This is a genomic window from Streptomyces sp. NPDC050211 (assembly GCF_040656035.1).
Classification (GTDB): domain Bacteria; phylum Actinomycetota; class Actinomycetes; order Streptomycetales; family Streptomycetaceae; genus Streptomyces.
The window spans coordinates 1-57,251 of record NZ_JBFALC010000056.1 but is presented as its reverse complement, the minus strand read 5'-3'; the positions used below and the strand labels follow the sequence as shown (position 1 = coordinate 57,251).

Annotated in this window: 49 protein-coding genes (1 of these 49 running past the window's edge); 19 read left to right on the top strand and 30 right to left on the bottom strand. The window is 70.4% G+C overall.

The genetic code is table 11. The annotated features are described in order from the left end of the window. A protein-coding gene (locus AB0I98_RS38030) for a cation:dicarboxylase symporter family transporter (RefSeq protein WP_362949887.1) crosses the window boundary here: on the top strand, positions 1-805 show its 3' portion. The gene continues 614 nt to the left of window position 1, outside the view; the window shows 805 of its 1,419 coding nt (coding positions 615-1,419); its start codon lies beyond the left edge, outside the window; it ends in the stop codon at positions 803-805. 58 nt (positions 806-863) lie between these two features. Here AB0I98_RS38030 and AB0I98_RS38025 read toward each other — a convergent pair whose 3' ends face one another. Beyond that, positions 864-1,307: a MarR family transcriptional regulator gene (locus tag AB0I98_RS38025; protein ID WP_362949886.1), complete on the bottom strand. Its 444-nt coding sequence runs from the start codon at positions 1,305-1,307 to the stop codon at positions 864-866. Between the two features lie 94 nt (positions 1,308-1,401). On the opposite strand from AB0I98_RS38025, the gene AB0I98_RS38020 reads away from it, so the two are divergent. Together AB0I98_RS38020 and mltG are read left to right on the top strand one after the other, a co-directional pair. After that, positions 1,402-3,204 carry an ABC transporter ATP-binding protein gene (locus tag AB0I98_RS38020; protein WP_362949884.1) on the top strand — a complete coding sequence of 601 codons (1,803 nt, stop codon included), beginning with the start codon at positions 1,402-1,404 and terminating at the stop codon, positions 3,202-3,204. Between the two features lie 43 nt (positions 3,205-3,247). After that, entirely contained in the window at positions 3,248-4,087 is an 840-nt protein-coding gene (gene mltG / locus AB0I98_RS38015) for an endolytic transglycosylase MltG (RefSeq protein ID WP_362949883.1), read from the top strand. Positions 4,088-4,099: 12 nt separating this feature from the next. Here the strand turns inward: mltG and AB0I98_RS38010 are convergent, their stop codons facing one another. The 5 genes from AB0I98_RS38010 to AB0I98_RS37990 all read right to left on the bottom strand — a co-directional run bounded on the left by AB0I98_RS38010 (position 4,100) and on the right by AB0I98_RS37990 (position 8,114). After that, entirely contained in the window at positions 4,100-5,167 is a 1,068-nt protein-coding gene (locus AB0I98_RS38010; RefSeq protein WP_362949881.1) for an NAD(P)-binding domain-containing protein, read from the bottom strand. Between the two features lie 53 nt (positions 5,168-5,220). Further along, positions 5,221-6,246 (bottom strand): ABC transporter substrate-binding protein, encoded by a 1,026-nt coding sequence (locus AB0I98_RS38005; protein ID WP_362949880.1) that lies wholly within the window; start codon positions 6,244-6,246, stop codon positions 5,221-5,223. 29 nt (positions 6,247-6,275) lie between these two features. Then, positions 6,276-7,034 (bottom strand): ABC transporter ATP-binding protein, encoded by a 759-nt coding sequence (locus tag AB0I98_RS38000; protein ID WP_362949878.1) that lies wholly within the window; start codon positions 7,032-7,034, stop codon positions 6,276-6,278. Further along, positions 7,007-7,897 carry an ABC transporter permease gene (locus AB0I98_RS37995; protein WP_362949876.1) on the bottom strand — a complete coding sequence of 297 codons (891 nt, stop codon included), beginning with the start codon at positions 7,895-7,897 and terminating at the stop codon, positions 7,007-7,009. Before AB0I98_RS37995 ends, AB0I98_RS38000 begins: the two co-directional genes overlap by 28 nt. A 133-nt stretch (positions 7,898-8,030) precedes the next feature. After that, positions 8,031-8,114: a putative leader peptide gene (locus tag AB0I98_RS37990; RefSeq protein WP_349817350.1), complete on the bottom strand. Its 84-nt coding sequence runs from the start codon at positions 8,112-8,114 to the stop codon at positions 8,031-8,033. Between the two features lie 124 nt (positions 8,115-8,238). Here AB0I98_RS37990 and AB0I98_RS37985 point away from each other — a divergent pair, with 124 nt between their 5' ends. Further along, positions 8,239-8,661 (top strand): secondary thiamine-phosphate synthase enzyme YjbQ, encoded by a 423-nt coding sequence (locus tag AB0I98_RS37985; protein ID WP_362949874.1) that lies wholly within the window; start codon positions 8,239-8,241, stop codon positions 8,659-8,661. A 33-nt stretch (positions 8,662-8,694) separates the two neighbouring features. Here the strand turns inward: AB0I98_RS37985 and AB0I98_RS37980 are convergent, their stop codons facing one another. From AB0I98_RS37980 to AB0I98_RS37970, 3 genes are all read right to left on the bottom strand, one after another. Then, on the bottom strand, positions 8,695-9,603 hold the full coding sequence (locus AB0I98_RS37980; protein WP_362949873.1) for a CoA ester lyase: 909 nt from the start codon (positions 9,601-9,603) through the stop codon (positions 8,695-8,697). Further along, on the bottom strand, positions 9,593-10,810 hold the full coding sequence (locus AB0I98_RS37975; protein ID WP_362949872.1) for a CoA transferase: 1,218 nt from the start codon (positions 10,808-10,810) through the stop codon (positions 9,593-9,595). Before AB0I98_RS37975 ends, AB0I98_RS37980 begins: the two co-directional genes overlap by 11 nt. Positions 10,811-10,942: 132 nt before the next feature. Next, a complete protein-coding gene (locus AB0I98_RS37970; protein WP_362949870.1) occupies positions 10,943-11,863 on the bottom strand; it encodes a LysR substrate-binding domain-containing protein in 921 nt (306 codons plus the stop codon). 167 nt (positions 11,864-12,030) lie between these two features. Here AB0I98_RS37970 and AB0I98_RS37965 point away from each other — a divergent pair, with 167 nt between their 5' ends. The 6 genes from AB0I98_RS37965 (at position 12,031) to AB0I98_RS37940 (ending at position 20,834) form a co-directional block, all read left to right on the top strand. Beyond that, positions 12,031-13,371 carry a citrate:proton symporter gene (locus tag AB0I98_RS37965; RefSeq protein ID WP_362949868.1) on the top strand — a complete coding sequence of 447 codons (1,341 nt, stop codon included), beginning with the start codon at positions 12,031-12,033 and terminating at the stop codon, positions 13,369-13,371. Between the two features lie 22 nt (positions 13,372-13,393). Beyond that, positions 13,394-15,025, top strand: a complete 1,632-nt coding sequence (locus AB0I98_RS37960; protein ID WP_362949866.1) for a CocE/NonD family hydrolase — start codon at positions 13,394-13,396, stop codon at positions 15,023-15,025. A 136-nt stretch (positions 15,026-15,161) separates the two neighbouring features. Beyond that, the gene (locus AB0I98_RS37955; RefSeq protein WP_362949864.1) at positions 15,162-15,989 is read left to right on the top strand and encodes a hypothetical protein; all 828 of its coding nucleotides are present in this window, start codon (positions 15,162-15,164) and stop codon (positions 15,987-15,989) included. 218 nt (positions 15,990-16,207) lie between these two features. Then, on the top strand, positions 16,208-17,230 hold the full coding sequence (locus AB0I98_RS37950) for a DNA-directed RNA polymerase subunit alpha (RefSeq protein WP_210571255.1): 1,023 nt from the start codon (positions 16,208-16,210) through the stop codon (positions 17,228-17,230). A gap of 268 nt (positions 17,231-17,498) precedes the next feature. After that, entirely contained in the window at positions 17,499-19,595 is a 2,097-nt protein-coding gene (locus tag AB0I98_RS37945) for a glycosyltransferase (protein ID WP_362949863.1), read from the top strand. 36 nt (positions 19,596-19,631) lie between these two features. Further along, positions 19,632-20,834, top strand: a complete 1,203-nt coding sequence (locus AB0I98_RS37940) for an LCP family protein (protein ID WP_362949861.1) — start codon at positions 19,632-19,634, stop codon at positions 20,832-20,834. Here AB0I98_RS37940 and AB0I98_RS37935 read toward each other — a convergent pair whose 3' ends face one another. Both AB0I98_RS37935 and AB0I98_RS37930 read right to left on the bottom strand, forming a co-directional pair. Beyond that, complete coding sequence (locus tag AB0I98_RS37935) at positions 20,835-22,022, bottom strand: flavin-dependent monooxygenase (protein ID WP_362949859.1); 1,188 nt, start codon at positions 22,020-22,022, stop codon at positions 20,835-20,837. It lies immediately after the preceding gene. Between the two features lie 64 nt (positions 22,023-22,086). Next, positions 22,087-23,283, bottom strand: a complete 1,197-nt coding sequence (locus AB0I98_RS37930; protein ID WP_362949857.1) for a sugar diacid recognition domain-containing protein — start codon at positions 23,281-23,283, stop codon at positions 22,087-22,089. Positions 23,284-23,518: 235 nt separating this feature from the next. On the opposite strand from AB0I98_RS37930, the gene AB0I98_RS37925 reads away from it, so the two are divergent. Genes AB0I98_RS37925 through AB0I98_RS37910 form a run of 4 tightly spaced genes read left to right on the top strand, consistent with a single transcriptional unit; the run spans position 23,519 to position 27,296 of the window. Then, a complete protein-coding gene (locus tag AB0I98_RS37925) occupies positions 23,519-24,451 on the top strand; it encodes a transporter substrate-binding domain-containing protein (RefSeq protein ID WP_362949856.1) in 933 nt (310 codons plus the stop codon). Between the two features lie 9 nt (positions 24,452-24,460). Then, positions 24,461-25,210: an amino acid ABC transporter permease gene (locus AB0I98_RS37920; protein WP_362949855.1), complete on the top strand. Its 750-nt coding sequence runs from the start codon at positions 24,461-24,463 to the stop codon at positions 25,208-25,210. After that, positions 25,207-26,001 carry an amino acid ABC transporter ATP-binding protein gene (locus AB0I98_RS37915; RefSeq protein WP_362949853.1) on the top strand — a complete coding sequence of 265 codons (795 nt, stop codon included), beginning with the start codon at positions 25,207-25,209 and terminating at the stop codon, positions 25,999-26,001. The genes AB0I98_RS37920 and AB0I98_RS37915 overlap by 4 nt, the downstream gene beginning before the upstream one ends. Then, on the top strand, positions 25,998-27,296 hold the full coding sequence (locus AB0I98_RS37910) for an FAD-dependent oxidoreductase (RefSeq protein WP_362949852.1): 1,299 nt from the start codon (positions 25,998-26,000) through the stop codon (positions 27,294-27,296). The genes AB0I98_RS37915 and AB0I98_RS37910 overlap by 4 nt, the downstream gene beginning before the upstream one ends. A 10-nt stretch (positions 27,297-27,306) precedes the next feature. On the opposite strand, the gene AB0I98_RS37905 is transcribed toward AB0I98_RS37910, so the two are convergent. Genes AB0I98_RS37905 through AB0I98_RS37860 form a run of 10 tightly spaced genes read right to left on the bottom strand, consistent with a single transcriptional unit; the run spans position 27,307 to position 40,573 of the window. Then, a complete protein-coding gene (locus AB0I98_RS37905) occupies positions 27,307-27,714 on the bottom strand; it encodes a DUF1257 domain-containing protein (RefSeq protein ID WP_362949851.1) in 408 nt (135 codons plus the stop codon). Between the two features lie 47 nt (positions 27,715-27,761). Continuing rightward, the gene (locus tag AB0I98_RS37900) at positions 27,762-29,372 is read right to left on the bottom strand and encodes an Hsp70 family protein (protein WP_362949849.1); all 1,611 of its coding nucleotides are present in this window, start codon (positions 29,370-29,372) and stop codon (positions 27,762-27,764) included. Continuing rightward, entirely contained in the window at positions 29,369-31,624 is a 2,256-nt protein-coding gene (locus tag AB0I98_RS37895; RefSeq protein ID WP_362949848.1) for a hypothetical protein, read from the bottom strand. Before AB0I98_RS37895 ends, AB0I98_RS37900 begins: the two co-directional genes overlap by 4 nt. 5 nt (positions 31,625-31,629) lie before the next feature. After that, entirely contained in the window at positions 31,630-31,785 is a 156-nt protein-coding gene (locus tag AB0I98_RS37890) for a hypothetical protein (RefSeq protein WP_362949846.1), read from the bottom strand. A gap of 5 nt (positions 31,786-31,790) precedes the next feature. Beyond that, positions 31,791-34,112 (bottom strand): hypothetical protein, encoded by a 2,322-nt coding sequence (locus AB0I98_RS37885; RefSeq protein ID WP_362949844.1) that lies wholly within the window; start codon positions 34,110-34,112, stop codon positions 31,791-31,793. 5 nt (positions 34,113-34,117) lie between these two features. Further along, positions 34,118-36,379 carry a hypothetical protein gene (locus AB0I98_RS37880; RefSeq protein WP_362949843.1) on the bottom strand — a complete coding sequence of 754 codons (2,262 nt, stop codon included), beginning with the start codon at positions 36,377-36,379 and terminating at the stop codon, positions 34,118-34,120. Further along, a complete protein-coding gene (locus AB0I98_RS37875) occupies positions 36,376-38,229 on the bottom strand; it encodes a hypothetical protein (protein WP_362949841.1) in 1,854 nt (617 codons plus the stop codon). Before AB0I98_RS37875 ends, AB0I98_RS37880 begins: the two co-directional genes overlap by 4 nt. A 5-nt stretch (positions 38,230-38,234) precedes the next feature. After that, positions 38,235-39,782, bottom strand: coding sequence for an AAA family ATPase (locus AB0I98_RS37870; protein WP_362949840.1), 1,548 nt, complete (start codon positions 39,780-39,782; stop codon positions 38,235-38,237). Continuing rightward, positions 39,783-40,382 (bottom strand): 4Fe-4S single cluster domain-containing protein, encoded by a 600-nt coding sequence (locus AB0I98_RS37865; RefSeq protein WP_362949838.1) that lies wholly within the window; start codon positions 40,380-40,382, stop codon positions 39,783-39,785. Continuing rightward, positions 40,370-40,573: a DUF2997 domain-containing protein gene (locus tag AB0I98_RS37860; protein ID WP_362949837.1), complete on the bottom strand. Its 204-nt coding sequence runs from the start codon at positions 40,571-40,573 to the stop codon at positions 40,370-40,372. The genes AB0I98_RS37865 and AB0I98_RS37860 overlap by 13 nt, the downstream gene beginning before the upstream one ends. 254 nt (positions 40,574-40,827) lie before the next feature. On the opposite strand from AB0I98_RS37860, the gene AB0I98_RS37855 reads away from it, so the two are divergent. Continuing rightward, positions 40,828-41,391, top strand: a complete 564-nt coding sequence (locus tag AB0I98_RS37855; protein ID WP_362949835.1) for a DUF1062 domain-containing protein — start codon at positions 40,828-40,830, stop codon at positions 41,389-41,391. 29 nt (positions 41,392-41,420) lie between these two features. Here the strand turns inward: AB0I98_RS37855 and AB0I98_RS37850 are convergent, their stop codons facing one another. Further along, a complete protein-coding gene (locus AB0I98_RS37850; protein ID WP_362949833.1) occupies positions 41,421-42,110 on the bottom strand; it encodes a TetR/AcrR family transcriptional regulator C-terminal domain-containing protein in 690 nt (229 codons plus the stop codon). Positions 42,111-42,203: 93 nt separating this feature from the next. Here AB0I98_RS37850 and AB0I98_RS37845 point away from each other — a divergent pair, with 93 nt between their 5' ends. Then, a complete protein-coding gene (locus tag AB0I98_RS37845; RefSeq protein ID WP_362949831.1) occupies positions 42,204-42,917 on the top strand; it encodes an NAD(P)-binding oxidoreductase in 714 nt (237 codons plus the stop codon). 13 nt (positions 42,918-42,930) lie between these two features. Here AB0I98_RS37845 and gap read toward each other — a convergent pair whose 3' ends face one another. The 3 genes from gap to AB0I98_RS37830 all read right to left on the bottom strand — a co-directional run bounded on the left by gap (position 42,931) and on the right by AB0I98_RS37830 (position 46,356). Next, positions 42,931-43,929 (bottom strand): type I glyceraldehyde-3-phosphate dehydrogenase, encoded by a 999-nt coding sequence (gene gap / locus AB0I98_RS37840; RefSeq protein ID WP_362949829.1) that lies wholly within the window; start codon positions 43,927-43,929, stop codon positions 42,931-42,933. 129 nt (positions 43,930-44,058) lie between these two features. Further along, positions 44,059-45,015: a helix-turn-helix domain-containing protein gene (locus AB0I98_RS37835; RefSeq protein ID WP_362949827.1), complete on the bottom strand. Its 957-nt coding sequence runs from the start codon at positions 45,013-45,015 to the stop codon at positions 44,059-44,061. A gap of 324 nt (positions 45,016-45,339) precedes the next feature. Then, positions 45,340-46,356 carry a saccharopine dehydrogenase gene (locus AB0I98_RS37830; protein ID WP_362949825.1) on the bottom strand — a complete coding sequence of 339 codons (1,017 nt, stop codon included), beginning with the start codon at positions 46,354-46,356 and terminating at the stop codon, positions 45,340-45,342. A 117-nt stretch (positions 46,357-46,473) separates the two neighbouring features. On the opposite strand from AB0I98_RS37830, the gene AB0I98_RS37825 reads away from it, so the two are divergent. Then, on the top strand, positions 46,474-47,064 hold the full coding sequence (locus AB0I98_RS37825; RefSeq protein ID WP_362949823.1) for a TetR/AcrR family transcriptional regulator: 591 nt from the start codon (positions 46,474-46,476) through the stop codon (positions 47,062-47,064). A 34-nt stretch (positions 47,065-47,098) separates the two neighbouring features. Here the strand turns inward: AB0I98_RS37825 and AB0I98_RS37820 are convergent, their stop codons facing one another. Further along, positions 47,099-48,337 carry a cytochrome P450 gene (locus AB0I98_RS37820; protein WP_362949821.1) on the bottom strand — a complete coding sequence of 413 codons (1,239 nt, stop codon included), beginning with the start codon at positions 48,335-48,337 and terminating at the stop codon, positions 47,099-47,101. A 236-nt stretch (positions 48,338-48,573) separates the two neighbouring features. Here AB0I98_RS37820 and AB0I98_RS37815 point away from each other — a divergent pair, with 236 nt between their 5' ends. Then, the gene (locus tag AB0I98_RS37815) at positions 48,574-49,680 is read left to right on the top strand and encodes an FAD-dependent oxidoreductase (RefSeq protein WP_362949819.1); all 1,107 of its coding nucleotides are present in this window, start codon (positions 48,574-48,576) and stop codon (positions 49,678-49,680) included. Between the two features lie 9 nt (positions 49,681-49,689). Here the strand turns inward: AB0I98_RS37815 and AB0I98_RS37810 are convergent, their stop codons facing one another. From AB0I98_RS37810 to AB0I98_RS37800, 3 genes are all read right to left on the bottom strand, one after another. Further along, entirely contained in the window at positions 49,690-51,048 is a 1,359-nt protein-coding gene (locus AB0I98_RS37810) for a family 43 glycosylhydrolase (protein ID WP_362949817.1), read from the bottom strand. Positions 51,049-51,084: 36 nt separating this feature from the next. Further along, positions 51,085-52,536, bottom strand: coding sequence for a glycoside hydrolase family 43 protein (locus AB0I98_RS37805; RefSeq protein WP_362949815.1), 1,452 nt, complete (start codon positions 52,534-52,536; stop codon positions 51,085-51,087). 62 nt (positions 52,537-52,598) lie between these two features. Continuing rightward, positions 52,599-54,455, bottom strand: a complete 1,857-nt coding sequence (locus AB0I98_RS37800) for a sugar-binding domain-containing protein (protein WP_362949813.1) — start codon at positions 54,453-54,455, stop codon at positions 52,599-52,601. 129 nt (positions 54,456-54,584) lie between these two features. Here AB0I98_RS37800 and AB0I98_RS37795 point away from each other — a divergent pair, with 129 nt between their 5' ends. Beyond that, on the top strand, positions 54,585-55,607 hold the full coding sequence (locus AB0I98_RS37795; RefSeq protein ID WP_362949811.1) for a LacI family DNA-binding transcriptional regulator: 1,023 nt from the start codon (positions 54,585-54,587) through the stop codon (positions 55,605-55,607). 23 nt (positions 55,608-55,630) lie between these two features. Here the strand turns inward: AB0I98_RS37795 and AB0I98_RS37790 are convergent. After that, positions 55,631-57,251 (bottom strand): LuxR C-terminal-related transcriptional regulator (locus AB0I98_RS37790; RefSeq protein WP_362949809.1); only part of this gene is annotated, 1,621 nt, incomplete at its 5' end.

Here is a 57,251-nt window from a genome sequence, read left to right as displayed (position 1 = left end):
GCGCCTCGCCCCGATCGCGGTGTTCGGCGCGATGGCCGTCCTGATCGGCCAGTACGGGCTCGGCGTCATCGAGACCTACGCCAAGCTGATCGTCCTGTGCTACGCGGCCGCGGCGTTCTTCATCGCCCTCCTCGCCGTCGCGCTCAAGATGGTCACCGGGCTCAGTCTCTGGAAGTTCCTGCGCTACATCCGTGAGGAGATGCTTCTCGCGCTCGGCACCGCCTCCACCGAGTCCGTCATGCCGCGCGTGATGCAGAAGCTGCGCAAGGCCGGTGCCCGCGACGACGCCGTGGGCCTGGTGCTGCCCACCGGCTACTCCTTCAACCTCGACGGAGCCTCGCTCTATCTGTCCATCGGCACGCTGTTCATCGCGCAGGCCGTGGGCGTGGATCTCAGCCTGAGCCAGCAGATCACCGTGATCCTGGTGCTGATGCTCACCAGCAAGGGCATGGCCGGCATCCCCGGTTCCGCTTTCCTCGCCCTGTCCGCGACCGCTTCCTCGCTGGGCGCCATCCCCGCCGGGGCCGTCGCCCTGCTCCTCGGCGTGGACCGCATCATGGACTCGATGCGCGTCGTCACGAACCTGCTCGGCAACTGCGTCGCCGTGTTCGCCGTGTCCCGGTGGGAGGGCGCGCTGGACGTGGAACGGGCGAAGAAGGTGCTGAGCGGAGAGGTCGAGCCCAGGACCGAGGTCGACGAGGTCGACGAGTCCGCCGCTGCCGACAAGGCTCCGGAATCGGATGCTCCGGCCCCCGTCGCCGTACCCGCCCAGTCGGCCAAGGAGCCCGCACCCGAGGTCAGTTGACGCATCGCGCCTTCACCCGGCCACCGCTCCTCTCCAGGGGCGGTGGCCGCGGCATTTCTCAACCGTGGTGCGCCTCGTCCACCAACGTGTCCAGCAGCGTGCCGAGCACCGCACGCTCCACATGGGTCAAGGGCGCCAGAATCTCGTCGGCCGCCGCTCTCCGCGCCCCATGCAACTCGCCCAGCGCCTTGCGCCCGTCGTCCGTCAACTCGATCCGGATGACCCGCCGATTGCTGGGATCGGGCACCCGCCGCACCTTCCCGCTCGCCTCCAGTCCGTCGACCAGCGAGGTGACGGCCCGCGGCACCACCTCAAGCCGCTCGGCGAGGTCGGCCATGCGGGGTGGCGTCTCGTAGTGCGCGAGGGTGCGCAGCAGCCGGGACTGGGCCGGGGTGACGCCCAGGCCGGAATGCTCGATGTGCCGCTTCTGGATCCGGTGCACACGCCGGGTGAACCGCAGCAGTTGTTCGGCCAGCTGACCGTCGGGATCGGGGGTGGTCATGCGGGAACAATATCAGGACGCCATTCATTGTGAGTATAGGTAACAATGAGCTACTCTCCGTCCGTCACCGTCGACTCACCACCCGCAGGAGCCCATGAAACCCGACCACGAACCCGCGTCGATCCCGCCCGCCGAGGCCGAGGAGAGGCCCCGCCAGGTGCGGCGCATCCTGACCCTCTTCCGTCCGTACCGAGGACGCCTCGCCGTAGTCGGCCTCCTGGTCGGCGCCTCGTCCCTCGTCTCCGTCGCCACCCCCTTCTTCCTGAAGGCGATCCTCGACACCGCGATCCCGCAGGGCCGCACAGGCCTGCTCAGCCTGCTCGCGCTCGGCATGATCCTCAGTGCCGTCCTCACCAGCGTCTTCGGCGTCCTGCAGACCCTGATCTCCACGACGGTCGGCCAGCGCGTCATGCACGACCTGCGCACCGCCGTCTACGGCCGGCTGCAACGCATGTCGCTCGCGTTCTTCACCCGCACCCGCACCGGCGAGGTCCAGTCCCGCATCGCCAACGACATCGGCGGCATGCAGGCCACCGTCACCTCCACCGCCACCTCACTGGTCGCCAACTTCACCAGCGTGGTCGCCACGATCATCGCGATGATCGCCCTCGACTGGCGACTGACCGTCGTCTCGCTGCTCCTGCTGCCGGTGTTCGTGTGGATCAGCCGCCGCGTCGGTGACGAACGCAGAAAGATCACCACCCAGCGCCAGAAGCAGATGGCCGCGATGGCCGCCACGGTCACCGAGTCGCTCTCGGTCAGCGGCATCCTGCTCGGCCGCACGATGGGCCGCTCCGACTCACTGACGAAGTCCTTCGGGGAGGAGTCCGAGGAACTGGTCGACCTCGAAGTGCGGTCGAGCATGGCCGGGCGCTGGCGGATGTCCGTCATCACGATCGTCATGGCCGCGATGCCCGCCGTCATCTACTGGGCCGCGGGCATGGCCCTCCAACTCGGCGGCCCCGCGGTCTCGATCGGCACGATCGTCGCCTTCGTCTCGCTCCAGCAAGGCCTGTTCCGCCCAGCCGTGAGCCTCCTCGGCACCGGCGTCCAGATCCAGGCCTCGCTCGCCCTGTTCCAGCGCATCTTCGAGTATCTCGACCTGCCCATAGACATCACCGAGCGCAAGGACCCCGTCCACTTGGACCGCGTGCGGGGCGAGGTCCGCTTCGAGAAGGTCGAGTTCCGGTACGACGACAAGAGCGGCCCGATCCTCGACAGCATCGACGTCACCGTCCCGGCCGGCGGCAGCCTCGCCATCGTCGGCCCGACCGGCGCAGGCAAGTCCACGCTCGGCTATCTGGTGCCGCGGCTGTACGACGTCACGGGCGGCCGGGTCACCCTCGACGGCATCGACGTCCGCGACCTCGACTTCGACACCCTCGCTCGCGCGGTCGGCGTCGTCTCCCAGGAGACGTACCTCTTCCACGCCTCCATCGCCGAGAACCTGCGCTTCGCGAAGCCGGACGCCACCGACGAGGAACTCGAGCAGGCGGCGAAGGCGGCCCAGATCCACGACCACATCGCCGCGCTCCCCGATGGATACGACACCGTCGTCGGCGAGCGCGGGCACCGCTTCTCCGGCGGCGAGAAGCAGCGTCTGGCCATCGCCCGCACCATCCTGCGGGACCCGCCCGTGCTCATCCTCGACGAAGCGACCAGCGCCCTGGACACCCGCACCGAACACGCCGTCCAGGACGCGATCGACGCGCTGTCGGCCAACCGCACCACGCTCACCATCGCGCACCGCCTGTCCACCATTCGGGGCGCCGACCAGATCGTGGTCCTGGACGCCGGGCGCGCGGTCGAACGCGGTACGCACGAGGAGCTGTTGGGTCGCGAGGGCCGGTACGCGGCGCTGGTCCGCAGAGACGCCCAACTGGAGCCGACAAGCTGAAGATATGCGGAGTTTGTGACGATATGCGGGTTACGGTTTGCGCATGCACTTCAACACTCCGCCACGCAGCACCATGCGACTGACGCGCCGGGGCCGTATCGCCCTCATCGCGACCGGGGCCGTCCTGGCCGGCACCGCCGTGGCGGTGCCGCTGCTCACCCTGAGCGGCGAGGAAGAGACCAAGCCGGTCTCCCTGGTGATCCCGGAGGGCTGGCGCGCGGGCCAGGTCTACGACGCCGTCGACAAGACCCTCGAGCTGCCACCGGGCACCACCAAGAAGTCCCTGGGCAAGGCCCACCTGAAGCTGCCGGTCGACGCCGAGGGCAACCCGGAGGGCTATCTCTTCCCGGCGACGTATCCGATCGACGAGAAGGCGACGCCGGAGGCGCTGCTGTCGTCGATGGTTGCCACCGCCCACCAGAAGTTCAACGGCGTCCCGATCGCCGCAGGCGCGCAGCGCAACGCGATGAACGTCTATCAGGCGGTCACCATCGCGAGCATCGTGCAGGCCGAGGCCTCCACCAAGGCCGACATGGGCAAGGTGGCCCGGGTCATCCACAACCGGCTCGAACGCGGTATGCCGCTCCAGATGGACTCCACCATCAACTACGCCCTGAACCGCTCCACCGTGAAGACGACCCTCGACGACCTGCGGATCGAGAGCCCCTACAACTCGTACCAGCGCATGGGGCTGCCGCCCACGCCCATCGCCAACCCCGGCGAGCAGGCCCTGCGTGCGGCGGTCACTCCGACGCCGGGCGACTGGCTGTTCTTCGTCACGGTCAAGCGGGGCGACACCCGCTTCACGGCCGACTACGCCGAGCACCAGCGCAACGTGGCGGAGTTCAACGCCCTCCAGAAGGGCCCGCAGGCGAAGACGTGACCGGCGGGGACGTCACGCGGCGACCGGCTCCTCGGCGAGCAGCCGCCTGATGTCCCGCACGGCCGCACGGCCCGCCCGGTTGGCGCCGATGGTGCTCGCCGACGGACCGTAGCCGACCAGATGGACCCGCGGATCGGCGACCGCGCGGGTCCCGTCGAGCCGGATCCCGCCGCCCGGCTCACGCAGTCTCAGCGGCGTCAGATGGTCGATGGCGGGCCGGAATCCGGTCGCCCACAGGATGACGTCGGCGGGCACGTGCCGCCCGACGTTCCACGCCACCCCGTCCGGGGTGATCCGGTCGAACATCGGCTGCCGGTCCAGGACCCCGTCCGCGAGCCCCTGCCGAATCGCGTCGTTCAACGGCAGCCCCGTGACCGAGACCACGCTCCGCGGCGGCAGCCCCTGCCGCACCCGCTCCTCCACCAGCGCGACCGCCGCACGACCGGCGTCCTCGTCGAAGGGCCCCTCGCGGAAGACCGGCGGCCGGCGGGTGACCCAGGTCGTGGCCGCCGCGTACGGGGCGATCTCCAGCAGATGCTGGGTACCGGACGCACCCCCGCCCACCACGACGACCCGCAGCCCGGCGAACTCCTCCGGTCCCGGATACTGCGCAGTGTGCAACTGCCGCCCCCGGAAGGTCTCCTGACCGCGATAGCGCGGCCAGAACGGCCGGTCCCAGGTCCCGGTCGCATTGATCAGCGCCCGGGCCGACCACACACCGTCCGAGGTCTCCACGAGCAGCCGCCCCGCCTCGCCCTCGCGCACGGCATTGACATCGACGGGCCGCCGCACCCGCAGATCGAAGGTGCGCTCGTATCTGTCGAAGTACTCGGTGATGACCTCTGACGACGGCCGGGCCGGGTCGGCGCCCGTGAGCTCCATGCCGGGCAGCGCATGCATCCCGTGCACCTTGCCGTACGTCAGCGAAGGCCACCGGAACTGCCAGGCGCCGCCGGGCCCGGGGGAGTGGTCGAGCACCACGAAGTCCCGCTCCGGCTCGAATCCGGTGCGCCGCAGGTGATAGGCGCCTGCCAGACCTGCCTGGCCGGCGCCTATGACGACTACCTCGGTGTTGTTCACGCTTCTACTAACCGCACGAGGTGCATGGATCTTCCCGTGGGATCACGACCTCATCAGGAGTCCTTGTAGACACGGGGCTTCGCTGTGGACGGCGGCAGGGCGCCATTGAAGCGGGCGTCGGTGAACTCGGCGAAGTCGACCCGGTGCGGGATCAGCTTCAGATCGGCGAAGGTGTCGGCGATCTCCTGCTCGGAGGCGATGAGCGGCTTGTCCACGGCGACCGCGACCCGGGAGGCGTTGGTCCGTTTCACCGAGGCCAGCGCCACCTCGTACGGCAGCCCCGTCTCCTTGGCCCACACCTCCGCCCACGCCTCCGGGTGGTCGTACACCCAGTCGTAGGCACGGCGGAGCCGGCCGAGGTAGTCCTCGATGGCCGCCGTCTTCTTGCTGTCCTGAAGCGCGGAGGGCGCCGCCACCTGGAACAGGAGACCGTTGGTCACGCCTTCGCCGGTCGTGAGAACCGTCCCCTGCTCGGCCTGGAGTACCTGCGAGGTGTACGGGTCCCAGACCGCCCATGCGTCGACCTTGCCGGACGTGAACGCGGCGAGGGCGTCGGCCGGCTGAAGGTATTTGAGCTGCACGTCGCCGAGGGTCAGCCCGGCCGCCTTGAGGGAGGCGACGAGTTGGTAGTGCGCGGAGGACCCCTGCGCGACGGCGACGGACCTGCCCTTCAGGTCCCCGGTGCCCTTCAGCTTCGATCCGTTGGGCACGAGGATGGCGTCGCCCTGGGACGTGCCGTGCCAGGCGGCCACCACCTTGATCCTGGAGCCGGCCCCGGCTGCGAAGACCGGTGGGGTGTTGCCGACGCCGCCGATGTCGACGGCTTTGGCGTTGACGGCTTCGAGGAGCGGCGGGCCGGAGGTGAACGTGGACCACTTGATCTTGTAGTTGAGGTCCTTCAGCTCTCCGGCGGCGCGCAGGATGGCTTCGGAACCGCCTTTCTGGTCACCGACGTCGAGGGTGAGCGAGCCCTTGCCGTCGGTGTCGGACCCTGCGCTGGCCGACGAACTCCCGCCGCAGGCCGTGAGCAGCAGGGCGAGGGGGAGGAGCAGCGCGGCGGGGACGAGGCGTCGTCGCATGATGGATCCGTTCTTCCTGGTGAGGGAGTTCAGGCGGCTTCGGCGGCGGTGTCGACGCCGAGCCGTTCCAGCAGTCCGGCGCGCAGCTCCGCGAACCGGGGGTCGGTGATGTCACGCGGCCGATCGAGGTCGATCTCCTGCTCGTGCGCGATGACACCGCCGTCCATCACGAGAACGCGGTCGGCGAGCAGGACCGCCTCCTCGACGTCGTGCGTGACGAGCAGCACCGCGCAGCCACGGCGCTGCCACAACTCGCCCACCAGACGCTGGGCCTTGATGCGGGTGAGCGCGTCCAGCGCCCCGAACGGCTCGTCGAGCAGCAGCAGATCGGGTTCGCGCACCAACGCCCGTGCGAGGGAGGCGCGTTGGGCCTCGCCGCCGGAGAGCGTCTTGGGCCAGGCGTCCGTACGGTGGTCCAGGCCGACCTCCTTGAGCGCCTGCTCGGCGACGACTCGGCCGGGCTTGCCCGGAAGGCCGAGCAGGACGTTGCGCCACACCTTCTTCCACGGCATGAGCCGCGGCGCCTGGAAGGCGACTGCCTTGCGGCGCGGCACCAGCACGGTGCCCTCGATGTCGCGGTCGAGCCCGGCGAGGATGCGCAGCAGGGTGGACTTGCCGCAGCCGCTGCGGCCGAGGAGGGCGACGAATTCGCCCGGGCGGACGTCGAGTCGGAGCCGGTCGATGACGGCCCGTCCGTCGAAGGAGCGGGTCAGCCCCTCGACCTGCACGGCCTGAGTGGACTGAGGACTCACCTTGGGGTTCACCGGCCGGTGAACGTCGGTCGCCATTGCAGCAGCAGCCTTTCGAGGGAGCGGACGACGAAGTCGGCCAGCAGGCCGAGGAAGGCATAGACGACCAGGCAGACCACGATCACGTCGGTCCGCAGGAAGTCCCGCGCCTGCACCATGAGGAACCCGATGCCGGAGTCCGCGTTGACCTGCTCGGCGAAGACGAGCGCGAGCCAGGCGATGCCGAGCGAGTAGCGCAGCCCGGTCAGCGCGCCGGGCAGCGCACCCGGCAGCACGACATGCCGCACCAGCCCCCACCGCGACAGCCCCAGGGCCTCCCCGGCCTCGATCAACTGGGCGTCCACGCCCCGGATCCCCGCGTAGACGTTGAGGTACAGCGGGAAGGTCACACCGAGCGTGATGATGGCGACCTTGGGAGCCTCGCCGATCCCGAACCAGATGATGAACAGCGGGATGAGCCCCACGAAGGGCACCGTCCGCAGCATCTGCACCGGAGCGTCGACGAGATCCTCCCCGATCCGGAACAGCCCGGACACCAGGGCCAGTCCGGTGCCGACGACCGTGCCCAGCAGCAGCCCGAGCGCGACCCGCCGCAGCGAGGTCCCCATGGCGGACGGCAGCGAACCGTCGGCGATCAGATCACTTCCGACCTGCGCGATACGGCCGGGCGAGGCGAGCACATCGGCGGTCAACACGCCGGAGACACTGAGCAGTTGCCAGAGCGCCAGCAGCAGGAGCGGGCCGGTGGTGCGGCGCAGCCAGCGGGGGACACGGGTGCGGTGAGAGGAGGCGGGGACGAGGGGAACGAGGTCGGGGGAGGGGGCCGAAGCGGGACTGCCTTTCTCGCCCATAGGCGAAATATCGGGTTCGTGCGAGCCGGGCGGGGCATGGCTGATGCTCATGGATGCTCCATGGGTTCATGGGGGAGCGGCCGGTGATGAGGCGCGCCCGAGCGCCGCAGGGCCCGACGCGGATCAGCGCATCAGGCGTGCGGGCAGGAGGGCGCGCAGGCGCGGGGAAGGCGAGAGAGGGGCGTCAGCAGCCGCGGCGACACGCGGCGGAGGCCACCCGCAGCAGGTCGATGTGACCGCGCGTGGTGAGCAGGGCTGAACGCAACATGCGGCCGAAAGTAGCCAGATGACATGCCCGCGGTCAACGCCCGTCTCGCGGTGTGGACCCCTCGTTCCGGACCCGGCCGGTCCGATGACGTGCGCATGGGGTCGTGTGCGCGAGGATGGGACGCATGTCAGATGCCTTCACCACTCGCGTGCTGAACGTGACCTCCGGTTCCACGGAGCGGGTCGTCGACCTCACCCATGACTGCGAGACCTTCCTGCGGGAGACGGCCGCCGACCGAGACGGCCTGCTGAACGTCTTCGTCCCCCACGCCACCGCCGGCATCGCGATCATCGAGACGGGCGCCGGCAGCGACAACGACCTCCTCGCCGCCCTGCACACCCTCCTGCCCGCCGACGACCGCTGGCAGCACCGCCACGGCAGCCCCGGCCACGGCCGCGACCACGTCCTCCCGGCACTCGTACCACCCCACGCGACGCTGCCGGTGGTCGGCGGGCGGCTGGAGTTGGGGACGTGGCAGTCGGTGTGCCTGGTGGACACGAACAGGGACAATGCCAACCGCAAGGTTCGGCTGAGCTTCCTGGGCTGAGCGAGATCGGTCGGCGGCTCGCGCAACCGCTGCTCAGGTGTGGCGCTCCAGCAACGCCCGAGCCGTGGCGGCCATCGCCTCGTCGACCATGTCCCCGTCGAACGTCACCGCGCCGGCGCCGGACGTCTGGGCCTCTTCCACCACGGCGATCAGGCGTGCCGCACGGGCGAGTTCGGCCGGGCTGGGCGCGAACACGTCGTTGATGACGGGGACATGGGAGGGGTGGATCGCCAGCATGCCCGAGTAGCCCAGCGACCGGTTCTGCTCGGCGAAGGCGCGCAGGCCGTCGAGATCGCCGATACGGGTCCACAGCCCGGCCACCGGATGCGGGGTTCCCGCGGCACGCGCGTCGAGCAGGACGCGGGCGCGCAGGGCGTGCGTCTCGGTGCCTTCCGGGCTCCAGCGGTAGCCGATCACACGCTCCACGTCGCCGCCCGCCCCGGTGATCGCGCCGAGGTAGGCGACGCGTGCGGCGGCCGTCGCGCAGGCGTGGGCCTCGCGCAGGGCCTGAGCGGTCTCGAGGAGGGGGATGAGGGCCAAGTGGCCGTTCGGCAGGCCGTGTTCCTGCTCGCTCCAGGCGAGGAGCCGGTCGGCGAAGCGGATGTCGCCGGGGCCTGTCACCTTGGGCAGCACGATTCCGGTGAGTCCGGGGCCGCACAGGGCGCGCAGCTCGTCGGCGGCCGCCCAGGTGTCGAGTGGGGTGACGCGGACGAACAAGGCCGGTCCCGGCAGGGTGCCTTCTGCCCGGCGGGCGAGCGCCTCGGTCACTTGCCGGACGGCGTCCGCGCGTTCGGCCTGCGGCACCGCGTCCTCCAGGTCGAGGACGACCGCGTCCGCCCCGGCCGCCCGCGCTTTGGGAAGCCAGTGCGTGGCACGGTTTCCGGGGACGAACAGCAGGGAGCGCAGGGGCGGGCGGGGGAGGGGAGTGGGTTCAGACGACACCGTGCTTCTCCAGGTCCGCGAGCTGGTCCTCGCTCAGGCCGAGCCACTCGCGGTAGACGAGGTCGTTGTCCTGGCCCAGGGCAGGGCCGGTCCGCCAGATGGTGCCCGGTCGCTGCCGGAAGTGGGGGATCACGGACTGCATGCGTACGGGGCCGAGGTCGGCGTCGTCGACGGTGACGATGTCGCCGCGTTCGGCGTAGACAGGGTCCTCGGCGATGTCGGCGGCGCTGAACACGCGGGACGCCACGACCTCGGCCTGTGCGAAGGCTTCTAGGCAGGCGGCCGCCGTGCGCTCGGCCACCCAGGCTCGCAGGCCGTCGTCGAGGCGGGCGCGCCCGGCGAACTGCTGTTGCGGCGTGGCGAAGTCGGCCTCGTCGAACCCGAGCAGCTTGGCGACGTTGCGGACCGAGCGGAGCGTCGCCGACGTCACCGTGATCCATTCGCCGTCGCTCGACCGGTAGGTGTTGATGACGGCGGCGGGGGCGACGGCGAGCTGGTTGCCGGAGCGTTCGGGTACCGTGCCGAGCTGGTCGTGGACGATGACCTGCCACTCGACGAGCCGGAACAGCGGCTCGAAGAGAGCGAGATCGATCCACTCGCCGTCGAAGTCGGGGTCGTGGTCGCGGCGGTGCAGTGCGGCGAGCACCGCGTAGGCGCCCATGAGTCCGGTCACCGCGTCGCCGTGCGAGAAGCCGGTGTGCACGGGCGGGGCATCGGGGAAGCCGGTCAGATGTACGACGCCGCTGCGGGCCTCGCCGACCTTGCCGAAACCGGGCTCGTCGGCGCGTGACGAGGTGGCGCCGAAACCGGATATCTGCAACAGGACGGCCTTGGGGTTGATGCGATGCACGGACTCCCAGTCGAGCCCCCACGAGCGGAGCCGGCCGGCACGCAGGGTGACGATGACGACATCCGCCCAGGCGACAAGACGCTGGGCGACCCGTCGCCCGGACTCCTGGTGGAGATCGAGCGTGACCGACCGCTTGTTGCGGCCGGCGACCTTGAACCAGAGCGGGTGGCCGTCCTTGGTGGGGCCCATCGCCCGTGCGGCGTCACCGGCGCCCGGCGGCTCCACATGGACGACGTCCGCGCCCTGGTCGGCAAGGAGGGAGCCGGCCAGCGGACCCGCCACCACGTGCGCGAACTCCACCACCTTGAGGCCGTGCAGCTGGCCCTGGCCACCGGCATCCTGACCCGTGATCGACACCTTCGACACCCTCTGCTCCCCAACTCGCTTGACGGCGGCACCTGTCAGCCTGCCGAGCTGTGAGCATGTGAGTCCAGCAACAAACGGCTATGAATCCTTGCGGTTCACGCATGAGTCGGAGGGGGTGGCAGGTCAGGCCCAGGACACTCCGGACGGCAGCTCGTGCCGACGCGCCCGGAACTCCCGCAGTGTCTCCAGGAACCGGTCGGCCGCCGGCGGGAGTGGACGGCGCGCACGCAGGGCGATGTCGAGGCGCCGGTGCAGTGTCGGTTCGACGAGCGGCCTGTGGATGAACGGGCCCGTGCCGAGGAGGGGCAGGACCAGGGCGGGCATCGCGGTGACCCCGAGCCCGGCCGCCACGAGTCCGCCCACCGTGGCGACGTTGCCCGCCTCCGCGGCCGGCACCGACCGGGCCTCGGCCTGTGCGAAGGCGGCATCGGTCAGGCGTCGCACGCTGGAGTCACGGCCGACGGCGAGGAAGGGCTCCCGTGCCAGGTCGTCCCAGGTGACCTCGGGACGGTCGGCCAGGGCATGGTCCGGCGGCAGGACGGCCACGAACCGGTCGCGTACCAAAGGCCGGTGCTCCAGCTGCCCCGACGGCTCACCGGTCGTGATGGCGAAGTCCGCGTCGCCGGTCAGGACCCGGCTCAGTACCGATTGTTCGAGTCCGTCCATGATCTGCACGGCCACCTGCGGCCGTTGCCGGCGGAAGTCCAGGATCACCTCGGGCAGCAGGACCGCGGCGACCGACGGCAGCGTGGCCACGGCGACGGTCCCCGACTCACCGAGCAGGAAGCGCTCCAGCTCCTTCATGCCCGACTGATGGGCATTCACGATCTGCTCGGCTATGCGCAGCGCTTCGACGCCTGCGGCTGTCAACTCGACGTTCCGGGTGTCGCGTTCGAGGAGGCGGGCGCCCACCTGCCGCTCCAGGTCCGCCACCGCGCGGCTGAGCGAGGACTGGGAGACGCGCAACTGAGCGGCGGCCGCGGTGAAGCTGCCCACCCGGGCCACGGCGGCGTAGGCGCTGAGTTGACGAAGAGTGCTGTCCATGACCAGCGAGCTTATGGCCGTACGAGCCCATTGATGCGTGAACCGCATGGATAGATCTCGGTTTGATGCTGGACGCCGATTCGCTGCCGCTCCGACACTCATCCGCAGCACGGGCCACCGGGAGTGCCGGGGGACCCTCGAGCCGTACGAGAAGGTGAGCGACGACCATGCTGGCAGCGCTGGGGTTCTCCACGATCGGCCTGTTCCTCCTGCTCACCATGACCAAACGGGTCTCCGTCCTGGTGGCGCTGGTGCTGCTGCCGGTTCTGGCGGCCCTGGTCGGGGGCTTCGCCGGCGACATGGGGGACATGATCCTCAAAGGGCTCACCACGGTGGCCCCGACCGGCATCATGATCGCTTTCGCCGTTCTCTACTTCACGTTGATGGTGGACGCCGGGCTCTTTGACCCATTGATCAACCGGGTCGTTCGCCTCGCCCGGAACGACCCGGCACGCATCGCCGTCGGCACGGCCGTCCTCACCATGTGTGTGGCACTCGACGGTGACGGCGCGTCGACGTTTCTGATCACCGTCTCCGCGCTGCTGCCCGTCTACAAGCGCCTGGGCATGAGCCCGTTGGTCCTCTCGGGGGTGGTCTGCCTGGGCGCGGGCGTGATGAACATGATCCCTTGGGGCGGGCCGACGGTGCGGGCCATGGCGGCGCTGGACCTGGAGAGTTCGGACGTCTTCACACCCGTCCTCCCGGCGATGGGCTTCGGCATCGTCTGGGTGCTGCTCGCCTCGTACTGGATCGGCCGACGCGAGCGCCGCCGCCTCGCCGCGCCCGGTCCGGACAGCGCCCAGGAGCAGGACGACGCGGGGCCGCTCGCCGGCCGTGCCGCCGGGGACGGGCCGGGTACGCCCCTCGTGGTGCGGGAGGGACGCCCGCAGCTCTGGCTGACCGCGTTCAACGCCGTCCTGACCGTCACGCTGATCGTGGCGCTCGTCATGGAAGTCATGCCCCTGCCCGTGCTGTTCGCGCTGGCCTTCGCGCTTGCCCTCTTCGTCAACCACCCCACCTGGGAAGCGCAGCAGGCCCTTCTGGAGAAGCACGCGAAGAGCGTCGTCCTCGTCACCACGATGATCTTCGCCGCGGGAGTCTTCACCGGAGTCCTGACCGGCACCGAGATGATCACGGAGATGGCGGAGGCGCTGGTCTCGGTCGTGCCCGACTCCCTGGGCGGACACCTCGCGCCGATCGTGGCCGTCACCGGCATGCCGCTGAGCTTGGCCTTCACACCGGACGCCTACTACTTCGGAGTGCTGCCCGTCCTCGCCCAGACGGCGTCCGGCTTCGGCGGCGACGAGGCCGAGATCGCACGGGCCGCGATCCTCGGCCAGATGACCACCGGGTTCCCGCTCAGCCCGCTCACCGCCTCTACGTTCATCCTCGTCAGCATGAGCGGAGTGCAGCTCGGCGAACATCAGCGCTTCATCTTCCGCTGGGCCTTCGGCACGACCCTCGTCATGACCGCGGCAGCCCTGCTCACCGGCGCCATATCCCTGTGAACCACCGTGAGGAGACACCGACATGCGCGAGCCGACGGGCACCGGAAGCACACGGCAAGCCCTGCCCCTGCCCCGCCGCACCGTGTGCGGACTCGGTGTCACCGCCGCGCTGACCGCCGCCCTCGCCCCCGCCCGGCCCGCATCCGCGGCGCCCGCCCGTGCGACAGCCGGGGTGCCGGGCGACCCGTTCTTCTCCTACGACCGGCCGGCGCTGTTCGGCGTCATCCGCGAGGACGTCAGAGTGCCGCTGCGGGACGGCAGCCATCTGGCCGCCCAGCTCTACCGGCCCGCGGGCCCCGACGGCAAGGCGGCCACCGGCCGCTTCCCGGGCATCATGTACGAGTACACCGCCTACCCCGCGAACCTGGAGCACTTCGGTCACACGGCGTCGTACTTCGTGGCACGGGGCTACAACGCGCTGGTGTGCCAGGTCCGCGGCTCCGGTGCCTCGCCCGGCGCGGTGGACCCCTTCAGTCCGCAGGAACAGCGTGACAACCACGACGCGATCGAATGGCTGGCCCGGCATCCTGCCTCCACGGGCCGCATAGGTCAGATGGGCGTCAGCTACGGCGGACACACCAGTCTCCTCGCCGCCGTGAACCGGCCCCCGCACCTGAAGGCGATCATCCCGACGAACGGCCTGCACGACTGGTACGAGAACACCATCTACCGCGGCGGGATCTACTCTCCCCGCATCCGGGACTGGCAGCGGACCTACGCGCCCGCGACGCTCCAGACGTACGCCGCGCACCCGCTCTACGACGATTTCTGGCGCGGCCGCAGCGTCATGGCCCACTGGGACCGACTGACCGTCCCCACCCTCGAGATCAACGGCTGGTACGACCGCTACCGCGACGGCATGGTCAAGAACCACCTCGCCCGGCCCCAGAACGTGTGGCTCGTCTCCGGCCCCTGGGAACACGGCGATCCGCGCACCCAGCACGCGGGCATCGGGCCCGGCCCCTATCTGGCGTGGTGGGACCGCTGGCTGGCCGGTGACCCCCGCGCCCCCTTGCCGGCCGCGCGCATCACCTCGTACGAAATCCCCGGCCCCGGGGTCGGCACGGGCTGGCACCAGTGGCACGCGTGGCCGCCCCGCGGCGCCCATACCCTGACGCTCGCGCTGCGCGGCGACGGCTCACTCGGGACCGCCCCCGGCACCAGAGGCGAGGCCACCTTCGAGGTCAACACGGGTACGGAGGCTCCGCAGCGCCATCAACAACTCACCTTCTCCACCGGGGCATTGAGGCGCGACCTGGTCCTGGCCGGAGACGCCGGCGTGTCGCTCCGCGCAGCGTTCACCGCCACCGACGGCAATATTGCCGCGGTGCTGTACGACGAGACACCCGACGGCGCACGAACGAGAATCACCGCCGGATGGCTCAAGGCCAGCCATCGCCGCGGGCACACCGCGCTCGCGCCGGTGACGCCGGGCGCGTTCCACGGCCTGGACGTGCACATCTGGCCGACGCACTACCGGATCGCGGCCGGACACCGGCTCGTGCTGCGGATCTCCAGCGACGACTACCCGGAGATCGACTCGGATGTGCCGTCCGGCCGGGTGGCGCTCAAGGTCGGGGCTCACGGATCGGCGGTGCGGCTCACGGTGCGGGCGGCCGGGCACACTTCTTCGGCATGGGATTTCGGCCAGTAATTCCTGTGTGTGTACCGGGCCGCGCGGGATCCACGGGCATCCCGTGGCCGGTTCCAGCCGTGAGGTCTATCGGTCGGTGCCACGGGCCGGGTAGGGCTGTGCAGCGGACCAGTTCCATAACCTGGAGGAACGCACCGTGGCCGTAAGCCCTGTCAGCACCGCATCGGGCAAGACCCGATTCGACGACATCTACAATCAGCCGGACCCCCGCGCCTACGTCCGCCGACTCGCCCCGCTGGACTACGAGATACCGCACCACGCGCAGGATGTCTTCCGGCGCACCCGCGCCGACCGGTCCGCGGCCGATGGCACCGACGGCCCCGTCACCGTCCTCGACCTCTGCTGCTCGTACGGCTTCAACGCCGCTCTCCTCAACCACCACCTGACACTGGCGGAGCTGTACGCGCACTACACCAGCCCTGAGGTCGACGCCCTCACGTCCGCCGAACTCATCGAACACGACAAGAAGTTCTACGCCGCACGGCGTCGCGCGGACGCCGCACCGGTCATCGGGCTCGACACCGCTGACCACGCCGTCCAGTACGCCCTGGCGGTCGGTCTGCTCGATCACGCATACGCCGAGAACCTGGAACACCACCCGCCCAGCCCTCGGTTGCGTCGCGCCGTCGCGGACACCGGCCTGATCACCGTCACCGGAGGCGTCGGCTACATCACCCACCGCACGTTTCAGGCGCTGCTGGAGAGCGCACGGGTGCCGATCTGGGTCAGCGCGTTCGTTCTGCGCTCCGTCTCCTACCAACTTGTGATCGCACAGCTTGCTGCCCATGGCCTGATCACCGAGACCCACTCCGCACAGACCTACCCCCAGCGGCGCTTCACCAGCGCGGCGGAACAGCGTCGCGCCGTCGAGCAGGTGCTCGCGGCCGGCGACGACCCCATCGGACTGGAGTCCGAAGGCCGCTATCACACCCGGCTGTACCAGTCCCGGCCACGCTCCGAATGACTGAGGTCCAGGAGTAGGAGCTGCTGATCGGCGGGCTCTCTTCCTGCCAGAACTCGGGCTCCATTCCTGCCGGAGCCGGGGCTGCCGACTGGCCGGCAGAGGGGCTGAGTCGGGCGGTCCGGTCTATTTCGGAGGCCGTATCACCCGTATCGCCCGTATCCTTCGTGGAGACCACGGCGTCACATCCCCGGGCGCCGAACCACTGGAGGCAACACCTCGTGCTGATTGCTCAGCGTCCGTCCCTGGCCGAAGAGGTCGTCGACGAGTTCCGCTCCCGGTTTGTGATCGAGCCGCTGGAGCCGGGCTTCGGCTACACCCTTGGCAACTCTCTCCGCCGTACCCTCCTGTCCTCGATCCCGGGTGCGGCTGTCACGTCCGTCCGCGTCGATGGCGTGCTGCACGAGTTCACCACCGTGCCGGGCGTCAAGGAGGACGTCACCGATCTGATCCTCAACATCAAGCAGCTGGTCGTGAGCAGTGAGCACGACGAGCCTGTGGTGATGTACCTGCGCAAGCAGGGGCCGGGTCTGGTCACCGCCGCCGACATCGCGCCCCCGGCCGGTGTCGAGGTGCACAACCCGGATCTGGTTCTTGCCACTCTCAACGGCAAGGGCAAGCTGGAGATGGAGCTCACGGTCGAGCGCGGCCGTGGTTATGTCTCCGCCGTGCAGAACAAGCAGGTGGGCCAGGAGATCGGCCGTGTCCCGGTCGACTCCATCTACTCGCCGGTGCTGAAGGTCACGTACAAGGTCGAGGCGACCCGTGTCGAGCAGCGCACCGACTTCGACAAGCTGATCGTCGATGTCGAGACCAAGCAGGCCATGCGTCCGCGTGACGCGATGGCCTCCGCCGGTAAGACGCTGGTCGAGCTGTTCGGTCTCGCCCGTGAGCTGAACATCGACGCCGAGGGCATCGACATGGGCCCGTCCCCGACGGACGCCGCCCTTGCCGCCGACTTGGTCCTGCCGATCGAGGAGCTCGAGCTCACCGTCCGGTCGTACAACTGCCTCAAGCGCGAGGGCGTCCACTCGGTGGGTGAGCTGGTCGCGCGCTCCGAGGCCGACCTGCTGGACATCCGCAACTTCGGTGCGAAGTCCATCGACGAGGTCAAGGCGAAGCTGCACGGCATGGGCCTGGCGCTCAAGGACAGCCCGCCCGGATTCGACCCCACCGCCGCTGTCGACGCCTTCGGCGCGAACAACGACGCGGACTCCGGGTTCGTCGAGACCGAGGAGTACTGAGCGCTGCGCTGCGCCGGGGGCGCGAGGGGCATTGCGGCGGCCCGAGCGATCACGCTCGGCCGCCCGCCCGCCCGCGCGTCCGCGGCATGTACGGCCTGGGACGGAGCGACCTCGGCGGCGCCCCCTGTGAAGATCGGTGTTGTGCCCCCGTAATCGAAACCCCGTAACTACACTCGCGCCCCATGCGTACCCCCAGCCTCACCAAGCAGTGGACGAAGATCTCCTCCGCCGTGAGCAGAGGTGAAGGTCCCGGGGGAGGTGGGTTTCCGTGACGGCCGGGCTGAAGTCCCGCCAGAAGGCCCGTCACAAACAGACCCGTGACCCCCGCGGCCACTGGCTGTTACTGGCGCTCACCCTCCCCGCCCTGTTCGCCGCCCTGCTCTTCCAGGGCTGGACCGAGCACGAGGTCGATGCCGCGAAGACGCGGTCGCCATGCACCTCGCCCGTACCGGATGCCGTGGCGAAGGGCGGGCCGGTGATCGGGATCAACCGCGGCGGGATACAGACGGCGGCGATGCCGCCCCGCACCGTGGCGCTCACCTTCGACGGCGGGCCCGACCCCGTCTGGACTCCGCGCCTGCTCGACCTCCTGCGGACGAACCGGGCACGCGCCACCTTCTTCGTCAAGGGCGCACAGGCGGCGCAGTACCCCGACCTGATCCGGCGGATCCGTGCCGAAGGGCACGAGATCGGCTCGAACACCTACACCGGTGCTGTTCTCGGCGAGTCCTCGCCGCCCCGCTTCGACGCCGAACTCGCCATGACCCAGGCCGCGTTGGCGGGTTCCACCGGCCTGCACACCAATCTGCTGCGGATGCCGCGGACCACGACACCCGACACACTGTGCGGCCGCGAGTGGCAGGCGGCCCGGCGTGCTACCTCCTACGGCTATGTGCTCGTCGCCACCGACAAGGGGTCGCGGAAGCCGGCGCTGGGGACGGTCAGGCAGTTGAGCCAGACGGCCGGTGCGTACCAGGAGGCGAAGAAGCTGCTCGGGAACCGGAACGTCGACCGGTTCACCACCGTGTCCGCGGGGCTCGATCTCGTCCCCTACTCCTCCGCCTCCACCGTCGACCGCTGGCAGGGGCAGGGGTTGATCTGGGCCACGGCCGCGGGGCGTGCTTTCTCCACGGCCATGATCTGGACCCTCGGCCTCGCCGGCGGCCTCGGTGTGCTGCGGCTGGTGCTGCTCGCCCTGTTCGCCCGGGCCCATGTGCGCAGGCTGGAGCGGTTCCGGCCGGGGGCGCCCTGGATGCGGGAGGTGACCGGGCCGGTGACGGTGCTCGTACCGGCGTACAACGAAGAGGTCGGCATCGAGTCCACCCTCCTCTCGCTGCTCGACTCCACCCACCAGGCGCTGCAGATCATCGTGATCGACGACGGGTCGACCGACCGTACGGCCGAGATCGCCGAGGGGATCGGGGATCCGCGCGTGGAGGTGATCCGCAAGCCCAACGAGGGCAAGGCCGCCGCCCTCAACACCGGGCTGGCGCAGGCGCGGTACGACATCGTGGTGATGGTCGACGCCGACACCGTCTTCGAGCCCGATGCCATTCAGCGGCTCGTCCAGCCGCTCGCGCACGCGGCCGTCGGCGCCGTCAGCGGCAACACCAAGGTCGGCAACCGCCGCAGGCTGCTGGCCCGATGGCAGCACCTGGAGTACGTCTTCGGGTTCAACCTCGACCGGCGCATGTTCGAGGTCCTGGAGTGCATGACGACGGTGCCCGGTGCCATCGGCGCCTTCCGCCGGGACGCGGTGCTGGCCGTCGGCGGGCTCAGTGACGACACCCTCGCCGAGGACACCGACCTCACGATGGCGCTGTGGCGGGCGGGCTGGCGGGTGCTGTACGAGGAGTCCGCCGTCGCCTGGACCGAAGTGCCCACGTCGGTGCGCCAGTTGTGGCAGCAGCGGTACCGCTGGTGCTACGGCACGATTCAGGCGATGTGGAAGCACCGCGGCGCCTTCTTCGGCAGGGGCACGGCCGGGCGCTTCGGCCGGCGCGGACTGCCGTACATCGCGCTCTTCCAGGTCGCCCTGCCGCTCCTCGCGCCCGTCATCGACGTCTACGCGCTGTACGGCGTGCTGTTCCGCGATCCGCTGGAGTCGGCACTGGTGTGGTTCGCCTTCCTCGGCGTCCAGCTCACCACGTCCGGCTACGCCCTGAGACTCGACGGTGAGCGGCTGCGGACGCTGTGGACGATGCCGTTCCAGATCATCGTCTACCGGCAGCTGATGTACCTGGTCGTCATCCAGTCCCTGGTCGCCCTGCTGCTCGGCAGCCGGCTGAAGTGGCACCGGGTCAAGCGGTCCGGCTCGGCCGCTGAACAGATCGGCGGTCCCGTTCCGTACAAGAGTCTGCGTTGACGTTGACCCTTCGAGCAGAACCAGCGGGACGGGTGGATGAACGACTGGACCCAGCATCCAGGAGACCACCAGGCGGGAGACGGCTGGACGGGAGACCGCTGGACGGCGAGCGCGGTGCCGGGCGCCGCGCCGCCGCCCCCGGCGGTGCCCCCGCCCTCGACCCGCACCGCCCCCCTGCCCGGCATGGCCTCGCCCGCAACCCCCGGCCGCTACGACCAGAGCGCCTACGACCGCCGCGGCCAGAGCCACGGCCGCCGCCGCCCCCGACGCCACCGCGTCGCGCGGACGGTGGCCGTCCTGTCGGCCGCGCTGCTGCTCTCCGTCGTCGGCACATACGTCTGGGCCGACACCCGCCTCAACCAGGAGGTCGACCTCGGCGCGCTCACCGGCCGGGCGCCGCTCGGCGAGGGCACCAACTACCTGGTCGTGGGCTCCGACAGCCGCGAGGGCCTGTCGTTGCAGGAGCAGCAGGACCTGAACACCGGCTCGACCGAGGGCCGCCGCACCGACTCGGTGATCCTGCTGCACACCGGGGCCGGCGGCACCACGATGCTGAGCCTGCCGCGCGACTCGTGGGTGACCCTCCCGCCGTACGTCGACCCGGACACCGGCAGGCGCTACCCCGCCACACCGAACAAGCTCAACGCGGCGTTCTCGCTAGGCGGCCCCGACCTGCTCGTCCGTACCGTGGAACGCAACACTGGAGTACGCATCGACCACTACGCGGAGATCGGCTTCGCCGGCTTCGTGGGCGTCGTCGACGCGGTCGGCGGGGTCGACATGTGCCTGGAGCGGGCCGTGAAGGACAAGGACTCGGGGGCCGACCTGCCCAGAGGCTGCCAGACCCTCGACGGCGCCGAGGCACTCGCGTTCGTACGGCAGCGCAAGCAGGAGGCCGAGGGTGACCTGGGACGCACCCGCAACCAGCAGAAGTTCCTGGCCGCGCTCGCGCAGAAGGCGGTCACGCCGTCCACTCTCCTCGACCCGACCAAATCGGTCCCCACGGCCGAGGCGGGCCTCGACACGCTGATCGTGGACAAGGACACGGAACTGCCCGACCTGGTGTCGCTGTTCGAGGCGACGCGGAGGGCCGCGTCGGGGAAGGGCAGCCAGCTCAACGTGCCCGTCTCCAACCCCGATCTGCGTACCTCCAAGGGCAGCGCGGTGCAATGGGACGAGCGGCGGGCGCGGGCCCTCTTCACGGCGCTGCGGAACGATCAGTCGGTACCCGCGGGCTAGTCACAGGAACGGCGTACCCGCGTCGAGCCCGGACAGCACCCGGCCGTACAGCTCCAGGTTGGTGGCCGGGTTGACGAACGAGTGCAGGCTCAGCGCTCGCAGATCACGCACGGTCCGCTGGATCGGCACGTCCCGGCGTAGGGACGAGGCACCGGACGCCGAGCCGATCAGGTCGGCGGCCTCCGTGCACAGCCTGGCCACATAGCCACTGCTCGCCCGGATCCGGGCGCGTTCCTCGGTCGTGTACGGCTGCCCGCTCGCCGCCCGCGACTCGATCAGCGTGACGATGTCGCCCGTCAGCAACTCGGCACAGGAGATCTTCATCGCGGCCTCGGCCGCCTGCAGATGCGTCACGGCGGCCTCGCTCTGCCGCTTGTAGAAGGTGTACGTGATGCCGCGCCGGTGGATCCGTTCCCGGAACTCCGCCAGCGCCGAGCGCGCCAGCCCGAGAGCGTTCGGCGTCGTCCACGCGCAGAACAGCATCAGCACCGGCATCCGGTAGAACGGGTCGTCCGCGTTGGCCTTGGACGGGAACTCCCCGCGCAGCAACGGCCCGACCGGCAGCACGCGATGAGCCGGTACGGCGATGTCCCGGGCGACGACACTGTTGCTGCCGCTGCCCGCCAGCCCCGTCACATGCCAGTCGTCCAGAACCTCCAACTCGGCCATGGGGACGGCGGCCCACAGGATCTCGGGAGGCTCATCGCCGGACTCGACCCGTGCGGTGAGCAGATGCCAGTCGGCGTCCTGACAGCCGGTGGCGAAGGGCGAGGTGCCGTTGACGACGTACCCGTCCTCGGTGGGGACGGCCGTGGCGTCCGGGATGAGAGTGCCGCTGACCCGTACGTCCGGGCCGGTGAAGATCTCGTCCTGCACCTCGTCGGGGAACAGCGCCGCGATGTACGCGCACCCCGCCTGGATCAACGCCATGAACCCGGCCGAACCGCACGCGGCGGAGACCTCGGCCAGCGCGTCGACCTGTGTCCGCAGGCCGCTCTGATAACCGCCGTACCGCCGGGGCACGTTCATCCGGAAGATCCCGGCCTCGGTGAGCGCGTCGACGACTTCGGGCGTGACGCGCCGTTCCTGCTCGGTGCGGGGGGCGTGTTCGCGGATGAGGGGACGTAACGCTCGTACGCGGTCGACGAGTTCGGCGTCGGCACCGGGCAGCGGGGGTAACGGAGTCATGAACGCACCGTCACCTGGACGACCGGGTGTGTCAACAGCGCCTGCCGCGCCGGGAATTGAACGGCTATCCGCCGGTGGTCGTGGTGCCGTCCCCCAGTTCGTCGGCCAGGCAGGCGAGGTACAGGGCCATGGTCGTCCGGTGCTCACGGAGTGGACGGCCGGTGATCTGCTCGATCTTGTTCATGCGGTAGACGACGGTGTTGCGGTGGATGTGCAGGGCGGCGGACGCGCGGACGAGGTTGAATCCGCTCTCGCACCAGGCGGTGATCGTGTCGCGCAGGACCGGCCAGTCCGGCTGGGCCCGCAGCCGTGCCGCGGTCAGTTCGATCAGACGGTTGCGCGTGGGCTGGCTCACCGTCGCCAGGACCTGATGGACGCGCAGATCGGCGATCAGGTGGACCGGGGAGTCGACGGCGACGCGGCCGCCGAGGCGGAGCGCGTCGCGGGCGTCCTGGTACGAGTCGTGCAGGCCGGCCACGGAGACGGCCGGTTCGCCGATCCCCGCGCGGGCGTTCAGTCCGTCCTGCGCGGCGATGATGTCGGTGATTCTCCGGCAGTCGTCGATCAGGGAGGACACCCTGGTCCGGGCCGGGAGCCGGCGCAGTACCCCGATCCAGCCGGGAGCCGTGGAGGCGACGATGTCCTGGGGATCGGCGAAGACTTCGCGAACCGTGCGGAGCAGTTCCGAGCGGACCAGCGCCATGTCCCGGGTCGGGGCGCCCTGGCGGCGGGCGGCCGTCGCGGGCACGCTCACCTCGAACGCCACCGCGACCCGCTCAAGTCGTAGGTCGTAGCCGAGTTCGGCGGCCCGGAACAGGAGGAAATCGCCTTCGACGACCTGAGGGTCGTAGGAGGCGATGTCGGCGAGCAGCGTCTCCGTTGCCCGTTCGGCGAGCAGGCGGGAGCGCAGCATCACGGATTCCCTGAGCAGGATCTCCGTCTGACGCTTCACCAGCAGCCCGAAGCGGCGTACTTGAGCAGGGGTTCCGGTGATCCCGACCGTTCCCACCGCCTGTCCGTCCGAGACCAGCGGCAGGGTGACACCCGGGCGCACGCCACGCAGCTGTTGGGCCTGCAACGCGTTGTGTGTGGCGGCCTCCTGAGTGCGGATCACATCGACCGACGCCTCATGAAAGCTTCCGACCCGGCTGGTGTCGCCGCTGCCGATGACCATGCCGTCCGCATCGGTGATCAGCACATTGAAGCCGATGACGGCGGAGGTGTCCCCGGCGATCTCCTGCGCGAGTGACGGGCTCAGCACGATGCTTCCTCCCGTCACAGGAATGGGCCGGGAACGGGCCGTGGGTCGGCCGACGGCTGGACGCACCGTACAGCATGCCGAGGAATACCGGCCGCAAGTTCGTACGAAGTGACCGGTGACGTGATGAGGTCCTGTCCATAACGTATGGGCCCAATCACCTCCCCGTCGGAGGCACAGCGCGGTGAAACGGCGGGCTCCTTCAGCTCCCCCAGCACTGATTCGGAAGGCCCACGCCATGACCCGTATACGATCGCTCACCGGCGGTTTGTCGCTAATGCTCCTGATGCTGGCGGCCACCGCCTGTGGCTCGGGCGACGATGACGCCCCCAAGAACGTGTCCGCCGAGACCGCCGCGCTGGGCACGCTCACGGACGGCGTCATCAAGGTCGCCGTCCAGCCGTACGCTCCGTACACCAGCGTCGAGGGCGACAAGATCGTCGGCCTGGACGGCGACATCCTCACCTACGTGTCCGAGAAACTGGGCCTGGAGATAGAGCCCCAGGTGACGGACTTCGCCGGCATGCTCGCGGGCGTGCAGTCCCGTCGCGTGGACATCACCATCGGCGGTGTCGCCTGGTCCGCCGACCGGCAGAAGCAGGGGCTGTTCACCGACCCGCCGTACTACTCGCCCCCGGCGATGGCCGTCCGCAGCGGGAAGACCTACAAGACCGTCGACGACCTGAAGGGCCTGGAACTCGGCACGGTCGAGGGCTATGTGTGGGTCAAGTCGATCCAGGCCGTCCCCGACGCCAAACTGCACGCCTACCCCGACGCCAACGGAGTCTTCGACGACCTCGGCGCGGGCCGCGTCGACGTGGGGTTCCTCGACCCGCTGATCATCATCGCGGCGCAGAAGGAACGGCCGGACCTGAAGATCGACACCCAGTACCTGACACCACCGACCGCGGCCGAGGTCGAGGCCAAGCCCGACTACCAGTACTTCCAGCCCTACCAGACCGGCTTCTACCTGCCCCAGAAGGCCACCAAGCTGGAGAAGGCGATCTCCGCCGAGATCGACGCCATGTACCAGAACGGCGAGATGGAGAAGCTCGTCAAGAAGTACGGCGGCGATGCCGAGCAGTTCCTGAAGCCCGCCGCCGATGTCGCCACCGCCCGCCGCGGTGTGGACCGGCCCCAGGACTGGACTCCGCCGTCCATCGGTGAGTGAGGGGCTGACATGTCCGATCTCTTCCAAGTCCCCTGGTCCGACTACCGGCCCGACCTGCTGGACGCGCTGTGGCGCACCCTCTCCTATACGGTGGTGAGCTTCGTCGGCGCCGTGCTCCTGGGCCTCGCCGTGGCGCTGCTCAGGCTGAGCAGGGCATGGCCGCTGCGCGCGGTCGCCGCCGTCTACACCGAGCTGTTCAAGAACATCCCCCTGCTGGCCATCATCTTCCTGGCCTACTTCGGCCTGGCCTCTGCGGGGATCCGGCTGGACGTCTTCACCGCCGGATGCCTGAGCCTGGTCGTCTTCTACGCCGCCTACCTGTCCGAGATCTTCCGCTCCGCGATCAGCGGCGTGCACACCGGGCAGACGGAGGCAGGGCAGGCACTGGGACTCGGCAGGACGGGAATCTTCCGTCACATCGTCCTCCCGCAGGCCGTACGCCAGGCACTGCCCGGGACCAACACGATGCTCGTCGACCTGCTGAAGTCCACCTCGCTGCTGGTCACCGTCTCCGCCGCCGAGCTGATGTCCGAAGGGCGGCTCATCACCTCGGCCACGTTCCGGGCCCTGGAGGTGTATCTCGTCATCTCCGCCATCTACTTCGCCCTGTGCTATCCGCTCTCCCAACTGCTGCTTCTGCTGGAGCGGAAGGTACGGGCAGGCGTCCCCCTGTCCCCGTGGCGACGACGGCGCCTGCGCGCGGCGCGCGCCCTGCTCGCCCAGGATCTGAGCGCCGACGTGAAGGCAGGTGCCGTATGACCGAGCCAGTCACCGCCGCGCAGACCAAGTCGCCGCCGCCGTCCGAGGCCGTCGTGCGGATCGGCGGGCTGAGCAAGTCCTTCGACGGCAGGCTGGTGCTCGACGGCGTCCACCTGACCATCGACCGGGGCCGCATCGTCAGCGTCATCGGGCAGAGCGGAGGCGGGAAGACGACGTTGATGCGCTGCGTCAACCTGCTGGAACGGCCCGACCGGGGCACGGTCGAGGTCGCCGGAGAGGTGGTCCACCAGGACGGCCGCACGGTCTGTCGCGACCTGGCCCGGCTGCGCCGCACCGTGGGCATGGTCTTCCAGCGGTTCAACCTGTTCCCGCACCTCACCGCCGTGGAGAACGTCGTCCTGGCCCAGCGCAAGGCGGGCATCCCGGAACCGGAGGCGCTGGAGCGTGCCGTCGCGCTGCTGCGCCGGGTCGGCGTCGCCCACCGTGCCCTCGCCCTGCCCGACCAGCTCTCCGGCGGCGAGCAGCAACGCGTCGCCATCGCGCGGGCGCTCGCCCTCAAGCCCGAGTTGCTGCTCTTCGACGAGCCCACGTCCTCCCTCGACCCCGAGGCCACCCGGGAGGTGCTGAGCGTGATGCGCGAACTCGCCGCGGACGGCATGACGATGATGCTGGTCACCCACGAACTGCCCTTCGCCCGCGAGGTGTCCGACCGCGTCGTCTTCGTCGACGGCGGCCGGATCGTGGAGGAAGGCAGGCCCGAGGACGTTCTCGGAGCACCCGCCGAGGCCCGCACCCGGGAGTTCCTCACGTCGTACGGATCCACGTCATGACCGGCGTGCCCGGCAGGCCGGGGCCGGTGGGCGACCACCCTGTCGTGGTCGTGGGAGGCGGTGTCGTGGGCCTGTGCACCGCCTACTACCTGGCCGCGGCCGGGCTGCCGGTGGCGGTCGTCGAACGGCGCGGTCTGGGCTCGGGGGTGTCCCGGGGCAACGCGGGCTGGGTCTGCCTGAGCCACTCGACGCCCGTCCCGGCCCCGGGTGTGGTGCGCTACGCCCTGCGCTCGCTGGGGCGGCCGGACTCACCGCTGTATCTACGGCCGCTTCCGGATCCGGCGTTCCTGCGGTGGCTGTGGCGGTTCTGGCGCAGCAGCACCCCGGCCGCGTTCCGGCGCGGTTACGCCGCGATCGCCGAGCTGAACCGCGGCACGTTCGACCTCTTCGACGGCCTGCGCGAGGCGGGGGTGGCCACGACGCTGACCCGGCCCGGGATGGTGCACGCGTTCCTGTCGCCGGTGGAGGCTCGCCATCACCTCGCGATCCAGCAGGAGATGGCGGACGGCCGCTATCCGATGCCCGACGACGTCACCACGGGTGCCGAAGCCCATCTGCTGGACGCCGCGCTGTCGCCCCGGGTGCGCGCGGCCTACCTCGTGGAGGGGGAGGGCGTGGTCGATCCGGAGGCCTTCGCCCGCGGGCTCGGTGCGGCGCTGGCCGCCGCGGGGGTGAAGGTCCATGAGAACGCGGAGGTCACGGGATTCCGGTCCGAAGGGGGGCGGGTCACCGCCTTGAGCACCGATCAGGGCGAGATTCCCTGCTCGGCCGTCGTCGTCGCGGCCGGTATGCGCTCCCCGCGTCTGCTGCGTGCTCTGGGACACCGACTGCCTCTCCAGGCGGGCAAGGGGTACAGCTTCTCGGTGGAGCTGGACCCGGCGCCCCGGCACACGCTGTACTTCGGCGAGCGCCGGGCCGTCGCCTCACCGATCGGCGGCACCACGCGGATCGGCGGCACGATGGAGCTGAGCGGCAACAACAGCCGTCTCGACTGGCGCCGTGTCGTCGCCGTGGCGCTGGCGAGCCGGCACTATCTGGGCCGCTGGTTCGACGACCCGGACGACTTGGTGAGCGTGATCCGCGATCCCTGGGTCGGCGGGCGGCCGTTCCTGCCCGACGGGCTGCCGGTGATCGACCGCATCCCGGGGCACGCCAACGCCTTCGCGGCCACCGGCCACGGCATGCTCGGCGTCACCCTGGGCCCCGCCACAGGGCACCGGCTCGCCGAGTACATCCGCACCGGCCGACGCCCCGAGGCCCTCGCACCGTTCTGCTTCGACCGGCTCCGCCGCTGAACCGGGACGCTCAGGTGTAGCGGCGCAGGACGAGGCGGCGTCGGCCATCCTTGTCGAGTACGTCGGTGTCCACCTCGTAGCCGTTGTCCTCCGCGTAGCGCAGGGCGGCGGCGTGGCCGTAGGCGCGGGCGACCTTGGTCAGCCATGGCTGGTCGTAACGGGACCTGTCGTACTCGCTGATGACGGCTTCGAAGGTGCCGTCGTCGCCGCGGCGGAAGCCGATGTCGTTGCTGAGGCGGCCGATGTGGGCACGGCGGATGATCACTTCGGCGCGGTCCCGGCGGGCGTCGCCCTTGTAGCCGTAGAGGCGCTGTGGCTTGTCATGGGTCTCGACGGTGGTGAAGCCGACCGCGGCGAGGGCCTGGACGAGCAGGTCGGGGTCGCGCAGCGCGGTGCGGACGCGAGTGAAGTGCGACATGACGATTCCTTGGGGTCGGAGACGGGAGGGGCGGCGCAGCCGGGTGCTCACGCCAGGCGGACGACCGGCTGTCTGTCCAGGACCAGGGTCTGACGGCGCAGGTCGTAGGCGGTGACGGTGAGGCGCTTGTGGGCGTCGATGCGGAACTCGAGGCGGAAGCGGTCCTCTCCGGCCGTGGCCGGGGGATCGGCTTCCAGGAAGGTGGGGCTGTCCTCGTTGAGCCAGAGCATGGACCGCTGCTGGCGCTGCTGCGGGGTGACGGTGACGGTACGGGCGCCACCGCCGGCGTCGAAGGAGATCTCCAGCTCGGCGCTGGCGTCGCGGTAGGTGGCGTGGGCGAGTTCGTAGACGGCCAGGCCGAGTCGGCGCTGCCGATCGTGCACCGCCCTGACGGTGAGAGTCTTGACCGGTTCCTCGGTGGGATAGGCGGTGCCGGCTTCCACCAGGGTCTCGAACTCGTAGGCGCCGGTGTCGTGGTCGACATGCCGGATGGCGTAGTCGTGCTGGATGTGGTCGAACAACTCGCTGCCGCCCGCGATGCCTGCCGCCCCGGCGGCCACCGCCTCCAAGGGCCGGTCCAGGCGCACCACTTCGGGGTCGAAGTGCAGGTGGACGACGTCCTGCACGGCGGGGATGAGGCAGCTGCCGCCGACGAGGAAGACGCCCCGGATGTCGTCGGTGCCGAAGCCGCGCCCGGTCGCGGCGTCCAGGCAGGAGCGCAGGGCCTGGTTGATCCGGCGCAGCACGCCTTTGTCGCGCAGGAGGGCGTCGAACTCGCCGCGGGTGACCGTGACTTGATGCACACGGTCGCTGCGGGCGTCGGCGGCGCGGATGACGGCCTGCTCGGCGGTGGCCAGTTCGCGTTTGGCCCGCTCGGCGGAGGCCAGCAGGCGGCGGAAGACCTGGTTGCGGCCGATCTGGTCACCATGCGGCAGGGCGAGTTGGCCGAGGGCGTGTTCGGCGAGGAACGCGTCGATGGTGTTGCCGCCCAGGTCCAGGCCCCGCTTCGCGATCGTGCGCACCCCCGCGCCGGAGCCCGCCTCGTCGGGCTCCTGCACCCGGACGACGGAGACATCGAGGGTGCCGGCCCCGAAGTCGATCACGGCGAACGCGTCGCCGGGGTTGAGCCGGGCGCTGTAGCCGACGGCGGCCGCGGTGGCCTCGTCGACGATGCGGAGCCGGGCGGTGGGAAGGCCCTCGCGGACCTCGCGCACCAGCCAGTCGCGGTAGCCGTCGAAGGACTCCACGGGTGCGGTGGCGACGATCTCCAGGTCGTCGTCCTCGATGGTGAGCAGGGCCAGCGCCATGATGTCGCTGAGGAACTGGGTGGCCGCCTCCCGGCCGGTGACCTTGCGGTCGCCGACCGGGCGGGCCGCGTCGTAGGCGTGTCCGGAAACGTTGCTCTTGGTGGACGCGAAGACGGTGAAGCCGGGGTCGTCGTCCATCTCGGGGGTGACCTGGATGCCGAGGCGGCGGGTGGTTCCGTCGTGCGCGTAGGCGATCAGAGAGGGCACCACCCGCTGGGTGGGGCCGGGGCCGGCCTCGCGCAGCATGTCGACGCCTGGCAGCGGGATGGGGACGCCGCGGCCCGCCTCGGGGTCCCAGCCCGCGACGACGGTGTTGGCGGTGCCGAAGTCGATGCCGATACGGGTGGTCATACGTCTCCCTCACGTTCCGGATGCTCGCCCAGTTCGATCTCGTAGTCGCCCGGCGCCACCGACCGGGTTGCCCCGCCGAGCCCGACATCGTGCCGGAAGCGGTGTTCCAGGCACATCCGCAGCAACCCCAGGGCCTGGCGGGACGATTCGTCCAGGACCGGGTGCTCCATCACCGTGATCACTTTCGTCAGCTCTCCGTGGCCCATCACGCCCATGGGCTTGGCGATCAATGGACGAAGAGCGAGGGCGGTCAGGACATAGATGTCGACGGCGCCTTCTTCCAGGCCCGCCACCGCCAGTAGGTCTCCAGCCGGTGACACCCGTGCGCAACTCGCCCTGGCACGAGACTGGTCGGCGAGGAGGGGGATCTGCTCGGGCACGGGGTCTTCGGGCGGGGGCGTGTCACGCGTCGGCGGCACGTCGAGGAGTTCGAGATGAGTTCCCGTGACGGCGAGGAACCGGTCCAGTGCGGGGGACCAGGCGAGGTGGATCGGGGATGTCCCGTACGTCCAGGGATGGGTCGTGACCGGCGTCTGTGAGGTCGTGAGAGGTTCGTGCCACACATGCAGCCCGCCGGAGTGGGTGCCGCAGAGAAGAGCGGAAGGCGAGAGCGCGGCCGAGTTCGCGTTATGTCTGAGGATTTCGGGGCCACTGAGCTTGTTCACAGCAGAGTCGGCGAGGTCGGCGACCACGATGTTGCCGGGGTCGTCGACCACGGCGATCAGCCGCCCCTCCGCATCCACTACGGGGGTCCTCGGAGTGATACGTCCCTGCTGGCGCAGCATGCCGCTGTCGGTGAGGTTCCCGCCGGAGCGGCCGGTGAACACCGTCCACGCGGCCGGCACTTCGGGGTTTCTCGCGGTCACGATGAAGGCGCGGTCCCCGGCGATGCGCTCCACGTCGCGCACATCGCCGGGCTGGGTGTAGAGCGCCAGCGTGCCGTTCTCGTCGGCGTAGTGGATCTGCTTGCCCGCCACGACGATCATTGCGTCTGAGCCCAGATGTGCGATTCGCTGCGCCGGATGCGGGAGGTGGTCTTCCAGCCACACCAGCGTCAGACTGGCGAGATCCACGATCCCGGCACAATGCCTCGGTCCTCGTCCGGCGAACGCGAGTTGTATGCCGTCCGGTGCGAAGTCGAGAGCCTGAACCGCGATCGGCTGCTCGTCGGTGTCGGTCGGCCAGATTCGGGTGCGGGGGAGGGAGCTGAACGGACCTGCGCCGGCCAGGCCTTCCACGAACCGGGCCACGGCAATCGAGTCCGCGGCACGCAGTGCTTCGAAGACGCGGCGATCGTCCTCACCCCTCGGACGCCAGTCACCGAACTCGTCGGCCGTCTGCACCGCTTCGTGCAGCGACATCAGCAGCGTGAGGGACCATAGGCGGTCCCAGTCACGCCGATCCGCCAACTGCTCTGCCACATAGGCACGTTCATGCTCGGAGAGGGAGGCGAAGTCCTCCTCCTGAGAACTCTGTCCCGCCAGCACGCGCACCACATCCAGGATGCCGAGTCCGCTCATCTCGACCCGCAGAACCGAGCGCTCCTCGTCGGAGGCGCCCCGGTAGCCGAGCGTCAGAAGAGAGCCGTCGGGATCCAGCGCCCGATACTGCTCCAACTGCCTGGTGCGTACGAAGAAGATGGCGCGCTGGACCTGATCGGCGGGCGCGAGATGGTGCTCGGCGCAGAAGGTCGCCGCCCTGGGGGAGTCCAGCGCCGCCTCGCAGAACAGGTCGATGGTCTCGGGGGCGCTCTGCGCGAGCAACCAGGCCCGGGCACGTTCGCCGATGGGGTGGTCGAAGCGGAGGGCGGCATCGATGAGCGTGCGCTCTTCCAGGGGCACGCCGTCGTCGCCGAGCGCCAGGCGGCTGAGGAAGCGCACTTGGAGCTCGGAGGTCGTTGGGGCGGGGCCCCAGCGCTTCAGTAGTGACCACAGCTCGGCATCGTCCTGATCGAGCCAGTCCTGCCATGCGGCATCAACGAGCATGGCGGGTACGGGTGTTGGGCCCTGGGGGAGTCCCGCCACGAGAGGGGAGGCCCATCGCCCCGGGGACGCCCTGGACACCGACGGCATCAGCCACGCCCCGAACACCGCCTCCTGGCCGTGGGTTTCCATGGAGTGGGCGACGGCGCGCAGGGCCCGGGGCACGCCGGAATCCGCGGCGCGCAACACGGCACCGAGAGCCCAGCGGCCCAGCCGGGAGTCTGCGGCGGCCCGCAGGCGCAGCACCAGAACGGCGATTCGTACTCGCATCGGCCTCACTCCGTCCTGTCAGCGCCGAGCGCGATGTCCGCGCCGAAGCGATCCTCGAGCGCGCACACGCCGGGCCCGCATTGCGCGGAGCCGTCGCCCCGTCGGCGCGCGGCGAGTTCGGTCAGCCGGGCGGCGTGGGGAGCGGTGAGCGTCTTCGCCATGCCGCTCACCCGCCCAGCTCGATGTCGTAGGCGCCGGCGACCGCCGTGCCGTGCGTGTCCCCGAGCCAGACGTCGTGGCGGAACCGGTGCTCCAGGCAGGTCCGCAGCAGTGTGAGCGTCGTCCGGGACTCCTCGTCGAGCACTGGGTTCTCCAGCACCGTGACCACCGCCGTCAGATCCCTGGGCCGCATCAGTCCCATCGGCTTGCCGATGAACGGACGGACGGTGAGGAGGGACAGCGCGTAGAGATCGACGTGACCCGGCAGGACGCCGCCCACGGCGAGGACATCGCCCTGGGGCGACAGCCGCATGAACGGGCGGGCCCCGGGCACGGCACGGCCGAGCGGGATCGGCTTCGGCACACGTGTGCCGGGGACCGGCCCGTCGTCGGATGGCGGAGTGCCAAGGACCGCGAAGCGCGGCAGGTGCAGCGCGATGGCCGGCCCCCGCCGGCTGAGCGCCAGAAGCCGCTCCAGCGCGGGCGACCAGGACAGGCCGATCAGCCTTCTGTCCTCCTGGTGCTGGTGCTGCCACAGGCGCTTCGACACCGGTGCCTTCCTGGAGGTGAGCGGTTCGCGCCACACCTGCACGCGGCCCTGGTCATTTCCTCGGACAAGAAGGGACGGCGACATGGCGGCGTGCGGCATGCCGTCCCCGGCCGCGGCTGTGCTGTTGCGGAGGGTTGCCGCCGCCGTGAGGTCGGCGAGATCGGCGACCAGGGCGGTCCGCTGGTCGAGCACGGCGACGATCCCGCCCTCGGGGTCCAGGGTGGCCGTGAGCCCCAGGTGGTGGTTCCGACCGCTGAGCATGCCGGTGTCGACGAGTGGGCCGTCGGCTTCCCCGGTGAACAGCGTCCATTCGCCGTCCCCGGCAGAGTCCTGCGCGGACAGCACGATGAAGCACCGGTCACCGGCGGTGCGCCGCAGTTGACCGACGTGGCCGACACGGGTGGCCCCGAAGGAGAGCGTCTGCCGGCCCTGGCTGTCGCAGTAGTGGAGCCGGGTGGGGCCGGACCGCGGCTTGCCCCGGTCGGGTCCGGACTCCGCGACGACGACGGCGTCGGGCCCCAACTGCGCGATCCGCGTGGGGGAACCCGTGAAGTGATACAGCCGGAACAGGGTGTTGCTGTCGAGATCGACGATCCCGGCGCACTTGCCGGGACTGGCGAAAGCGAGCCCGCGGCCGTCCGGCGCGAAGTCGAGGTCGACGACGTCGGTGGCCCGTTCGTCCAGGTCGCGGAGCGCGATCCGGGTGTGCGGGGTGTCCCAGGCCGGCGACTTGGTGGAAAGGGCCTTCACCTGCTGGGTCACCGGTCCCGCGGCGAGCAGCGTCTCGAACAGACGGCGGTCGTCCTCGCCGGACGGCCGCCAGTCGCCGAACGCGTGGACCACTCGGACGGCGTCGGCGAGCGGGAGCAGCACAGTGAACGGCCACAGTTGGTCCCAGTCGCGCTGCCGGGTGAACTGCCCTACCAGATAGGCGCGTTCCTTGTGGTTGAGGGAAGTGATGTCCGTGTCCCGATGGCGTTGTCCGGCGAGCACGCGAAGTATGTCGATGCCGCCGAGCCGGGTCATGGCCTCGCGCAGTGCCGAGCGCTCCTCGGTCGGCGCGTCCCGGTAATGGGCGGCCAGAAGCGCTCCGTCGGGGTCCAGTGCCCGGTACTGCTCGTGCTGCCCGGTGCGCAGGAAGAACGCGGCGCGTTCCGCGGCGGCGGCGGGGGCGAGGTGATGGGTCATGCAGAACGCGACCGCGTGCGGCGCATCCGCCTGCACGGCTGTCGCGCAGAACAGATCGACCGCCCGCGAATCGTCGCAGGTCAGCAGTTTCGCGCGGGCCCGTTCACCGATGGGGTGGTCGAAGCGGACGGCGGCATGGGCGAGGGACCGGGCGTCGACGGTCTCATGGCCGCTGGTCTCTCCGTCGTCGCCGAGCGCCAGACGGCTGAGGAAACGCAGCTCCGGGTAGGACATCGTCGCCGCGCGATTCCAACCCCTGAGCAAGGACCACAACTCGGGCTGGTGCTCGTAGAGCCAGTCGTTCCAGGCGACGTCCACGAGTACGTCGGGCACGGTCGTCGAACCGCTCGCCAGTTCCGTCACGAGCGGGGACGTCCAACGCTGCGGAGGTGTCCCGGACACCGCCCGGTCCAGCCAGGTCTCCCACACGGTCTCGGGGCCGAGGGACTTGATCGCGCCCGCGGCAGCCCGCAGAGCCATGGGCTCACCGGAGTCGGCAGCGCGCAGCACGGCCTCCAGCGCCCTGTGGCGCCGGCGAGAGTTCCTCCCGAGAGGCAGCCACAGCATCAGGGCCGCGATCCGTATCCGCATGGGCCTCACTCCGTGCCGTCTCGGCCGAGGGTGATCTCGTGGTCGGCCACGAGCGCCGTTCGCGCCGCGTCACCGATCCCGATGTCGTGCCGGAACCGGTGTTTCAGGCAGGCCGACAGCAGCACCAGTGCGCGCCGGGCCGTGGGGCCGAGATCGTGCTTCCGCAGCAAGCTGCTCGCCTCCGCCAAGTCCTCGGCCTTCATGGACCCCATGGGCCGGGTGAGGGCCGATTTCTGCGGGGAGAGGTCATAGAGGTTGACGATCGGGCTGTTGCCCGCGACGGCGAGGACGTCGCCCCGGGGCGACAGCCGTACGAGGCGCCGCTCGCGCCGGGCGTGAGCGAGTTCGGTGAGCTGATGGATGACGACCTCGCCGGACAGCGGGAAGCCGCGGGTCGGCGGCACGTCGAGGATCTCCAGGTACGTGTCCCTGACCGTCACGAACCGGTGCAGGGCCGGCGACCAGGCGATGGCGGTCGGAAGGTCCCATTCCGGCCAGACAGGCGCGGTGAGCGGTGTGCGCGTGGACGTGAAAGGGGCGTGCCACACCTGCAGAGCGCCGGAGCGCGCGATGCGGACCAGAGTGGAGGACGACAGCGCCGTGTGCGGCTGGTTGAGCCCTTCGTCCACGGGATCGCGGTGAATCTGGTGGACGGTACCGTCACGGAGGTCTGTCGCCAGGATGTCCCGCCTGCCGGTCACCACCGCCAGCCGTCCGTCGGGGGACACGGCCGTGCGCGGAGGGTAGAGGTTCCGCCCGCGCAGGGTGAGCAGCTGGGCCGGCGAGTCGTCGGCCGCACCGAGGAAGACCTCGAGCCGGGAATCCGAGGTTGCCTTCCCCCGCTCTGCCACCAGAAGGAACGCGCGCCTGCCCGCGACGCGCTCCAGTGCCGAGACCTGGCCGATCTCGAAGGGGAGGGGCCGCGCACCGAGGTGGTCGACCAGGAAGATCTTCTTCGCGAACGCATTGCTGACGGAATGCGTGTGGGCGCTGGCCACGACGATCGTTTCCTGTCCCAGATGTGCCACGTGGGACAGGCGAAACTCGAACGAGCGGTGGACCAGCGAGCGCCGGCGGCGCAGGTCCATCACGCCGGCGAAGCCGCGGTCGCTCTGCCGGCTCCCGATGTAGGCGAGTTGCTGCCCGTCCGGCGAGAAGTCCAGGTCATGTACGGCGAACGCGCCGAAGCCGTCGGGGAGGGTCAGGGAGACCGGCTCGATGCGCGACGGCATGACGGCGACCGCACTCAGGCCGTCGGCGACCACCAGCGGATCCGCCGCGCGCAGCGCCTCGAACAACTCGCGGGCGTCCGCGGCGGCCGGCCGCCACGCCCCGAACCGGCGTACCGTGCCGACGGCCTCCGCCAGCGGCATCAGTGGGACGAGCCGCCACAGCCGCGCCCAGTCGCCCCGGCCCGTCAACTGTTGGACCAGGTAGGTCCGTTCCTTCTTGGCGAGAGAGACGAAGTGGTGCTCCTCGGACCCCTGTCCAGCCAGGACCCGCAGTGTGTCGATGCCGTTGAGGTCGGCCATGGCTGCCCGCAGCGCCGCCCGGTCCTTCTTCGGCACGCTGCGGTAGCCGAGGGCGAGCAGTGCCCCGTCCGGGTCCAGTGCCTCGTACTGATCCTGCTGCGCGGTACGTACGAAGAACACGGCCCGCTTGACCTCATCGGACGGGGCGAGTCCGTGCGTGACGCAGAACTCCCGCATGTCCGGCGAGTCGACGGCCGCCTCGCAGTACCGGTCGACGGCCACGCCGACGCCCAGTGCCAGCAGTTGGTCTCGGGCCTGCTCGCCGAGAGGATGATCGAAGCGGGCCGCGGTGGCGGCGAGCACACCCGGGTGCAGGGACGCGTACGTGTCGCCGAGTGCCAGTCGGCTGAGCCCGTGCGCGGGGAATGCGGCGTCGACCGTGGTGGGGCGGTTCCACCGCTTCAGCAGGGACCACAGCTCGCTGTCGTGCTCCTCCAGCCAGTTGTCCCAGGCGACGTCGACGACCCAGTCGGGGACGGTCGACGCGTCGGCCGCCAGTTCGTCGAGCACGGGGGAAGCCCACCGCCGTGCACGGCCTGCGGAGATCGACGGTTCCAGCCACACCCGCCACACCGCTTCGTGCCCCTGGGAGGCGACGGCCCGCGCGAGGCCCCGCGAGGCCACGGGCTCACCGGCGTCCGCCGCGCGCACCACGGTGGACAGGGCCCGGTCCAGCCGCTCCCCTTGCACGGGAAGCCGCAGCAGCAGTGCGGCGACGCGCGGACGCATGGTCATCGCCCCGCCCTCCCCTCGCCCAGGGCGATGTCCTGCGGCCCGCCCGCAGGGGCCGACCCGGTGCCCAGCGCGATGTCCCCACCGAAGCGCTCGCTCAAAACGGCCGCGAGCAGATCGAGCGCTTCCCGTACCGCGAGGTCGCCGATCTTCGGGCGGAGTTCCAGTACGCGTCGCAGGTCCGCCGGAGTGCTGTGCAGCAGCGGCTGTTCCAACAGGGAGCGCGCGTCGGGCAGGTGAGGGCTGTGTACCTCCAGGCGCTGGGGGCCTGGGGTCAGCGCCTCGGTGAAGTACATGTCTCCCCCGGGTGACCTGCCCAGGAGTGTCACGACCGGCGACGGGACCTCGGAGCCGCGCTGGATCCACGGCGCGAGGGGGTCGACCATACCTGCGTCGGCGTTGTTGTAGATGCGTGTGACGAAAGAATCATCGAGTCGCTTTCCCTGCCATTCCTCATAGGGCCAGCGGTCCGGAATCGCTCCCCTGTGCCAGTCGGCACGGCGCGAGGCGTGTTTCGACGGGAACTTCCATATTTCGGTGAGATCTTTGGGTGGGAAGTACTCCTTGATGTGCAGCACGAGCGAATTCGGTGAGAGAAAGGACAGCGCGGGGCTGAACCCGCGCCCAGCGTTCCTCTTTGTCTCATGGAGCACGATTCCGTCCTCGTCCAACACAGTGATCCGCTCCGTGCGGTAAACCGCGACAAGCCGGGCTTCGGGAAGTGTCGTGAGAGTGCAGGAGGCGTCATCGACGGAGGCCCCGGTCAATGAGTCGGCTCTGTTCTTGAACCGGGTGATCTCCAGACGTCTCAAGGAGTGTGCGCCTGGGTCCACGAAGGCCAGTCCCGCGGGATAGCAGAGCACCGCCCCGCCGCTCGACCTCCGCATGTCGGACAGCGCGGAGGGCGGGCCGAGGGCCCTGAGATCGGGGGCAACCCGGACGATCTGGGTGCGGTGGTCCTCCTCCAGCCTGATGAGGATCTCGTCGCCGAGGTGGAGAATCGAGTTTCCGGAGTCCACATCCCTCAGCGGGTCTCCGCGGAAACGATGGGTCGTCTCACCCGTGCCGATCCGCAGTGTCTCCACATGGATCTCGTTGTGCTGCCCCCGCTTCCAGATCCCATATCTCAGGGCCACTTCGGACAGGTCCGGGGAGAGCGAAGCCCCCAGATAGCTTCCACGGGTGACGTGCGTGATGAGACGGGTGGCCGGCAACCGTTCGACGGTGGCCAGGAGTTGCCGGGCGGACTGCTCGGCGAGCATCGACAACAGTGCGGCGTCGTTTTCCGGATACTCCTCTACGGGCAGCAGCTGAGCCGCGGCCACCGCCTTGGTCACGGGCAGGTCGCGGATGAGGCGACGCAGTTCGTCCCACCGCCGGTGCTCGGCCAACTGATGCCCCAGGTAGTCCAGTTCACCGTCCGACATCTCGGCGATCCGGTCGCGCTGATCCCCGCTGACCACCACCCGGATCACATCGGCGTCGCCCTCGGCGGCCATGACCGTACGCAGCCGCTCACGGACCTCGGGAGCCGCCGCGCGATAGGCCAGCGCCAGGAACGACCCGTCGGGATCGAGGGCCTGCCGCTGGGCGCCCTGCCCGATCAGTGTCAGATACGCCGCCCGGTCGGCGGGCTCCGCCGGGGCCGCCGCGAGCAGGTCCAGGACATCCGGGCCGGGCAGCTTCCCGGCGATGGCGCGTACGGCGTCCTGCGCGGCCGGGTCGCCCGAGGCACACCGGAGCACCAGCCGCCGCCACGCCCACCGCGCCCGCGGCCCCCGGGATCCGTTCGCGCGCCGGCCGTCGGCCCGCCGTACGAGCTGCCGCGCGGCCTCACCGGTGAGCCGTCCCACGCCGCCTACACCTCCAGTACCGGTACCTGGTGTTCCGCCGCCCGGTCCGCCTCGGCGAAGGAGGCCGACTGGGCGCGGCCTTCGCGCAGCCAGGCGCGCAGGTCCTCGATGACCTCGCGCTGGGACTTGCTCAGCGGGACGGTGCGGTCGGCGGCGCGGGCGATGTCGTCGGTGGTGATGTCGCGTTCCTCGGCGAACGCCGCGTACATCGCGTCGACGACGACCTGTTCCAGCTCGGCGCCGACGAACCCGTCGCAGGCCAGGGCCAGTTGGTAGACGTCGAACATCTCCGGCTTACGGCCGCGTTTACGCAGGTGGACCGTGATGATCTCGCGGCGTTCCTCCTCGGTGGGCAGGTCGAGGAAGAACACCTCGTCGAACCGGCCGCGCCGCAGGGTCTCCGGCGGCAGGGCGCTGACGTCGTTGGCGGTGGCGACCACGAACACCGGTGCCGTCTTCTCCTGCATCCAGGTCAGGACCGTGCCGAAGACCCGCTGCGAGGTGCCGCCGTCGTGGCCCCCGGACGACAGCGCCTTCTCCACCTCGTCGATCCACAGCACGCACGGCGACACGGTCTCCGCCAGCCGCAGCGCCCTGCGGACCCGCTCCTCCGACTCACCCACCAGCGAACCGAACAGCGCGCCCACGTCGAGGCGCAGCAGCGGCAGCCGCCACAGCCCGCCGATCATCTTCGCGGTGAGGCTCTTGCCGGTGCCGGGGATGCCGATGAGCGCGATGCCCTTGGGTGCCGGAAGGCGGAACTCGCGGGCGGCGTCGCCGAAGGCGCGCTCGCGCAGCCGCAGCCACTCCTTGAGCACATCCAGGCCGCCGAGGTCGTCGGGGCTCTCCTCGGCGCTGTAGAACTCCAGGGCCTCGTTCTCCCGGATGACGGCCTTCTTCTCGGCCAGCACCGCCTCGATGTCGCGGTCGTCGAGCACCTCGTCGCGCACGATGGCCTTGGCGAAGGCCCGTCGCGCCTGGGCGGCGGTCAGGCCCAGCGCGGCCTGGGCCAGGCGGCTCCGGCCCGCCGGGGTGAGCGTGGATTTCACCCCCTTGGTGCTGTCGATGAGCTGGTCGAGCTCGCGGCGCAGCGCATCGGCCTCGGGCAGCGGCATCTCCACCACCACCGCGTCGTCGCCCAGTTCCACCGGGATGTCGCGCACCGGCGTGGTCACGATCAGCGAGGAGCCGGTGAACACGAGCTTGTGGGCGAGGTTGCGCAGGCGCCGGCGTACCGCGGGGTCGCGTTCCCAGAAGGCGTGGAAGTCCTTGAGGACGTACAGGTCGCGGCGGCGCGGCTCCTTCTGCGCCAGCTCCTTGATCTTGGTCAGCGCGTCCGGCGGGGTGGCCGCCTTGGGCAGCTGCCGGCCCGACGCCGACTCCAGGCCGTCGGCGATGTCCCAGGTGACGAGGTCGGAGGACGGATCCCGGTCCCGCCGTACCTGGTCCAGCACGTCCAGCGCCCGCTGCTCCTCGACCGTGACGAGCACGATCAGCGCCACCCGCGCGCGCAGATACAGCCGGATCTCGTCTTGGATGCCCACGGTGCCCACTCAGAACTCCCCTCCCGCGGCGACCGGCGCGACCATGCCGGTGAACGTCACCGTCCCGTCGTCCCCGACGGTGATCTCCAACTCCGGTACGGCGGCCAGGTCGTCCGCCGTGTAGCGCCCGGTGCGCATCCAGTACTCCTTGTTCGACGAGCCACGCAGGCCCCGGGCCAGCCGCAGCCGCGCGTTGTACCGTCCGGCGATCACCAGATCGGCGTCGGCGACGGCCGCCGAGCGGGCCGGGTCCGCCTCGATCTCGGCGCGGGTGAACCCGGTCAGCACGATCACCGACAGGCCGCTGCGGGCCCGCAGTTCGGCGCAGAACGCGGCCACCGCGGCGGGCTGCTCCAGCGGCTCACCGCCGGTGAGTGTGACGCCCTCGATGTGCCGCGCGCCGGCGAGCGCCTCCTCGGCGACCTCACCAGCAGTCCGCACCAGGCTGGCGCCCGTCCCGCTGTGCGTCTCGGGGTTGAAGCAGCCTGGGCAGCCCAGGGCGCACCCCTGACTCCAGACGACGTACCGAACTCCCGGCCCGTTTGCGGCACTTCGGGGCACCACGGCATGCAGCCGCCACGGCGTGTCCAGGCCGCTCACCCCTGCCACAGGCGGTCCTGCTCCTCGGCCGCGTCCTGCTGATAGGCCTCCTCGGTGAGCATCTGATGCTCCACCGACCCGCCGAGCAACTGGACCAACTCGTCGGTGTCCTGCAGACACCGCGTGCCGGAGACCCCTTGGACGTGCACCTCCACGGTCCCGTCCGCCGCGATGACGACCTCGACACTCTCCTCCGCCATCAACTCACCCTTCGCCCGGGGAAAAGACCCCGCCACTGTGCCGGGAGGAGTTCGGGACGGGTCCCGGGCGGTCGAAAAACCTGTGGATCAGCGCCGCCCCGCGCCCTTAGCGTGCTGGCAGAACCGAGTCGCCCAGGCAAGGACGTGCCGTTGTACACCCTGTGAGACCTCCCGAGAGCTGATCTGTCGCGCGTCGCGCTAGTGCGCCGCGCTCCTTTTTGCTGCGGACTTCTCACTGAAACCGGTGTACTTCTGTGCTCAAGAGCTGGGTGGTCATGCCCACCTGCCTGCCGACCGTTCTCCGCCGTTGCCACGCATGCGCGTCCGAGCGCTTCCGGGCCGACGGAAAATTCCGGGTCAACGCACACCACAAACTCCTCGACGCCTGGCTCCTCGTGCTCTGCACCGCTTGCGGGGACACGGCCAAGCTCACGGTCCTGGAGCGGGTCAACGTGCGCTCCGTACGGCCTGAACTGCTGGACCGGATGCATGACAACGACCCTGTCCTGGCAGCTGAGTTGCTCCAGGATCCGGTCGTGCGGCGCCGCAATCGCATCGCCCTCGACTGGGCGGGCGCCTGGCGCCTCGACACCGGCGGGCCGGATCACCTGGACGGTGAGGTGAGCGAGGTGATCGATGTGTCGGTCCGCTTCGCGGCGCGGATTCCGGTCCGGCCGGTGCGACTGATCGCTGAAGGGTGCGGTCTTTCACGGGCCGAGGTCGAGAGACTGATCACGGAGGGGAAGCTCGTCTCGGCGGTCCGGCTGAGCGGCAAGCTCTCCGACGACTTCACCTTCACGCTCAAGCTTGCCCTTTGAGGTGCTGACTGAGTGCGCGGAACTCTCCGCTACGCGCTCGCGGTCTCGTCCGGGTGGAGGGCGTCGAGGATGAGGGTGAGGCCGAAGGTGAACTCGTCGGCGTAGTCGTAGCCGGGCTTGAGGACGTGCTCGGTGGCCAGCTCGGTGAGATGGGGGTGGGTGTCGGCCGGGAGGTCGTGCAGGATGGCGCCCGCGACCTCGTCCAGCTCCGCCTCGCCTTTGAACGGCAGGCTCAGCTCCTGGAGCACGAAGCCGTACAGGTAGCTGTCGATCAGTGAGACGGCGTGCGCGGTCATCGGAACGGAGAAGCCGCCCGCGCGCAACGCGCCGAGGACGGCGTCATGGTGGCGCAGGGTCGCGGGGCCGGGCTGGGAGCGGGAGTCCATCAGGCCGACGGCCCAGGGATGGCGCTTGAGGGCGGCGCGGGCGGAGTCCGCCCGGTGGCGCATGGCGGTCTTCCAGTCCGTGTCGCGCGGCGGCAGGTCGATCTCGCCGAACACCGCGTCCACCATGCCGTCGAGGATGTTCTCCCGGCCGGCCACGTGGTGATAGAGCGACATCGCCTCGACGCCCAGCGATGCGGCGATGGCCCGCATGGTGAGTGCGGCGACCGAGCCCTTCTCGTCCGCCACCGCCATCGCCGTACGAATCACTCGCTCGCGACTGAGCGGGGTGCGCGCCGGAGCCCTGCGCCGGGCCCTCTTGTCGCTCTCGGGCATGCGGTCTCCCTTTCCCTCTCCTTGACTGCCTTACAGCATAAGGCTAGCGTGCCTTACAACATAAGGTCAGCATGCCGGTGAAGGGGCTGCGCCATGGGGGATCGCATGAAGAAGGTCTGCATCGTCGGAGCTTCCGGGAAGCTCGGGCAGTACATGGTCCGGCACGCGCTGGAACGCGGATACGAAGTGGTCGGCGTGTGCCGGGAGCGCAGTGTGCCGAAACTGGCCGCGTTCGAGGGCCGGATGACCGTCGTTCCCGGGGACACGAACGACCCCGAGGTGATCCGGCGGGCGGTCGCCGGATGCGACGGGGTGCTGACGGTGCTGGTGCCCTGGGGCGTACGGCAGTACTCGTCGGGGACGGCGCAGGCGGTGCTCGACCACGCCCGGCCGGGGGCACGTCTGGTCTTCTCCTGCGGCTGGCACATCACGCGTGACGGCAAGGACAAGTACTCGCGGCTGTTCATCCTGGGCCTCCGGGTCGTCGCCGCGCTGGCCAAGCTGGTCCGCGCCGTCGAGCTCGACGATCAAGTGGAGGCGTGCCGACGGGTGTTCGCCAGCGACACCCGGTGGACCGTGGTGCGGGGCAGCAGCCTGGAGGAGGGCGAGAGCCAGGGCCTGCCCGTGTGGAGCCGGCATGTGGGCGACCCGGTCCTGGCCAGCGACCGGACCCGCCGCATCGACTTCGCCCTGTTCATGGTGGAAGCGCTCACCGACGACACGCTCGTCCACGAGGCCCCGGCCATCGTCGGCTGCCGCACCCCCAGCGCCCTCGCGCACGCCGGGGGCGGCGACAGTCACGCCTAGCCAGGCGAGTTGGTCAGCGTGCGGCGAGCAGTTCGAGTGTGTCGATCACTCGGTTCGAGAAGCCCCACTCGTTGTCGTACCAGGCGACCACCTTGATGTGGCGGCCGTCGACGCGGGTGAGGGCCGAGTCGAAGATGGCCGAGGCGGGGTTGCCCGTGATGTCGGACGAGACGAGCGGATCGTCGGAGTACTCGAGGATGCCCGCGAGCGGCCCCTCCGCCGCCGCGCGGTACGCCGCCAGCACGTCGTCGCGTGTCACGTCCCGCGCCACGGTCGTGTTGAGTTCGACGAGCGAGCCCACGGGAACCGGCACTCGGATCGAGTCGCCCGACAGCTTTTCGTCGAGGCTCGGCAGCACCAGACCGATCGCCTTGGCGGCGCCCGTCGTGGTCGGCACGATGTTGACGCCGGCGGCGCGGGCCCGGCGCGCGTCGCGGTGCGGACCGTCCTGGAGGTTCTGCTCCTGTGTGTAGGCGTGCACCGTGGTCATGAAGCCGTGCTCGATGCCGGCGAGTTGGTCGAGGACCGAGGCCAGCGGCGCGAGCGCGTTGGTCGTGCACGAGGCGTTCGAGACGATCGTGTGCACGGCCGGGTCGTAGGCGTCGGTGTTGACCCCGTACGCCAGCGTGACGTCGGCGCCGTCCGACGGCGCGCTGACCAGGACCTTCTTCGCACCTGCGGTGAGGTGCGCGCCGGCGGCCTTCGCCGAGGTGAAGCGGCCGGTCGCCTCCAGCACGAGGTCGATGCCGAGTTCGGCCCAGGGCAGCTGCGCCGGGTCCCGCTCGGCGAGCACCGTGATGCGGCGGCCGTCGACGACGAGGGCGTCGCCGTCCACGGTCACCGGGCGGCCGAGCCGGCCGGCGGTCGAGTCGTAGGCGAGCAGCCGGGCCAGGGCGGCCGGCTCGGTGAGGTCGTTGACGGCGACGATGTCGAGGTCGTTGTCGCGTTCCAGCAGGGCCCGCAGCACATTGCGTCCGATGCGGCCGAATCCGTTGATGGCGATGCGCGTCATGAATCGTGTCCCTTCCCTTCGTCACCAGCGTCGCGTGCGGGACCCGTCCGTGGCCGTGGCGTGACTGCCAAGGTTCGCAAGGATCGCGCCAAGCGACTCAGGGCCCGAGCGCTGAGCGTCGTACGACGGCTACTCGCCCTGCGTGAACGTGCGCCGGTACTCGCTGGGCGTGGTCCCGAGAATGCGCTGGAAGTGCATCCGCAGATTCGCCCCCGTGCCCAGACCCACATCACCCGCGATCTGCTCGACGCTCCGCTCCGAACGCTCCAGCAGTTCACGGGCCAGGTCGATCCGGGCGCGCATGACCCACTGCATCGGCGTGTACCCGGTGTCCTCCACGAAGCGCCGCGAGAACGTGCGCGGTGAGACCGCCGCGTGCTGCGCGAGGGCTTCGAGGCTGAGGGGCTCGTCGAGCCGGTGCAGTGCCCACTCACGGGTGGCCGCGAACCGCTCGCCGAGCGGCTCGGGCACACTGCGCGGCACATACTGCGCCTGGCCGCCGCTGCGATAGGGGGCCGCGACCAGGCGCCGGGCCGCGTGGTTCGACGCGGCCACCCCGAGGTCGCCGCGCAGGATGTGCAGGCACAGGTCGATACCCGAGGCCGCGCCGGCCGAGGTCAGCACGCTGCCCTCGTCGACGAACAGGACGTTCTCGTCGACCTGGACGAGCGGATGCCTCTCCTTGAGCGCCCGCGTGTAGTGCCAGTGCGTCGTGGCCCGCTTGCCGTCGAGCAGGCCCGTCGCCGCGAGCGCGAAGGCGCCCGTCGAGATGGCGGCCAGCCGCGTGCCTCCGTCATGGGCGGCGAGCAGCGCGTCGACGACGGCCCGCGGCGGGTCGTCGCGGTCCGGGAACCGGTAGCCGGGGACGAAGGCGATGTCGGCCCACGCCAGCGCGTCGAGGCCATGGGCGACGTGGTACGACAGTCCGTCGCCGCCCGTCACGAGACCGGGCGCCGCGCCGCACACCCGCACCTCGTACGGCATGCTCGCCCGGGTCGTGAACACCTGCGCGGGAATGCCGACATCGAGCGGCTTCGCACCCTCGAGCACGAGAACGGCGACACGATGCAGGCGGGAGGACGTCACGGGCAACAGGGTACGAAGGCGCAGGCAGCCGGGGCGCGACCCGCATGCTGCGCCCCTCACCGACGGTGCGCCGGGCCCGGGGCAGCGCCGAGCCCGGCGGACCCGGCTGCAGGTACACCGGCGCGCCGCCGCCGACGGCCGCGCCGCCGACTTTCAGCAGCCCGCGGCGAGGTCCATCACACCGCGGGGGCAGGTGTCCTGGAGCCGGTGACGACGGCGGCCGGTGTGCGAATTCCGCCCGACCCCACATTCCACGATCTCGGCATACGGGCGATCGGCACCCTGCCGGTGAGCGAACAGAAGTACCGCTCCTGCGCGAGCTGTTCAGGCAGCGGCGACCGCCGGGTCGACGACCATGGCACCGATCTCCGCCAGCCGCTGGGCCGCGTACGCAGGGTCGATCAACGCCTCGGGGGTGTGGGTCCCCACCGGTACCACGTCGCCGCGTAGCCCGATCAGCCGCTCGACGCCGAGAGCCATACCGAGCGCGGTCAACGGGCGCTGCCCCGCGGGATGGACGAGGCTGCGGCTCCTGCGTAACGGCTCGCCCCCGACCCCCACCCCTTCGAGATCGATCCGGACCTCGAGGGAAGGGCCGTCACCGCGGCGCCGGCCCGCGGACTCACCGATGGCGAGGGCGAAGTTGACGTTCGGCGCACCCGTTGCGAGGGCGAGGCTCGGCACGTCGAGGATGGCGATGGTCCGGCCGGGCAGGAACCTGCCGTCAGACGTGGGTACGCCCGCCTCCGCGTCGGGGCCGTCGACCCAGGCGAAGGCGCCGTCGCGACGCACCAGCCCGGCCGAGGTGACGGCACCCCACCGTTCCAGATCCGCGGCCCCCGCGGGCCCGCCGATGTCCGACTCGTCCAGCACGGCGCCGACCCGGATGGTGTCGATCCGGTCGAACTCCCTGGCCAGGTTCAGCGTTGCGAGGACGAGAACGCCCGCACACCAGTGGCTGGCCAGCAGTATCGGCGCGGCGGCTGCCCGCTGGGCCCCCGCGACCACCTCCGGCGCGATGTCCACCAGCCCGCTGGAGAGACTGAGGTAGGGCAGCCCGCGGTGCTGCGCATACCGCAGCCCATGCAGGTGGTTGTCCCACAGCGACGCGACCACCGCCGAGTGGCCGTGCTCGGGCGGGAGCCCGAGATCGCTGCGGCCCAGATCGACGGTCACGGCCGTCGCGGCACCGAGTTCGTCGGCCACCCGCCGCGCGCGGCCGAGGTCACGACCCGCGATCGTCAACGGCAGCTCGGGGTGCCATTGCCGCAGGAGTGCGGCGGCCCCCGCGCCCGCCTGTCCCGAGCCGCCAAGGATCAGTACCGGTTCCGGATGTCCCATGGTGAATTCCCTCCATAAGGCTGGAATGACCCCGCGTCCTGGAAGCTACACCACGTAGCCTACATTTTGTAGGTTACTTTTTGTAGCCTAGAGTTCGATGCGGAGCGAGGGAGGACCATGGCGACCACGACGACCCGGCTGTCCAAGCGGGCCAGGCGGGAGCAGCTGCTCGACACCGCCGTGGCGATGGTGCGCGGCCAGGGCACCGACGGACTGACGCTGGTCACCCTTGCCGAGGCGGCGAAGGTCAGCAGACCGATCGTGTACGACCATTTCGGCACCCGCCCCGGTCTGCTGCTCGCCCTCTACCGGCGCCTCGACGAACGCCACCGGGCCGCGATCGCGCAGGCGCTGCAGGAGGCCGCCCCCACCGCTGCCGAGGTCGCCCGCGTGATCAGCACCGCATACTTCGCCTGCGCCACCGACATGCCGGAACTCACCGCCATCTCCGCCGCGTTGAAGGGAAACCCGGAGATGGAGGCGACCCAGCACGAGCTGATGGGCCGTTACACGGACCTGATGGCGGCCGCGTTGTCGCCGTACTCCCGCCTCTCCCGCAACGCCCTCCGCCTGCGCTGCGTAGGCCTCCTGGGCGCGGCCGAAGCGATCGCCGGGGACCTGACCCGGGAGCGAGTGACGTCCGACGAGGCGATCGTCGCGCTGACCGACCTGATCATGGGCGGCCTCGCCACGGGACAGGGCCACTAGGGGCCGCGACGAGCCGGGCGCGACCGGCCCGTGCTCAGCCGTGCAGGAGGACGGGGAACGACTCCAGGTCGTTCTGGGTGAGGACCGGGAGGTTTCGGAGCTGTGTCAGGGGCAGGGCCGGCTTGAGGTCGGGGAAGCGGGTGAAGAGGGCCGGGAGGGCGATGCCCGCCTCCAGGCGGGAGAGTGCCGCGCCCGGGCAGATGTGCGGCCCGTGGCCGAAGGCCATGTGCCGGACGGGGCTGGGCCGGGTGATGTCGAAGGCGTCGGCGTCGGGCCCGTGCTGGTCGGTGTCGCGGCCGATCGCACGGTAGGAGATGACCACGCCCTCGCCCTTGGCGATGACGAACCCGTCGACGTCGATGTCCTCGACGGCGAACCGCATCAGCAGATGGGTGACCGGCGGATTCCAGCGCAGGGCTTCCTCCACCACCGTGTCCCACGGGACGCGGCCGTCCAGCACCATGGCCAACTGGTCGGGGTAGCCGAGCAGGCCGCGGACGCTGTTGAGGATCAGACCGATGGTGGTCTCGTGCCCGGCACCGATCATCGACTTGAGGTTTCCCACCACCTCTTCCTCGGTCAGCGGTGCACCGCCTTCCTCGGCGAGGATCAGGGCGCTGGTGAGGTCGTCGGCCGGGTGCGCGGTCTTCTCACGCACCAACTCCGTGAAGATCGTGTCCAGTTCCGCGATGACCGCGAGCCGCTCCTCCTGCGGAGTGAGCAGGGAGAAGAAGGACTTCCACAGGCGCATCTGGCGTGGGATCCCGGCCTGCGGCACACCCATCAGCGTGCAGACCACTCCCATCGGTAACGGCTGCGCGAAGACGGTCTTCAGGTCGGCTCGGCCGTCCCGGTCGGCCTGCTCCGCCAGGTCGTCGAGTAACTGCTCGGTGAGCTGCTCGACCACAGGCCGCAGCGACTCCAGCCGCCGCGGGGTGATCGCCTGGGCCGTCTTCGTCCGCAGCCTACGGTGCTCGGGGCCGTCCACGGTGAACATGGACCGGCCCGGGTCGACCATGCCGATCAACGGCCACTGCCGGGTGACCGCGCCTGACTGCCACAGTCCCCAGGCGCCGATGTCCTTCACCAGCCGGGGGTCGGTGAGCAGTTCCCGGGCCACGGAATGCCGGGTGACCGTCCAGGCCGGGACACCGAGCAGGTCGATCCGGGCGAACGGGCCGGCCTTGCGCAGCAGTTCTGTCTCGCCGTCCAGGTCGCGCACCAGCGGGTCGATGACGATGGCGGGCGTCGCAACGTCCTGAGCGTGACTCATGGTTGGCCTCCGAGGGGTACGGGATGCCCGTACGGGCGATGCTCTCGGCAATCTCCTGCGCGGGGAAGGGGTCCTGGCACAACGCGCGGCGGTAGGAACGCACTCGCTTCACAGAACGCCCACATACTCGCGGCGAAAACTTTATGTTTCAAGGGTTACGCTCACCGGCAGTCGAGTGGCCGAGGGCGTCCACGCCGCCACGGCACTCGCTCCCCCCACAGGCACAGGAGATTCGTGTGCATGACGGCGACGTAGTGGTGATCGGCGGCGGCTATGCCGGCGTCCGGCTGGCGAAACGGCTGGACACGACGGCACGGGTCACGCTGGTGGACCGCAAGGAGATCTTCTTCCACCGCATCGCCTCCCTGCGCGCCGGCGTGCGCCCGGAGTGGTCGGTGACGCCCTTCATTCCGTACGACCGACTGCTGCGCCACGGACGCATCGTCGTCGGCAAGGCGGTCCGCGTCGAGACCGGCGAGCGGCACGTGGTGCTGGCCACGGGTGAACGGCTGCCGTACGACGTGCTGGTGATCGCTACCGGCGCCGACTACCCGGAACCGGCCCGCTTCCTCGGCACCACGGCCGAGGAGGCGGTCAAGTCGTTCGCCGAGCACCAGCGGAACATCGCCGCCGCCCGGCACATCCTCGTCGTCGGCGGCGGGCCGTCCGGCGTCGAGCTCGGCGCCGAGATCCGGCTGGCCCGGCCGGACGCCCGGGTCACGCTCGCCCATGCCGGGCCCGCGCTGCTCGACGCCACGGGCAGCGCGCGGGCCGGGCGCAAGGCGCGAGCCTGGCTGGAGTCCCATGACGTCGAGGTGCGGCTCGACTCCTTCATGGCGCCCGGCAATGACTTCGGCACCTACCGCGACGCCCACGGCCACATCATCGAGGCCGACCTCTCCTTCTGGGCGACGGGCACCACCCCCAACACGCTCTGGCTGCGCCTGGCCGGGCACGGCGACTGGCTGAACCCGGCCGGGCACGTCAAGGTCGACCGCATGCTCCGGGTCGAGGGAAAGCCGGACGTCTTCGCGGTCGGCGACGTCAACGACGCCACCGAGCTCAAGATCACCCCCGCCGCGCTCGCCCAGGCGGACCTCGCCGCCCACAACATCCGCACCTACCTCAACAGTTCGGGTCGGCACCGCAAGGAGCCCCGCCTCTACCGGCAGAGCCACCGCATCCCGATCATCGTGCCCTTCGGCCCGGCCGACGGACTGACCGTGCTGCCCGTGCCGGGCGGCGACACCGCAGTCCTCGGCAGCCGTACGTCCGTCCTGGCCAAGGCGAAGACACTCATGACGCCGTACATGAGGCGCCAACTCGGGTACACCGCGACCTGAGAGACCGCCTCACGCCACCTCGACGCTGTCCAGTTCGGCATAGAGGAGCCCCTTGCCGAGGCGCACGGTGTTCCACCCCTCCCTCAACTCGACGCTCACACTCGCCGTCTGCCAGTTGTCCCAGCCGGTGTGGGGATAGCGGACCTCACCGGCCGCGCTCCCGTTGACGGTCAGCGTGTGAGTGGACTGGGCCGGGGAACCGCCGCCGTCCAGCGAGCCGTTGCCGTAGCGGACGGTGAGGGTGTGGGATCCCGTGGTCGGCGTGAAGACGGAGAACTCCACATAGCTGTCGGGGTGGTCGATGTGGCCGACCGCTCTGCCGTCCAGCGCACCGGCAGCGTCCCGGACCACGGCGTTGTGTACCACCGCGGTCTCCGCCTGGTAGATCACCTTGCTGCCGTCGACCACGGGGTAGCCGTTGGCCCAGCCGAGGTCGGCGACGTACAGCGCACGGTGGGAGCGGTCGGCGCTCCAGCCGTGGAAGACCATACGGTCGCGGCCGTCGGGGCCGGTCACGACGTCCTGTCCGCCGGGGCCGCGCACGGCGCCGGAGAAGGAGTCGGTCGTCATCAGGGGCGCCGCAGCCTTGGTGTAGGGGCCGGTGAGGCTGTCGGCCACGGCATAGCTCGTCTTGTAGCGGTCGTCGCCGTAGAAGTCCGCCGAGTAGAACAGCACGTAGTGCCCGGCGCGCTTCACGAGTGTCGGGGCTTCGATGACGGACCCCTCCCACGGGCGGTCCTGGCGGATCAGGCCGACGGGTGAGCCGACGGTGCGCGTGCCGTCCCAGCTCACCTCCTGGAGGTACAGCCAGGTGTCCCGCCCGCAGCAGTTGCCGTCGTTCTTCCACAGCAGATAGCGGCGGCCGTTCTCGGTGTACGACGCCGCGTCGATCGCGCCGCCCAGGTCCGCCGGACACACCAGCGGCGCGCTGCCCACGGGCTGGAAGGCGCCGTCCGGTGACGCGGCCCGGGCGACGCCGATGCACTGCTTGTCGCTCGCCCGGTCCCGGGCGGTGTAGTACATCGTGAAGTCGGTGCCGTTGTCGAAGACTTCGGGAGCCCAGACCAGCGACCGGTCGGGCTTGGCCCAGCTGCCGAGGGCGGGCAGCGCGTCGGCGCCGGCCACGGTCCAGTTCACCAGGTCGGTCGAGGTGGCGTGCCGGATGTTCTTCCCGTCCCCGTTGGTGGCGAAGGCGTGGTACGTGCCGCCCACCCGTACCACGTCCGGATCGGGGAAGTCCCGGTCGAGGACCGGACCGCCGACGGCGGCCGAGGACGGAGCTGTGCCCAGGTACAGGAAGGCCAGGGTGAGCGTCGCGACGACCGAGAGCAGCCGGCGCGACAGGATACGGAACCGGGTGCGCGGCATGGCGTTCCTTTCGTAGGGGTATCCCGGACGGGCCGCTCAGTCCGTGTACACCTCGGCGCGGTCCACGCTCACGAACGACGCCCGGGACTGGGCGTTGTGCTCACCGGTCACCCGGACCCGCAGCGTGTGGCGGCCGTGGGGGAGCCGGGGGCTGAGGTACTGAAGCGTCTCGCCGGTGCGGATCGCGCCGTGGAAGTCGACGCGCTGCTCCGGTCCGCCGTCGACGCTGATCGCCGCGATGCCATTGCCGGTGTCACGGACGGACAGCAGGGCGATCCGGGTGCCGGTGAAGGAGAACGTGGCGGTGTTTCCGGCGCGGTCGCTCCAGTGGTCGTCGCTCCAGAAGCACTGGGTGGCGCAGCCGGTCCCGGAGTTCCAGGTGCCGGTGTAGGCCACGGTTCCGTCGCCGCTCGAACGACCGTCGTCGTTGATCCAGTAGTTGCCGGACCCTGGATCCCCGGCGGGCAGGTTCTGGGTCGCGCCCAGGGCGAGCGGCCGGCCGAGATTCGGGCTGCCGTCGGCGTTCCAGGAGATCTTCTGGGCGCGGGTGGTGCGGTCGGTGTAGGTCAGCGCCGAGGTCGTCTTGGCGTGGTAGACCATCCAGTCCTCGGTGCCGTCGGGGGAGCGGAAGAAGGCGTGATGGCCGGGCCCGTACACCCCGCGGTCGTCGGCGCGGGAGAAGACCGGCCCGGAATGCTGGGTCCAGTTGGCGGGCACGAGCGGATCGGCCCCGTCGGGCAGCGACATCATCCAGACCTGGTAGTCCGGCTTGCCCGTGTCGCAGGTCGAATACGTCATCCAGGTACGGCCGTTGCGATACAGGAACTCGGGGCCCTCCCGGACCTCGGGGCAGCCGCCGGCGGCGTCGATGGCTACCGCGTCGCCCGAGACGGTGTACGGGTTCGACATGGGGGCGATGTTGATGCCGTTGTGCTGGTACTGGTTGATCCCGGAGTAGGCGAGATAGAGGCGTCCGTCGTGCTGGAGGATGCCGGGGTCGATCGCGAAGTCCGAGGCGTGGTTCGGCGGCGTCAGACGGGACTTGAAGTGGTACGGGCCCGCCGGGTCGGTGCCGTCGGACTCCAGTACGTACAGCCGGTGGTGGTCGTCGATGCCGTCGTCGGCGGTGTAGTAGAGGTACCAGCGGTCGCCGAAGCGGTAGAACTCGGGTGCCCAGATATTGCGGTTGCGTGAGGGGTCCGTGTCCGTCCACACCGTCACGGGCTCACTCGCGAGCAGTGTGCTCAGCGAGGGCGAGCGCCACATGCGGATGCTGTCGCCCTGCGTCGCGGTCAGGTAGTACGCCCCGTCCGAGTACGTGACGAACGGATCCGGGCCGGTGTTGAGCGGATTGCGGAACGTGGTCCCCGCGGCGGCGGGCTCCGGACGTGCGGCGGTGGCGGGCGGGGCGGAGACGAAGCCGAGCAGAAGGGCCAGGACTGCGGCGGCGAGTGCTGCGCGGCGGGCTGTGCGGGGTCCTGCGCGCATGGAACGGCTCCTTACAACGTTGTAAGTCCCGTGCCGGACGGTAGAGGCGGGAGCGCGAGGTGTCAACGGGGCGGAAAGCGAAGGGAGTTGCCGTCGCTCCGGTTCTCGTAGGCCGCCGGTCGCGACTGGGCGTCGCGGAGCAGCGTGGTGTCGACCTTCTCGGAGCGGTCGAAGCGGTAGACGCCGTTGTGTTCCTGGAAGACGTCCGTGAGCTGGGTGTAGCAGTAGCCGAACATGTCCGGGTCGTCGAGCAGGACGCCGGTCAGGCCGGTGAAGCGGTCGACGAACTCGCGGGCGGTGCGCGGCCGTTCGCCGTAGCCCCAGGACGTTTCGTGCTCGTTCCCGGCCGCCTCGGCCGCGGCCTCCGGGTCCCACCAGATCCCGCCGAACTCGCTGCAGAAGTACGGCTGCCCGCGGTACGGCACCGACCACGGTCTGCCGTCCGGCGCCGCGTTGACGTACGGCCGGCCCTCCGACAGGCCCGCCATCGTCTTGGCGAACGTGGCCGGGTCCTGCTCGTAGCAGTGGGAGTCGTAGACGTCGGTCTCCGGCACCCGATGCGCGTAGCCGGACGCGTCGATGACGGGGCGGGTGGGGTCGGCCTGCTTGGTGGCCAGGAACATCGCGCGGGTCACGTCGTCGAGTCGGGTGATGCGGTCGTGCAGCGGCTGGTAGGTCTCGTTCAGGGGGCACCAGCCGACGATGGAGGGGTGCGAGTAGTCCCGCTCCAGGGCCTCCAGCCACTGGCCGACATAGCTCGCGTCGGGGCGCTGGTTGTCGTCGCGTACGCCCGTCTCGCAGCCCCAGTCGCCGAACTCGCCCCAGACCAGATAGCCCAGCCGGTCGGCGTGGAAGAGATAGCGCTCCTCGAAGACCTTCTGGTGCAGCCGGGCACCGTTGAACCCGGCCGCGAGGCCCAGTTCGATGTCGCGGACCAGGTCCCCGTCGCTCGGCGCGGTCATCAGCCCGTCGGGGTAGTACCCCTGGTCGAGGACCAGGCGCTGGAAGACGGGTTCGCCGTTGAGGAGCAGTCGTCTGCCGTGGACGGCGACCGAGCGCAGGCCGGCATAGGAGCCCGCCGCGTCCACGATCTGCCCGTCGGCGTCGAGGAGTTCGAGGCGCAGGTCGTACAGATGCGGATCCCGCGGCGACCACACTCGCCGCCGGTCGGCGGGTATGGGCAGGACCAGGCGGGGCGCGAGGTCGAGGTCGGCGCGGGTCTCGGCCGTGGTGACGACGCCCCGGTGGTCCCCGAGTGTGACGCGCACCCGGTGACCGGGGGCGTTGGCGGTCAGCGGCAGCTCCAGGAAGAAGGAACCGGAGGCCAGGTCGGGGGTGATACGGGGCCGCTTGAGGGCGGCGTCGCGGGGGACCGGCTCCAGCCACACGGTCTGCCAGATGCCTGTCGTACGGGTGTAATGGCAGTGCGAGTTGGCGTACCAGGTGGACTGCTTGCCCCGGGCCTGAACACCGTGCCGGCTGTCCCGGGCCCGCACCACGATCGTCAACTCCTCGCCCGGCACGGCGCCTTCGCCGAGGTCGGCGGTGAACGGGGTGAAACCGCCGCGGTGCCGGGCGACTTCGGTGCCGTCGACCCAGACGGCGGCGTCGTGGTCCACGGCTCCGAAGTGCAGCAGCACCCGTGAGCCCGCCCAGGAGGACGGGACGGTCACCGTACGCCGGTACCAGACCGCCTCCATGAAGTCGGTGTCCCCGATCCCGGACAGCTCCGACTCGGGGCAGAACGGGACGAGGATGCGGTCGGAGAGTTCACGCTCGAGCAGACCGCGCTCGAGGCCGGTGTCCGACCGGTCGATCTCGAATTGCCACACGCCGTTCAGATTGAGCCAGGCCTCGCGCACGAACTGCGGCCTCGGGTAGTCGGGGCGGGGCAGGCCCGAGAACTGGGGGACGCGCATGCTGCTCCTTGCCTCGAGTGTCGAGGCACATGGCACCATGTTCTTTACATCGATGTAAATGCGTCAACTGGCGTTGGCCCGGCCCGAAATCGATTCGTGATGGTCGGTACGATCGCGGCCTGCGGAAGGATGAACAGCGTGGCGGCCAGACCGAGGATCAAGGACGTGGCGGAGTACGCGGGCGTCTCGCCCAAGACGGTCTCCAACGTGATCAACAACTTCGAGCATGTCTCGGAGCGGACCCGTACCGCCGTCCAGGAGGCCATCGACGCGCTGGGCTACCGGGTGAACATCGCCGGACGCCAGCTGCGCCAGGGCCGCACCGGCATGATCACCCTGGCCGTCCCGGAACTCGACGTCGCGTACTTCTCCGAGCTGGCGAAGTACGTCATGGCCGAGGCCGACCGCAGGGGCCGCACGGTGCTGCTGCATCAGACCGGGGCCGTGCGCGAGCGCGAACTGGCGGCGCTGCACGGATTCGACGCCCAGTTCTCCGACGGTGTCATCCTCAGCCCGCTCTCCCTCCAGCCCCGCGACCTCGCCACCCGCGACCGGCGCCTGCCCGTCGTCCTGCTCGGCGAACGGCCCGCCGAGGGCGGCACCGACCACGTGGGCATCGACAACGTTCGGGCCGCCCGCGAGGCCACCGCGTATCTGCTGTCGCGCGGTCGCCACCGCATCGCCGTCGTCGGCGGGGCCGTGCGGGGCCTCCAGGGCACGGACCGGCTGCGCACGGACGGGTACCGAGAGGCCGTCGAGGCGGCCGGGCTGCCCTTCGACGCCGACCTGGTGCTGCCGGTGGCGGCGTATCACTGGCAGGACGGCGCTCGCGCCGCGACCGCGCTCATGCGGCGGCCGTCACCCCCGGACGCGCTGCTGTGTCTGAACGACCACATGGCCCTGGGCGCGCTGCGTGCCCTGCACGAGCTCGGCCGCACCGTGCCCGGGGACCTCGACGTGGTCGGCTTCGACGACATCGAGGCATCCCGGTTCAGCGTCCCGAGTCTGACGACCGTCGCCCCGGACAAGCAGGAGATCGCGCGCGCCGCGGTGGCTCTGCTGCTGGAGCGCATCGACGAGCCGGATTCGGGTCCGCTGCAGGACCATGTCGCGGGCCACCGGATCATCGTGCGCGAGAGCACCGGCGGCTGAACCGAGGCTCCGCCGGTCCCTCGTCACCCCGTTACTCCCGCGTGGGCCAGGCACCGGGCCAGGTCCGAGCGTGAACGGACGCCCAGCTTGCGGTAGACGCGGGTGAGGTGGGCCTCGATCGTCTTGCGGGACAGGAAGAGGGACGCGGCGGCCTCCACATTGCTCAGTCCCTCCCCGATGGCGCGTGCCACCTGGAGTTCCTGGGGGGTGAGCAGGGCGACCGGCGGTGGTTCGCTGCTGTGGACGGCGGTGCGGTGTCCTGTCGCGGCTACTTCCGCCTCGGCCCGCACCGCCCACGGAACGGCGTCGAGCGCGGTGAAGGTGTGCTGGGCGAGCAGCAGCGGTTCCCGTGCGGCGGAGGGCCGCCGGAACCGCCGTAGGACCTCTCCCGCGACGAGCCGTGTGCGAGCCAGCTCGAAGCCCATCTCCCGGTCGGCGTGGACGCGTTCCGCGACGGCCAGCCAGTCGGCGGCCTCCTCGGCGGACCGCGCGAGCATCACCCGGCAGCGGGCGTGCGCGGCGGCCGGCCAGGCCAGACCGGTCGCTAAGTCACGCTCCCGCAGCCAGTCGGCGACGGCGACGGCCTTCTCCCGCTCCCCTGTGTGCAGACAGGCCTCGGCGAGATCGGCGACCCACGGCATGAGGCAGGGGTTGACCAGCCCCATCTCCTCCGCCATCGCGAACGCCGCCGCCAAGTGCGTACGCGCCGCCTCCGGATCGCCGGCTGCGAGTGCGGACGTACCGAGAGCGCCGCCGGCGAACAGGGACAGGCCGCGCAACCGGCCGCCGCACCAGCGCTCGTACTGCACCACGCGCTTGCGGCAGTCGTCGAAGTCGCCGCGCAGGGCGTCCAGCCGGGCGAGCTGGACCAGCGCATACCCCGTCATCGCCAGATGCCCGAACTCCTCTGCCCAGTGCAGCGCCTCGGTGGCGTCCGCGCGCGCCATCGGCCACCGCGACCACATTTCCGCCTCGCACCGGACGAGCAGTGTGTACGGCAGGAGGGCGGGGGTGTGGTCGCGGCGCATCCCCTCGATCACCGTGTCGAGTACCTGGCGGGCGAGGGCGCCGTCGCCGGTCCAGGACAGGCCCTGCGCGATCTCCATGGTCGCCTGGCGTTCCTCGGGGCCGGACCTGCCGCGCGTCTCCTCCAGCAGCGCGAGCAGGGCCGTACGCCCTTCCCTTACGTCCCCGCCCAGCGCCTGTGCGCGGGCGCGCATCACGGCGGCGTGGCGGCGCTGCGTGTCGGGTGCGCCGTCGGTCAGCTCAGCGCAGCGGGCGGCGATGTCGCATGCGTCGCGCATCCGCCCGTCCATCGTCGCGGGCACCACCGCGGCCCCGTACAGCCGGCAGGCACGTGAGCGGTCGACCGGCTCGACCGTGCGGGCGGCGCCGACCAGGAGCTGATGCGCGCGGCCGGGATCTCCGAGCCAGGTGCAGGCCTGGCCGCGCAACAGCTCGATGTCCGCGGTCATCAGGGGGTCCTGGCTGTGCGCGAGAGCCTGTTCGCACCACTGGGCGGCATCGCGGGTCGTACCGCCGTAGAAGGCGTCACGCGCGGCTTCGAAGAGGCGGCGGGCCGCGTCCGCGGGGTCCGGCGACAGCTCGGCGGCCCGGTGCCAGGCCGGCGCGGCGGCGGCCAAC

Excerpts from the sequence above, each read along its gene's own strand:
- AB0I98_RS38025 (WP_362949886.1), bottom strand. The coding sequence starts at position 1,307 with ATGACCACCCCCGATCCCGACGGTCAGCTGGCCGAACAACTGCTGCGG.
- AB0I98_RS38020 (WP_362949884.1), top strand. The coding sequence starts at position 1,402 with ATGAAACCCGACCACGAACCCGCGTCGATCCCGCCCGCCGAGGCCGAG.
- mltG (WP_362949883.1), top strand. The coding sequence starts at position 3,248 with ATGCACTTCAACACTCCGCCACGCAGCACCATGCGACTGACGCGCCGG.
- AB0I98_RS38005 (WP_362949880.1), bottom strand. The coding sequence starts at position 6,246 with ATGCGACGACGCCTCGTCCCCGCCGCGCTGCTCCTCCCCCTCGCCCTG.
- AB0I98_RS38000 (WP_362949878.1), bottom strand. The coding sequence starts at position 7,034 with ATGGCGACCGACGTTCACCGGCCGGTGAACCCCAAGGTGAGTCCTCAG.
- AB0I98_RS37995 (WP_362949876.1), bottom strand. The coding sequence starts at position 7,897 with ATGAGCATCAGCCATGCCCCGCCCGGCTCGCACGAACCCGATATTTCG.
- AB0I98_RS37990 (WP_349817350.1), bottom strand. The coding sequence starts at position 8,114 with ATGTTGCGTTCAGCCCTGCTCACCACGCGCGGTCACATCGACCTGCTG.
- AB0I98_RS37985 (WP_362949874.1), top strand. The coding sequence starts at position 8,239 with ATGTCAGATGCCTTCACCACTCGCGTGCTGAACGTGACCTCCGGTTCC.
- AB0I98_RS37970 (WP_362949870.1), bottom strand. The coding sequence starts at position 11,863 with ATGGACAGCACTCTTCGTCAACTCAGCGCCTACGCCGCCGTGGCCCGG.
- AB0I98_RS37965 (WP_362949868.1), top strand. The coding sequence starts at position 12,031 with ATGCTGGCAGCGCTGGGGTTCTCCACGATCGGCCTGTTCCTCCTGCTC.
- AB0I98_RS37960 (WP_362949866.1), top strand. The coding sequence starts at position 13,394 with ATGCGCGAGCCGACGGGCACCGGAAGCACACGGCAAGCCCTGCCCCTG.
- AB0I98_RS37940 (WP_362949861.1), top strand. The coding sequence starts at position 19,632 with ATGAACGACTGGACCCAGCATCCAGGAGACCACCAGGCGGGAGACGGC.
- AB0I98_RS37935 (WP_362949859.1), bottom strand. The coding sequence starts at position 22,022 with ATGACTCCGTTACCCCCGCTGCCCGGTGCCGACGCCGAACTCGTCGAC.
- AB0I98_RS37925 (WP_362949856.1), top strand. The coding sequence starts at position 23,519 with ATGACCCGTATACGATCGCTCACCGGCGGTTTGTCGCTAATGCTCCTG.
- AB0I98_RS37920 (WP_362949855.1), top strand. The coding sequence starts at position 24,461 with ATGTCCGATCTCTTCCAAGTCCCCTGGTCCGACTACCGGCCCGACCTG.
- AB0I98_RS37915 (WP_362949853.1), top strand. The coding sequence starts at position 25,207 with ATGACCGAGCCAGTCACCGCCGCGCAGACCAAGTCGCCGCCGCCGTCC.
- AB0I98_RS37910 (WP_362949852.1), top strand. The coding sequence starts at position 25,998 with ATGACCGGCGTGCCCGGCAGGCCGGGGCCGGTGGGCGACCACCCTGTC.
- AB0I98_RS37905 (WP_362949851.1), bottom strand. The coding sequence starts at position 27,714 with ATGTCGCACTTCACTCGCGTCCGCACCGCGCTGCGCGACCCCGACCTG.
- AB0I98_RS37900 (WP_362949849.1), bottom strand. The coding sequence starts at position 29,372 with ATGACCACCCGTATCGGCATCGACTTCGGCACCGCCAACACCGTCGTC.
- AB0I98_RS37895 (WP_362949848.1), bottom strand. The coding sequence starts at position 31,624 with ATGCGAGTACGAATCGCCGTTCTGGTGCTGCGCCTGCGGGCCGCCGCA.
- AB0I98_RS37890 (WP_362949846.1), bottom strand. The coding sequence starts at position 31,785 with ATGGCGAAGACGCTCACCGCTCCCCACGCCGCCCGGCTGACCGAACTC.
- AB0I98_RS37885 (WP_362949844.1), bottom strand. The coding sequence starts at position 34,112 with ATGCGGATACGGATCGCGGCCCTGATGCTGTGGCTGCCTCTCGGGAGG.
- AB0I98_RS37880 (WP_362949843.1), bottom strand. The coding sequence starts at position 36,379 with ATGACCATGCGTCCGCGCGTCGCCGCACTGCTGCTGCGGCTTCCCGTG.
- AB0I98_RS37860 (WP_362949837.1), bottom strand. The coding sequence starts at position 40,573 with ATGGCGGAGGAGAGTGTCGAGGTCGTCATCGCGGCGGACGGGACCGTG.
- AB0I98_RS37850 (WP_362949833.1), bottom strand. The coding sequence starts at position 42,110 with ATGCCCGAGAGCGACAAGAGGGCCCGGCGCAGGGCTCCGGCGCGCACC.
- AB0I98_RS37845 (WP_362949831.1), top strand. The coding sequence starts at position 42,204 with ATGGGGGATCGCATGAAGAAGGTCTGCATCGTCGGAGCTTCCGGGAAG.
- gap (WP_362949829.1), bottom strand. The coding sequence starts at position 43,929 with ATGACGCGCATCGCCATCAACGGATTCGGCCGCATCGGACGCAATGTG.
- AB0I98_RS37830 (WP_362949825.1), bottom strand. The coding sequence starts at position 46,356 with ATGGGACATCCGGAACCGGTACTGATCCTTGGCGGCTCGGGACAGGCG.
- AB0I98_RS37825 (WP_362949823.1), top strand. The coding sequence starts at position 46,474 with ATGGCGACCACGACGACCCGGCTGTCCAAGCGGGCCAGGCGGGAGCAG.
- AB0I98_RS37820 (WP_362949821.1), bottom strand. The coding sequence starts at position 48,337 with ATGAGTCACGCTCAGGACGTTGCGACGCCCGCCATCGTCATCGACCCG.
- AB0I98_RS37810 (WP_362949817.1), bottom strand. The coding sequence starts at position 51,048 with ATGCCGCGCACCCGGTTCCGTATCCTGTCGCGCCGGCTGCTCTCGGTC.
- AB0I98_RS37805 (WP_362949815.1), bottom strand. The coding sequence starts at position 52,536 with ATGCGCGCAGGACCCCGCACAGCCCGCCGCGCAGCACTCGCCGCCGCA.
- AB0I98_RS37800 (WP_362949813.1), bottom strand. The coding sequence starts at position 54,455 with ATGCGCGTCCCCCAGTTCTCGGGCCTGCCCCGCCCCGACTACCCGAGG.
- AB0I98_RS37795 (WP_362949811.1), top strand. The coding sequence starts at position 54,585 with ATGAACAGCGTGGCGGCCAGACCGAGGATCAAGGACGTGGCGGAGTAC.